Here is a 57,671-nt window from a genome sequence, read left to right on the forward strand (position 1 = left end):
AATGGCCTTTAGTTTGTTCTCTTCGGTATAAAAAATGGCAATATCGCACCAAAGGTCGGCACCTTGGTGTTCAAACTGTACCTGACGGTCATCATCACGGCTAAATATGGATGCACCCGGAAATTGGGCCTCATCCTTGGTGAAATTGGCCCCATAGACGATGTTGATCTGTCTACCTTCGGTTTTTGGTTCTTTTTGCTGGGCCATGGTTCCCAAAAAGGAAAGGACCAGTATCAAAAAAGAAATTCTTTTCAAATCCATGAAATTTTGCCCAAAAGTAGGGTTTTTGGGCAAAGTGGCATCAATCCTTTAGAAAGGTTTGTGAATTACAGGGAAACCGTACTATTTTGACCTATTGGTTCAGATAGGCCGAATACATCCAAATCAATTTTTCCTGTTCCCGGATGTAATCGCTCATGAGGGCATTGGTACCTTCATCATTGGAATCACCGGACATTTCCAGAAGTTCACGCTCCAAAGGAAGCAATACCTCATAACCTTCCAGTATTTTTTGAATGGCTTCTTTGCCATTCGAAACATTTTTGGCGGCCTTTATTTTAGAAAGGGACGAATAATCAGCATAAGTATGTAAGGGAGTAGATCCCAAAGTCAATATGCGTTCTGCGATTTCATCAATTTTGATTAAGGAATCGTTGTACAATTCCTCAAACTTTAAATGAAGTTCAAAAAACTTTTCTCCTTTAATGTTCCAATGGAAACCACGGGCATTCATGTAGAAAATTTGATAATTGGCCAGCAATTCGTTCAATTTTTCAGAAAGAGTGATGGATGCTTTTTGATCAAGGCCTATGCGATTGAGTTGACTTGTCATGATAATGTTTTTTCAATGTTACTATTTGTGGGTCTAAAGATAACCTGCGTCCCAATTTTGTGCAGTGACCTAGGTCACACTAAACATCCATTTATAGTTCTGATTTTTTCATCAAACTTATAGCAAAACCACCTCCTTCGGCCAAGTGTACGGATAGGTTGGATCCTTTATTCACTTCAATTTTTTCTATGGAAATGGCCGTAGGGTTGTCTTTGTAATGGGCACCCTCGGCATCTTTGTAAATAATGGCGTCATATGTTATTCCATCATCCAAAAAATCAAAATTGATTACGAGGTCTCGCGCCTGTTCGTCCGTAATTCCACCCACGAACCAGTTGCCTGTTTCCCTTTCCTTTCGAGCGATGGTCACAAAATCGCCTACCTCACCATTCAATACCACAGTTTCATCCCAATCCACACCTACATCCCGGATAAACTGGAAGGCAGGTTGGCCTTCATAATTTTCAGGTAGATCACAAGCCATTTGAATGGGGCTGTAAATGACCACATACAATGCCAATTGCTGTGCCAAGGTAGTATTGATCTGGTTGTTGGGTTTGGTGGGCAACGCAATATCAAACACACCAGGTGTGAAATCTATTGGGCCAGCCAACATTCTTGTAAAAGCAACAATAGGCAAGTGTTCCGGGGGATTTCCACCATCCGATGCCCAAGCATTGAATTCTTGTCCACGAAGTCCTTCCCGTGCAATCACGTTAGGGTAGGTACGTCGGAGGCCAGTTGCCTTGATGGGTTCGTGGGCATTTACGGCCACTTGGTACTTGGCTCCCATTTCCACTACTTTTCTGTAGTGGTTCACCATCCATTGTCCATGGTGATATTCGCCTTTCGGAATAATTTTACCCACATACCCAGTTTTTACGGAGTGGATACCCAATTTGTGCATGAGTTGGTAGGCTGTGTCCAATTGTTGTTCATATGTGCGCGGGGCTGCGGAAGTTTCGTGGTGCATGATCAGTTCCACTCCCTTTTCCTTTCCGTAGCGGGTCACTTCCTCTAGGTCATAATCGGGGTAGGGGGTGATGAAATCAAAGACGCCCTCGCGGTCTTCAAAGCCGATCCAATGTTCCCAACCAGTGTTCCAGCCTTCTACCAAAACACCTGTAATGTTGTTTTTGGCAGCAAAGTCGATATAATGTTTAGTGTTTTCCGTTGTGGCTCCATGTTTTCCATGTGGTTTGGCATCGGTGGTAAAGGAATTCATGTCCTGCGAAGCGGCATAATCCCATGTGGATTTGCCAATGTGCATCTCCCACCAAATGCCTACATATTTTTTCGGTTTGAACCAGCTTACGTCTCCAATCTTATTGGGTTCGTTCAAATTGACGATGAGTTTTGAATCGATAAGCTCCGTGGCCTTGTCCGCGATTTGAATGGTCCGCCATGGAGTTTTAAAGGGGAGGGCACGTTTCACCTTGTAACCCAATCGGTCAGAACCCACCAATTCGCTGGTCAATTCAAGGGTTTCAGTATCCACTTTTAACGTCATGCCTGCATAATCGGTGAGGTTGGCCTCATGGAAACTAAGGTGCAACCCAGAATCTGAACGCATGGTCACCGGGGTGTTCACGGCATTTTCAGGAATGTTGCTCTGGGCCAAATCGGCATTGTTCCTTTTGGCAATGGCATCCACTTCAGAAACTTTGGAGGTATTGTACAGGTGCTCATAAATATCCCAATCCCCCGGAATCCAAAATGTGGTGTAGTCCTTCGTCAGTTGAAAAGTGGTATTTTCATCCATGATGATGATGCTATCGATGCCTTGTTGGGGCAAAAACTCGTATCGAAAACCGATGCCATCATCATAGGCCCTAAAATACACATTGATCTTTCGGTTGGGTGCCTGGGTCTCTTCCAGTTCCACCTTCAGTTCGTTGTAATGGTTCACCACATTTTTTTGTTCGCCCCAGGGCATTTCCCAGGTTTCGTTCACCGTGTTGGTGGAGTTTCCAATGATTTTGAGGTGGTCTTTGAGCGAAGCTTGGTCTTTAAAATCAAATCCCATGGTAGAGGTGTCGATTACCATCTTTTCGCCATGGTTTACCCAATATTGAGGTGTTCCATCTGCAGAAAGTTGAAACTGGATGGAATTCTTCCCACTGGGGGATGATACTAATAAGGCTGTTTGTTTTTCAGTACAGGAAATCAGTGTCCCGACCAAAAAAAGGAGGGTCAATAGTTTGTTCATTTCAGTAGCTTTTGGACAAATTCTTATGTGTGGAACAGTTAGAAACAAGCCGAACTCCTTTGCAGGAAATTATCCTTAAAGTTACTAAAAATGCGCTAAAAACCGAAGCTTACCTGTGGATAGTTTGGGTTCTGTCGGGACCTACGGATACTATTTTGATCGGCACTTGCAACTGCTCTTCCAAAAACGCAATGTAATCGTTCAACGTAGCGGGAAGGTCTGTTGAGGAAGACATTTTGGTAAGGTCCTGTGCCCATCCTTTCATTTCAGTATAGACAGGTGTAACATATTCACTTTCAATACTGTATGGTAAATGTTGTATTTTTTTGCCTTTGTAGTCATAAGCAGTACAGACCTTGATGGTCTTGAATCCACTCAAAACGTCAGCTTTCATCATCATCAACTCGGTGACACCATTGATCTGTACGGCATATTTAAGGGCAACAAGGTCTAACCAGCCACAACGTCTGGGTCTTCCGGTTGTTGCACCAAATTCGTTTCCTACGCGACCCATGGTAGCGCCATCCTCATCAAAAAGCTCGGTAGGGAAGGGACCGCTGCCTACACGCGTGGTGTACGCCTTGAAAATGCCAATAACGCGGTCAATGCTGTTTGGAGCCACACCCAAACCGGTACAGGCACCGGCCGCAGTGGTGTTGGATGAAGTTACATAGGGATACGTTCCAAAATCGATATCCAACAAGGAACCCTGAGCTCCTTCGGCGAGAATTTTTTTGCCTTCGGCCTGGGCCTTGAAGATATATTCCTCACTATCGATAAAGGTCAATTTTTTCAATGCTTCCACACCTACGCAGAATTCTGCTTCCAATTCGGCAAGGTTGTATTCAATTTCGGCATTATAGAAGTCGATCATAGCCTCGTGCTTATCTGCCAAGGCTCTGTATTTGGTCTTCCAATCGTCAAATTCAAGATCCCCAACACGCATTCCATTTCGGCCGGTTTTGTCCATATACGTCGGCCCGATACCTTTTAACGTGGAACCGATCTTGGCTTTTCCTTTGGAAGCTTCCGAAGCGGCATCCAATAATCGGTGGGTTGGCAAGATCAAATGGGCCTTTCGGGAAATAAGGAGTTTGGATACAAAATCGATATTGAACTTACCGAGGTTGTCCAATTCCCTTTTAAAGATGACGGGGTCGATCACCACACCGTTCCCAACAATATTGATGGCATTTTTATGGAATATTCCAGACGGAATAGTGTGCAGTACATGTTTTATACCATCAAATTCCAAGGTGTGACCAGCATTTGGACCTCCTTGAAACCTGGCGATGATATCGTATTCCTTGGTCAGTACATCAACAATTTTTCCTTTTCCTTCGTCTCCCCATTGGAGTCCAAGCAATAAATCTACCATGTAAAATGTGGGTTATTCGGTTAGGTTTTCTTCTTTTTTGTTACGGGTTCCGTAGAAATATAAAGAATGGTTATTGATCTTGATGTCAAAAACCTCTTCGATTGTTTTTTTAATGGATTGGATGCGTGGATCGCAAAATTCAACCACTTCGCCGGTGTCGGTCAAGATCACGTGATCATGTTGACGGTCGAAATAGGATTTCTCGTATTGGGCCTGATTTTTACCAAACTGGTGCTTGCGGACCAATTTGCATTCCAACAACAATTCAATGGTATTGTATAGTGTTGCACGACTAACCCTGTAGTTCTTGGTCTTCATTTTGATGTAGAGGGATTCCACATCAAAATGGTCGTCACTTTCGTAAATTTCCTGTAGTATGGCGTAGCGTTCAGGAGTCTTGCGGTGTCCCTTTTCCTCAAGGAATGCGGTGAACACATTTTTTACAATTTCCTGATTTTTGTTGTTATTCATGGCTTTCTACCTAAGCTAATGTACAAAGGTACAGCTAAAAATTAAATTCTGGACACTTTGTCGATCCCTTCAACCTGCTTTAAATTGTCAATAAGTTTTTTCAGGATGGTGTTGTTTTTTACCACCAAGGTAATTTTCCCTTTAAACGTGCCACCATCGGCAGAAAAATTCAGGTTTCGCATGTTCACGTGCATGTTTTCCGAGATGATCTTGGTAATGTCTTTCACCAGGCCTAGGTTGTCGATACCTGTAATTTCAATATCCACGGAGAATTCTTCCTGGGTGGAATCTATCCATTTGGCACTGATGATGCGGTAGGCGTAATTGGATTGCAACGCAATGGCATTGGGGCAGTTCTTTTTATGCACTTTGATACCATCGTTCACACTCACAAAACCAAATACATCATCACCTGGGATTGGGTTGCAACATTGTGATAATTTATAGTTGAGACGCTCTTCTTCCTTGCCGAAAACGAGCATGTCGTATTTGACGGTGATTTCGTCCTTGTCTATGTCCTTGGGAACTGGGGTCTTACGAATCTTGTTCTTGAAGAAATTGATAAAGGAATTATGGTACGATGAGGCAAAATCCTTCAACTTTTCATTGTCTATAACCCCAATGCCAACCCTATAGAATAGATCTAAACTAGTTTTCAACTTGAAAAAGTTCACCAACTTGTTTACGGTATCCTCGTTAAGCTGAATTTTTTGGGATTTCAACTTTCTGCGAAGGATTTCCTTGCCTTCTTCGGCTACTTCCTTCTTCTCCTCCATCAATGAGGATTTGATCTTGGCACGGGCCCTTGCCGTATTGGCGTAATCCAACCAACTTTGACTAGGTTTTGCCGTTTCCGAAGTCATGATCTCTACCTGATCGCCACTGCGCAATTGTGTGCCCAACGGAACCAACTTTCCATTAACCTTGGCCCCACGGGTTTTCATGCCTACCTCGGTATGGATGTTGAATGCAAAATCCAGCGCGGTGGCACCTTTGGGCATGGATTTTAAATCTCCCTTAGGCGTAAACACAAAGATTTCCTTGGCGTAGAGGTTCAGTTTAAATTCCTCCACAAAATCAACGGCATTACCATTGGCACTTTCAAGGGCTTCCTGTAATTTGTTCAACCATTCCTCAATACCCTGTTCTTTTTGGTCTCCGTGTTTGTATTTAAAGTGGGCGGCATACCCCTTTTCCGCAATTTCATGCATCCGTTCGCTTCGAATCTGTACTTCTACCCATTTTCCTTTCGGGCCCATAACGGTAATGTGAAGGGCTTCATATCCAGTAGATTTTGGAGAGGTAATCCAATCGCGTAATCTGACCGGATTAGGAGTGAAGTGGTCCGTTACAATGGAATAGATTTTCCAGGCCAGGAACTTTTCGTTCTTTCTGTCGGATTTGTAAATGATTCGGATGGCGAACTTGTCATACACCTCATCAAAAGAAACATTTTGGGCCTTCATCTTTCTTCGGATGGAGAAGATGGACTTCATTCGGCCCTTGATGTAATAATTGAGGCCTTCCTTGTCCAATGAGTTACGGATCACATCGGAAAAAGCCTCAATGTAGGCTAAGTTCTCCTCCTCCGTATCCTCAATTTTGGCGCGAATGTCATTGTAAACGTCTGGCTCGGTGTATTTTAAAGCAAGGTCCTCAAGATGAGTCTTGATATTGTAAAGCCCTATCCTATGCGCCAACGGGGCATAGATATATAGTGTTTCAGATGCAATTTTTACCTGTTTATGCTCTGGCATGGAATCCATGGTGAGCATGTTGTGGTAGCGATCTGCAATTTTGATGATGATCACCCGTACATCATCATGGAGCGTCAACAGCATTTTTCTGAAATTCTCAGCCTGTTGACTGATGTCCATGTCCTTTTTAAGGTGGGCAATCTTGGTGAGTCCGTCCACAATCTTCGCCACGGTTTCCCCGAACATCCGTTCAATATCGGCAAGGGTGTAAGGGGTATCCTCGACTACATCATGCAAGAGCGCGGCTGCAATGGAAACAGCATCCAATCCAATTTTAGAGGCAACGATCTTGGCTACTGCAATGGGGTGAAAAATATAAGCTTCGCCAGATTTTCGCCGTTGATCTTTATGGGCATCTACCGCTACATCAAAAGCAGAGCGTATCAACTTCTTGTCCTCATCGGTCAAGGTTTGATAGCTGATGCGAAGCAATTCCTTGTATTGCTTGGCAATCTCCTTGTTTTCTTTTTCAATAGCAGCGGCTGTCATAGTATACTAAAATTACTACAAACTTATTATGTGGGCAACAAAATCTAGGCCTTTAGGTTTCGGATGCGTTCCACCAAAGGTGGATGGGAATAGTGCACGAAAACGTAAGCAGGGTGGGGGGTGAGGTTGCTCAAGCTGTTCTTGGACAACTTTTTCAAAGAAGTGACCAATGGAGTGGCGGCAAAGGTGTTCTTGGCATAATCATCAGCCTGAAACTCGAATTTTCTAGAGAGATAATTCATGGCCAAACCTGTGATTTCAGAAATAGGACTGTATAACAAGGCAAAGCCGACCAAGGCAGCGTGAAAACTGGGCGTGCTTACGCCGATGGCCAAAGATATTTCCGGATGGTTGATGAACAGTGATAAAATATACAGGGTAAATCCGGTGACCGCCAAAGACAAAACCAAATTGAAAATGATGTGATTCCGCTTGTAATGACCGACCTCGTGCGCCAAAACGGCCACAATTTCCTCTTCATCCAGGTCATGGATCAAGGTATCAAAAAGCGTAATCCGTTTTTCTTTACCAAATCCGGAAAAGTAGGCATTGGCCTTGGTGGAGCGTTTGGAGCCATCGATTACAAAAATGTTCTTGAGCTCAAATCCCACTTTTTGGGCATACCCTTCTATGGCATTTTTTAAGGTTCCATCCTTGAGTGGCGTCTGTTTATTGAACATGGGCACAATCAATCGACTGTAGAATAAATTGATGAACAAAATAACCACGCTGACCATGATCCAGGTGTAAATCCAAAATTTGGGACCGGTCCATTGATAAAACCAAATAAATAGTGATAAAATTCCTCCTCCCAAAATAGCCGTCAAGATGCCGCCCTTGATCTTATCTAAAAAGAACAATTTTTTGGTGGTCTTGTTGAAGCCGTATTTTTCTTCGATCACAAAAGTGCGGTAATAGGAAAACGGTAAGCCCAAAACGGCACTTCCAAAAGTGATCAACCCGAAGAATAGCAATGCCATGGGAATCGTATTCTTGCTAATTGACCACGTTAATTGGTCTATCCATTCAAATCCCCCGAACCATAAAAAGCAAAGGGTCAGCACCAAGGAAAATCCATCGGAGAGCAAACCGAAGCGGTAATTGGCCTGTTTGTACTCCTGCGATTTTTGGTATTCCTTTTCGTCAAAAACATCCGATAATTCAGGAGGTAAAGTGGATTTGAACCGTTGCGCATTGAGGTATTCCAACAATTGGTGGGCCAAATATTGGACAACAAGGATTATGAGAATTACATAAAAGAGTAATGTTTTTTCCATAGGCTAAAATCCGCGTTGTCGCTTCGCTTCAAAGATAAGTATTGCCGCTGATACCGAAACGTTCATGGAATCGATTTCACCTTGCATCGGGATAATGATATTTTGGTTGGAATTTTGGAGCCAATCCTGCGTTAATCCTGTGGCTTCGGTACCCATCACCAAGGCAGATGCACCCGTAAAATCGCAATCCACATAATTTACGGAGGCGGTCAAGGCCGCACAGTATATCTTAATTTGGTTATTTTGAAGGAACTGGATTATTTCTTCTGTGGAACCCATCCCAACTTGATTGGTGAATACACAGCCCACACTGGAGCGGATTATGTTTGGGTTATAAAGGTCCGATTTAGGGTTCGCGATCAAAACAGCATCTACAGCCGCTGCATCCGCAGTTCGGAGTAATGCTCCAATATTGCCCGGTTTTTCTGGAGCTTCGGCTACAAGAACCAAAGGTTGTTCATTTTTAAATTGAATGTTTTCCAGAACGTGCTCCTTGGCTTTTAGGATGCCCAGAACACCTTCTGTGGTACCCCGGTGTGCCAATTTTTCATAAACGGGTCGGGTAATCTGGATGATTTCAGGTTTGGAATTTCCGAGGACCTGCTTCAAGTGTTGTTCGGACCAGATTTCAGGGCAGTACAAAAATGTAGAAAGGGTATAGCCTCCTTTTTGGGCTAGTTCCAACTCGCGCTGTCCCTCCACCACAAAAAGCCCGCTCTTTTTCCTTTCACGGGATTTTTCCTTAAGTAGCAGTATTTGTTTTACCAATGGATTATGGACACTGCTGATCGATTTGGCTTCCATCACGGAGTAAAAATAGCATTTCTTGTAATCTAAAAAAGCTGTTTTCGACCAATTGTCAAAATATAATCCATGAAACAAACAACCATCCTATTGAGCTTTTTGGCATTTGTAGCCTGTAAACCTTCCCCGAAAAAAGAACAAGTTGAAGTGCCACAACCTGTTGAAGAAGTCACTAACAAAACCAATTATCCAGAAAATTTGACCAAAGTTTTTGAAGCCCATGGCGGATTGGAACTTTGGAAATCCATGCGTACCCTCTCTTTTGTACTACCCAACCCCGATGCCCCTGAAACACATACAGTAGACCTTTGGTCAAGGAAGGACAGAGTGGATACGGAAAAGTATTCCATGGGGTTTGATGGAGAAAAAGCTTGGCTCTCCGATCCCGATAAAAACTACAAAGGGGATGCCGCCTTTTACCATAATCTCATGTTCTATTTTTATGGAATGCCCTTCGTTTTGGCCGATGAAGGTATTGTTTATGGCCATGCGGAAGATTTGGTTTTTGAAGGAAAACATTATCCTGGAATTAAAATATCCTATAATGTTGGTGTGGGAGCTTCTTCCAAAGATGAATACTTTATCCACTATGATCCGGAAACACATCAAATGGCTTGGTTGGGTTATACCGTGACTTATAGGACTGGAGAGAGTTCCGATAATTTTAGGTGGATCCATTATGGGGATTGGCAATCCTTAAATGGCGTATTGCTCCCGAAAGCCATTACGTGGCACAATTACGAAGGAAGGAACATTCTTGATGCCCGAAATACCGTGACTTTTGATGAAGCCTTTTTGAGCAATGAACCCAAACCTTATAGTTTTTATGAAAAACCGGAAGACGGGGAATTTGTCGAAATCAAAAAGAGTTAAAAAAAAGCGGCGTTCATTTGAACGCCGCTTGCTTTTTCTGAGGAAATTATTGTCCTGCTTTTTCTCTTTCAAACTTGCCCATATAGCGGTGCCAAAGTTTGGTCTGATGGGTTTCCAGGGATACGTCCCTACCATCAATATATGCTTTGGAAAGTTGGTTGGTGCGCATATCAAGTGCGTCGCCTTCAGAGATGAACAAAGTGGCACTCTTGCCAACTTCCAACGTTCCGTATTGATCATCGATACCCAATATTTTAGACGTGTTACTGGTTAAAAGTTGTAAGGCTTTTTCCTTGTCCAACCCTTGTCCAACAGTCTGGCCGGCATAAAAGGCCATGTTCCTGGCTTGGAAATTGGCAGACTCCTCATTCTGTAATCCGACCAAAAGACCTGCATCTACCAAAAGCTTTGGCAATTTGTAGGGAAGGTCATAATCGTCATCGTCGTATTCTGGTAGCGCGTGGGTCACTCCAACCAAAACAGCAACGTTGTTTTCCTTAAGGAAACCGGCAATTTTATTGGCGCGGTATCCACCAACGATCACAATGTGTTTCACGCCAACTTCCTTGGCCATGTTCACGGCATCGGTCATTTCTTTTTCGCCATCGGCATGGATGTACAAACGCTTGGAACCATCAAAAAGTCCTTCCATGGCTGCAAATGGAAGATTTTTTTCCTTTTCTGTAGCTTGTCCGTAAGCACTAGAATTCAAGAAGAACATTTTAATGTTGTCCGTTTGGTCTCCGTAGTCCTTGTTGGGTACAAAACCACGGTCTTCGCCCATCCACCATCTTCCTCTTCTAAAGAAGTTCGGCCAGTTCATGTGGATGCCATCATCGCTCTTAACGGCTGCATCTTCCCAGTTCCAAGCATCAAATTGTACAATGCTGGAAGTTCCAGAAATGGTTCCACCCTGTGGGGTCACCTGTCCCAAAAGCACTCCATTGGGCCTCATGCTCTCAACTACCTTCGATTCGGCATTGTAGGCAATGATACTCCTTACGTGGGGAATCATGTCACCTATTTCATCTTGGTCGTCACTGGCCCTTACGGCGTCCACTTCCACCAATCCTAAAGGTTTGGCTGGCGCTATAAACCCAGGATACACGTGTTTTCCCTTGGCATCGATCATGGTTCCAATGGTAGGGGCCATAAGGTCGGCACCAATTGCGGTGATTTTTCCATCCTTAAAAATGATGGTACAGTTTTCAATGACCTCCCCGTTGCCGATGTGGGCCGTGGCACCAAAAATGGCAACTTGTTCGGTTTGTGTGGGTGCAGGGGTCTGCTGTGCGTTCAATGAAACCCCAAAAACAATGGCTATGATTAAAAATATCTTTTTCATGGTGTATGGTTTATAGGGTATCACAATCAAATAGTTCTTTTTTGCTTTGGACCGGAGTTCTGGTCTTACCGCCTTTTTTCTTCTCGTTGAGCATCATTCCAATGAGTCGGTTCCTTTCCTTTTTCACGGTTTCACGCATCATTTTGTCTTTTTCCAGATCGAAATAAACCGTTCCTTCAATGATCGTTTTCTCTGCTTTTGCATAAACCGATAGTGGATGGTCCGTCCAAAGGACGATATCGGCATCCTTACCTTCTGCAATACTGCCCACTCGGTCATCCAAGTGCAACAATTTGGCAGGATTAAGGGTTACCATCTTCCAAGCTTCAATTTCTGAAACGCCACCATATTTAACCGTTTTACCGGCTTCTTGGTTCAATCGTCTCGACATTTCAGCGTCATCACTGTTGATGGCTACGGTTACTCCCTGGCTGGCCATGATGGCAGCGTTATATGGAATGGCATCGTTTACCTCGTATTTGTAGGCCCACCAATCACTAAAAGTGGAACCTCCTACGCCATGTTTGGCCATTTTGTCGGCCAATTTGTAGCCTTCCAAGATGTGGGTAAATGTGTTCAATCGGAAGTTGAATTTCTCGGCAACCTTCATCATCATGTTGATTTCACTCTGCACATAGGAGTGACAGGTAATGAATCGTTCGCCGTTCAGAATCTCGGCCAAGGTTTCCATTTCCTCATCATATCGGTAAGGCTGTCCACTTTTTTTCTTGGTATCATATTCCCGGGCTCTTTGGAAGTAATCGGTATACACTTGCTCTACACCCATCCTGGTCTGCGGAAAACGGGAAGTACTGCCCCAGTTGGATTGTTTTACGTTTTCACCCAAGGCAAACTTGATGAATTTGGGGGAGTTAGGGAAAATAAGCCCATCGGCATTTTCGCCCCATTTCAATCTTAAAATGGCAGAACGCCCACCGATCGGGTTGGCGGAACCGTGCAGTAATTGAATGGTGGTAACACCTCCAGCAAGATCACGGTAAATGCCCATATCCTTGGGATCTATTACATCCTTCATACGTACCTCGGCGGAAGAATTGTGTCCTCCTTCGTTGATGGCCAAGGCGGCAATATGCGAGTGCTCGTCAATGATTCCGGCTGTCAAATGCTTACCTGTTGCATCAATAACCGTGGCACCACTGGCTTTAAGATCTTTGCCGACTTTGGCAATTTTACCATTTTTGACCAGTACATCGGTGTTTTCCAAAATGCTGTCACCTGTCCAAACAGTAGCATTTTTGAAAAGCATGGTTTCCTGCTTCGGTTTGGTGGTATAGCCATAACCTGCATTAGGATAGGTAAGGGCCACCAATTCAGGTTTTTCGGTTTCCTCTGTAGTGGATTTTTCCTCAAATGCCTTGGTTTTGGTCAAGGTTGCCGTGGTCTCATCCCCATTTGGAAGCACTACTGTGCCCTTGATGGTTTCCGAACCTAGCATTACATGGGCCACCATTCTGTACGAACCGATGCCATCTTCGGAGAAGGCAAGGTTTAACCAATCGGCATCGTAAGTGAACTTGGATTCCAAAGCTTCTTCGCCTTTTTTAACGTCGGCTTTAGGTTTATCCACTGAACCAGTCATGGAAACAGCAAAAGTGTTGGCACCAACGGAAAGATTGTAGTCGCCACGGATGTCAACAATGTCCATGGATTGGATAATGTTCTTACTCCCCTGTACCCAGTTTTCATATAGGATGGTGTTCTTGTCAAAGATTTCTCCGGAAGTGATCAAGAAATTGGCCTGACTTCCAGCTTGAAGTGATCCAATCTGTCCTGATTTGCCCAAAATTCCAGCTGGAATGGTGGTCAACGCTTCAAGAGCAGTTGTTTTGGATAACCCATATTCAATGGCCTTCATCAATTTTTCCTTTAAGTCTGAAGGTGATTTCAGTCCATGAAGGGTAATAGTGAACTCTACACCATTGTCATCCAATACCTTTGGGTTGGATGGTGCCAAGTTCCAGTGTCTCATATCGCTAAGCGAAATGTACTGTGCCTGATAAGGGTTGGATACGTCGAACGCATCGGGGAAATTAAGGGGCAAGATCAACTTGGCGTTGGTAGCTTTGATGTCTTCAATGCGCTCATATTCATCGCCACCGGCCAAAATAACGTATTGGATTCCGAAAAGGTCACCGATTTTATCGGCACGCAATACATTTCCATTGTCGCCTGCATCAAAAATCTGGGTCAACCCTTTGTTGGCGATCAATGCTTCCAAAGAACGGTCTTTGGTATCTACATTGCCCTTGCTGTACCAATCCATATCGTAATACAATTGGCGCATCAAAGCCATGGATCCCATCAAGGAACTTGGGTAAGATTGCCTTTTGGCCACGCTTTTCGTAAATGAAAAATACTGTGCCGATTTATCGGAAAGGATGCGTTGGGCTTCACTTCCACCATCGTTTAGGGCTACAAGCATACCAGTACCTCTAGCAATACCGTCTTCAATATGGGCATTTACGGTTCCGAAACCAGCTTTTCTCAGTTCCTCTGCCTTTTTGGAGTCGTATTTAAAACTGTTGACGGCATTGTTTTCGGGCATGATATGATCGTTCCAGTAAAAGCCTTCCCTTTCTGGCTCATATTGCGCAGAACGGCCGCCACCACTATCACGATCCGGTTTTTTCACTCCGAAATCGGAGAAGATGTCCACGAAGGATGGATAGATGGATTTCCCTGCCAAATCCTCCACAACGGCATTTTTTGGGATGCTTACAGATTTTCCAACCTGCACCACTTTTCCGTTTTGGATCAACAAGGTACCTTTTTCAATTACCTGAGTAGGGGTAATGTAGATCTTGGCATTGGTAAATGCCGTGTAATTGTTGTTCTTCTTTGCCTTAACACCATCATTTATGGGAAAATAATCTTGTGCAAACAAAGAAACACTGCCCAAGAAGAGAGACAGCGCCAAGAGTTTAAATTTCATAAGGTTAATATTGAATTAGTAGGCTTAAATATAACCTAAGTGTATGTACCCCACAAGTTTCAAAATGCTGTGTGGCGGCTATTTTCGTAGTTGATCATAAGCCCGACCACCCCGTTGTAACTTTTGATGCCTTCCTTTTGGTTGTTCACCTTTAAAAAAGTGTTGAATACGGATTTGAACATGGGTTCCAAAGGGTTCTCATATTTTTTCCAAAAATCGTTCAATTCCTTAAAATTTTCCCGAACACCAGGATGTAGGGTAGTCAAAATCCGTTTGTACTGGGTTTCATCCTTGTAAAACAGATCCGCAAGGCAATACCCCAAGGCATGATGGTAGGATGCATATTTGAAATAAACATCATTGCTGTTCGAAGTAACCAAATAACCGATGAAATTGGTGGCATCCTCAGCGGAATAACCAAGCTGATGGCCCACTTCATGGCCACTGACCATGGGTAATCGGAAAGCGGGGGTAATCCCATTTACCTGTGCCTCGTTGGTGAAGGGATTGAGGTAACCACCATAACCCATTATGGTTAGGGGTAGACTGTAGATGGATGATTTTAAACTCGGGTTTTTGTATTCGAATTCCGGAAATTGGTCTTTCAATAAGGTATATGCACCTTCAGTCTTTTGATAGATTTCCCGCTTGGAATAGGGGATGTGGACCGGAGCCAAACTATCATGGGTTATTTGCTCTTGATATTCATTCGTTTTTTGGGCAACAAATTCTGTAAACCGAACTAATTCTTCCACAGTGTATTGCCGATCAATGTTCAGTTTCCAGGTAATGGGTTGGCGATAATAGTTCATGCCCCATAATAGGTGGAAGGCAAAATAGGCGATGGAGAGCACCACAACCACATCTTTTACAAAGTAAAGGGGCTTGGCATTGATTTTCTTCCATTGTTTGTATAGGTATCTTCCAGCCAAAATGAATAAGGCAGTGTACAAAATATCACCAAAGGAAAAGGGAAGCCAACCGAACAAGATCCTTAAAAAACGGGAAATATAGAGGTAGATGCCGTTGCTGTAATATTCCTCCACCCAATCGGGATGCCTAGCCAACATACCCACCAAAAAAATCTGGATCGGAAAAAGGATGACTAGAATCGTTTTGGTCTTTTGTCCCATCAATACAAATGAAAGCTTTGAAAAAATGTCGGCATAAAAAAAGCCGCACGGAAAAGTACGGCTTTTTTGTTTTTTATGTGGATGTCTATTCTTCTACTCCCACTACTTCCAAATCGAATACCAAAGTAGATCCGCCTGGAATGGGTCCGTAATCGTAATCGCCATAACCCAAATGCGGTGGAATGAAGACACGAAGTTTATCCCCCACCTTCATGGTCAACAAGGCTTCCCTGAATCCAGCTGCCAATTGGGCGTCTGGGCTATATTTCATCGGGAATGGGGCATAACCACCTTGATCTCTTCTTCCTGCGCTGAATTGGTTGAATTGTAGTGCGATTTCTCCAATGTTACTATCGAACAAATCCCCGTTCATCAACCAACCGGCATAGTTTACCAATGCCATTTGACCAATTTCTGGTTGCACGCCATCACCTTCTTTCAACTTCAAAATCTTAAGGCCGGAAGGTGTTTCTTGCGCGGTGGCCATCTGCTCGGCGAATTCTGCAACTAGGTCCGACTTCATTTTGATGAATGCCGCAGAAACTGCTTTTTCCTCTTCAAAATAATCGGCCAAGATCTTTAGGGCATCAAAGTTTTTGGCCTCTTTGCCATTCCTCACAATTTCTACGTGGTTCATGACAACATTTGTCATAGGTTTGTCACCAGGTCCTGTTTTAGTATTGGCAATGGAATCCACAACGTCCAAACCTTTTACCACTTCACCAAAAACAGTGTGTTTGCCATCCAGCCAAGGTGTTTCTTTGTGCGTAATGAAGAATTGGCTGCTGTTGGTTTTTGGGCCACGGTTGGCCATAGAGATCATTCCTTTTTTGGAGTGACGAAGGGAATCGTTGATTTCATCCTTGAAAGTATAGCCGATGTTGCCGCTTCCGCTTCCGGTTGGATCGCCACCTTGGATCATAAAATCTTTGATCACGCGATGAAAAATAACCCCATCATAGAATTTTTTATTCTTGAACTCCTCATTCAGATATGGATTTGTGCCTTCGGCCAGTGAAACGAAATTGGCAACCGTTACCGGTGTTTTTTGATACTCCAATTTAATGATGATATCGCCTTGGGTGGTTTGGATATCGGCAAAGATACCGTCGCCCAATTCGGCATACTTGCTGGTTTTGCATCCAAGGAATACCGTGGTGATCAGGGTTAGGATATAAAGGGATTTTTTCATTGAATTTTAAGATTTAGTTTAAACTGTCTTTGTTTATGATGATGGTGTGTAATTCCACCGAAGATTTTACCGGGGTCCTGGGGCCAATGGCATTATTGTCGCCTTGGTAACCATACGCTTGTAACGATGGGAAAATGAAAGTGGCCTTTTCGCTTACCTTGAGCAATTTTACCGCATTTTGCAAACCAGGGAATAATTGTTGTTTGTCCACCACATGAGAAATGGGACCGATGGACTCTGCCGTATAGATGGTGTCGTTGTTCAACGTCATTAAATTGTAGGAGAACAAAATCTGATCATTGGTTTTTGGTAGATAAACGGCCGTATCGTTCTTGGTTTCAAAATAATACCAAAAACCATTGGGGCTGGTCTCATACGCGTGAGCCGTATCTTTTTTGATGATTTCTAGGATGGCAGCTTCCTCTTTGGCCAACAATTTTTTATTTCGCTCAATGGATTCCTTGTAAAAACTACCTGTTTTTACCTCCACAGGTTTTCTGGGTTCCGGTCCACTGCAATTGATGCACAATAGGGCCAACAAAAAAACAAAAGCAATTCTCATGGGTTCAATTCGCTTTTATAGGATTTCAGGATTTCATTAAAACGGGCCACGGTTTCTTCCATGCTCAATTCACTTCGGCCACCAGCGGCATTGATATGGCCACCACCTTCAAAATGGTTGCGGGCAAAGTCGTTCACCGAAAAATCACCCGTGGAACGAAGCGATATTTTAATGATTCCCTCTTCCTTGTTTTCAATAAAGATCAAGGCAAAAATAATCCCTTCCAAGGTAAGTCCGTAGTTCACAAAACCTTCAGTATCCCCTTTATTGTAATCGTAGGCATCCAATTCTTCCTGAGTAAGGGTGATGTAGGCTGTGCTGTATTCTTGCAAAATGACCATATTGCTCAGGGCCACTCCCAACAAATGCAATCTGGATGGCGAATTGGTATCGAAAACCTGACGGTGGATTTCCATGTTTTCCGCGCCTCTGTCAATAAGCTCTGCCACCACACGATGGGTTTTGCTGGAGGTAGACCGGTATTTGAAAGATCCGGTATCGGTCATGATGCCCGTGTAAAGATTGGTCGCGATATCTTTGGTTATGGTATCGGTTTCTCCCAAAAATCGGATGAAATTATAGACCATTTCGCAAGTGGAACTCATGGAAACATCGGAATAAGTAACCACGGCATAATCGTTGGGTTGCTGATGGTGGTCGATCATGATAAAATCGGCCGTGGCAGCTTTTAAGGCGGTCTCCATTTGCCCAACGCGTGAGAGGTCGTTGAAATCCAACGTGAAGATAACCGTGGCTTCTTCCAACAGTCGCAATGCTTTCGGATTTTCCCTTTCAAAATTGATGACCGAGTCGTTTTCCGGCATCCATTTCAGGAATTTGGGATAATCATTCGGGGCTATTACATGCGCAGTTTGCCCCATTTCCTTTAGGAAACCATATAGTGCCAAACAAGAGCCCATGGCATCTCCATCTGGGTTTTTATGGGGAATGATCGCAATTTTTTGAGGTTGGGAAAGTATCGACTTTACTGTAGTGATGTCCTCTGCATTCATGCGGCCAAATATACAATAATATAACATAGAGCTAACTTGCATAATCCTTATTTTTGAAGACCTAAATTCCGACCATGAAACACTTTAGTGTATTGTTCCTTTTGATAGCCCTGACCTTGGGCTGCAAGAAGAAGGAAGAAAAACCAACCGTAATACAAGAAGAAGTGAAGCCGGATTTCATCGTTGCATTCGGGTCTTGCAACATGCCGCAGGAACCCAATCCTTTTTGGGACGATATTTTGGCAGAACAACCCGATGTATGGATCTGGGGCGGGGATATTGTCTATGCCGATACCGAAGATATAGATAGGTTACGTTCCATTTATGCCATGCAGGATACGGTATCCGATTATGCCAAATTAAAGACTGAAGTGCCGATTATCGGTACATGGGACGACCACGATTTTGGGATCAACGATGGTGGTGCCAGCTTTGCAGTGAAAAAGGAAAGTCAACAAGTGTTCCTTGATTTTATGGGGGTTCCTCAAGATAGTGAAAGAAGGACACGTGAAGGTGTTTATGCTTCCCATGATTATCAAACTGAGGAAGGAAAGCTTAAAATCATCATTCTTGACACGAGATATTTTAGAAGTGATTTGGTGAAGGATGAAGACCCCAATAGACGGTACAAACCTAACATGGCTGATGATGCCACTGTTTTGGGTGATACCCAGTGGGCGTGGCTGAAAAATGAGTTGACCCATTCCGATGCCGACTTTAACTTGATTATGTCCAGTATCCAATTTTTATCGGGGGAGCATGGTTTTGAATCTTGGGGCAACTTTCCAAAGGAAGTAGAAAAAATGGAAAATATGATTGTGCAGTCCGGGGCGAAAGGAGTGATTATTTTGTCGGGAGACAGGCACATTTCGGAATTCTCAAAAACAGATCTTCCGGGATTGGCTTATCCCTTGGTAGATTTTACGAGCAGTGGACTGACCCATTCCTATTTTAGTTATAGCGGGGAACCAAACAAATATAGAGTAGGGGATGTGGTTTCTGATAAAAGTTATGGCATCATCAACCTAAATTTTAAGGCCAAAGAAGCCGATATGAAAATTATGGGGGATAATGGGGCGGTACTTCAGGAGTTAAAACAAACCTATTAAACCTTGTCCGTTATTCGAAAAACTGTACTTTTGCGCAAAATTTAAAGAAAATGACGGGAAATAGAACGTTTACCATGATCAAGCCTGATGCCGTTGAAAACGGGTACATCGGTGCGATTTTGGAAAAAATAACGGCTGCTGGGTTCAAGATCGTGGCCATGAAGTACACACAATTGAGCAGAAGGGATGCCGGGGAATTCTATGCCATCCACAAAGAGCGTCCATTCTTTGGTGAATTGGTCGATTTTATGACCAGAGGCCCCATTGTGGCCGCTATTTTGGAAAAAGACAATGCTGTTGATGATTTTCGTGCCTTGATTGGGGCAACCAACCCTGCCGATGCTGCCGAAGGCACCATCCGTAAGTTGTATGCTGCCAGTATCGGTGAAAATGCCGTCCACGGTTCCGATAGTGATGAAAATGCTGCCATTGAAGGTGCTTTCCACTTTTCTGGAAGGGAAATTTTCTAAAAGCAATAAAATATCAAGAAGAAGCCGCTCCAAAAGAGTGGCTTTTTTTGTTGGAATACAAAAGCAATTCTTCCTTGCCGCCGGGAGGTAAGATTTGGTTCTTCCTCGCAAATCCTAGTTTTTCGAGCAGTTGACAGGATCTTTTGTTTGCAGGCGTTACAATGGCCAAAATTTCATCAAAATCCAAAGTCGATCTAGCATATTCAATCAATGCGTGACTAGCCTCGAACATGAGCCCCATTCCTTCAAATTCTGGTAAAAGGGCAAATCCAATATCTGGTTTTTCAAGATAATCCCGTTTCAAAAAACCACAAAGGCCCAAGGGTGCCATGGATTCCTTGAAGACTAATTTATAAAGTCCAAAACCATTGGCTTTATAGGAGTTTAAGAGACTATTGCGGATATAGTTTTTGGCATCTTCCTCTGTTCTTATCCCCTTGTCCCCGATGAATTGTAACCATGACGGACTATTGAGCAATTCCAGGATAAAGGTTGAATCGGAAAGTCCCGCTTCTGAAATGACGAGCCGTTCGGTGAAGAGAATGACTTTCATGGTTGATGGTGTGTGAAAATCATCGCAGCACCAACTTTTTGACCAGTTCCCTGCCCAGTTCCTCATTGATCATGGTGATGATCTTGGATTTCCCCAAACTGAGTTCCTCACGTAAAACCGAAGAGGAGAGCGAAACGTAAAGCGTTTCATTTTTCAGTTCTACTGATGTGGTATAATTGTTCACGCCATTGCCCATCAGGTTGGACCACGCTTCGCGGGCATCTACTTTATCCATGCCTTTTTGAAGGTTGTTTTCCTTGATGAATTCGCTCAAAGCATCACCCAAAGCCATATGGTCGTTGTTTCTTTTGGCCATTATTTGGGAATTTTTATGGGTTCGAAGCGCTTGTAGGTGTATTGGATGCCTTCTGTGTTGGTGACAGAGAAACCCATGGAATCCACTGCGACCAAATTTTCCTCCCACTCACTGAACTCGTTTTTGTACTGAAGAACAAAAGTTTGATTGCCAGGAGTTATGGTGAAAGTTTCCACGTCGTTGGATGTATCATAAGAACCGTCAAATTTGGGCTGCATTTTTTTTCGGTATCCTTTGCCGTCTTCAAATTGAATAAAATCGATACTGGGGTTTACACCGTATTCCTTGATGGAGCCATCGGGGAAAACCACTTCTGAAATCTCCCAATAGCCATTTAAATAATGAAGGTCTGCTTCCTTGACGGAGGTGCTCTCGCAAGCAAAAATCAATAGGGTAATTATGGCAAAAAGGATTTTTTTCATGATACTACAAGGTAAAGATTTTATAGCTCTGATGAATATTTTTCACCACATTTTCGGTGCGTTCCGCATGGGTGTCGCTGATAAAGATCTGACCAAAATTGTCATTCTTCACCAATCCCACAATATGGGAGACCCTACTCTCATCCAACTTGTCAAAAATATCATCCAGTAAAAGAATGGGCGTGGTGCTGGCCTGTTCCTTTATAAAATGGAACTGGGCCAATTTCAAGGCAATCAGGAAGGATTTCTGCTGCCCCTGACTTCCAAATTTTTTGATGGGATGTTCGGCAATGGTAAAGTTGAGGTCGTCTTTGTGAATGCCCACTGAGGTATATTGCAGTGCCCTGTCCTTGTCGATGTTCGCTTCCAGAAGATTAAGCAGACTTCCTTCATCAAGTTGACTTTCATACGACAACATGATTTGCTCTTCCTTATCCGAAATGTATTGGTACTGTTCCTTGAAAATAGGCACGAAAGCGGAAATGAATTCCACCCGTTTTTTATGTATTGCGGTTCCCAAGGCATGCAATTGTTCGTTATAGATGGAGAGGGTACCTCGTTCAAAAGTATGGTTGGCTACAAAGTATTTTAAAAGGGAGTTCCTCTGCGTCAACACCTTATTGTACTTGATCAAGTTGTTGAGATAGGTCTTGTCCGATTGTGAAATAACCCCGTCCATGAATTTTCTTCGGGTGTCGCTTCCTTCCAGGATCAAATCGCGGTCCGCCGGTGAAATGATCACAAGGGGCAAAAAACCGATGTGTTCCGAAAACTTTTCATACGGTTTGCCGTTGCGTTTGATCACTTTTTTGGTTCCTTTTTTAAAACTGCAGATGATCTTTTCGCTCCTGCCTTCCTTCTCAAATTCCCCATCCACCACAAAAAATTCAGTGTCATGTTTAATGTTTTGGGTGGAGACCGGATTAAAATAACTTTTACCAAAACAAAGGTGGTAAATGGCATCCAGAATGTTCGTCTTGCCAACGCCGTTACCGCCAACCAAACAATTGATCACCGGGTCGAATTCCAGGTCCTTGGAATCAAAATTTTTGTAATTGACTAAAGATAAATGTCTTAAAAACATACGGCTTTTGAGAAACATTGGGGTTTACGCAGGTTGGTACCCAAATTTGCGATTCCAAAAATAACGAATAAATTACCTTTTGGTTTTGGATAAAAACTTTATTTTTGCGCGACCAATTTTATGACGGATGGCAACATACAAGAAGAGAGGCTTCAAACCACAAACTAAGGAAGAGGAAGCTCAATTAGACGATCACGAAAGCACAACAGCGGAAGTATTCCACACGTTGGATGAAAGTGCATCGCGCACCGAAGCATGGGTACAAAAGAACCAAAATTATATTTTGGGCGTTATTGGAGCCGTTGCCATCGGGGTTTTGGCCTATTTGGGTTACCATCAGTTCATCCAAAAACCAAAGGAGGCAACAGCCGCCAACGAACTTTTTTATCCACAACAATATTTTGACCAAGCCTTGAACAGCGAAACCGAAAGGGATTCTTTGTTCACCTTGGCCTTGAACGGGGCCGAAGGTAAATATGGTTTCTTGGACATTATTGAGGAATACAGCGGGACAAAAGCTGCCAACCTTGCCAAATATTCTGCAGGGATGACCTATTTGAACCTTCAGCAATACCAAGATGCCATCTCCCAATTGGAAAGCTTTTCATCTGATGACGATATCATGGGTGCCATGGCAAAAGGAGGTATCGGGGATGCTTTTTCCCAATTGAACCAGCCTGAAGATGCCTTGGATTTCTATCAAAAAGCTATTGCCCATAGTGAAAATGAATTCACGACCCCTAGGTTTTTGTACAAAGCTGGAGTGGTTGCCATTGAACTTGGACAAAAGGAAAAGGCTTTGGGTTATTTTGAACAGATCAAAGAAAAATATCCTGACTCCCAAGAAGGAATCGGTATCGATGCCTTGATCGGGATGGCCCAAAACTAAAACATGGCCACAGAGAACAAAAACTTATCCGTTTACGATAAAAATAAAATCCCAAACGCGAAGGATCTTCGGTTTGGGATTGTTGTTTCGGAATGGAACGGACAGATTACCGAAGCCCTTTTCCAAGGTGCCCAAGAGGCCCTTCTGGATTGCGGGGCATTGCCAATGAATATTATTCGTTGGAACGTGCCCGGTAGCTTTGAGCTAACCTTTGGCAGCAAAAAAATGATCAACACCCAAAAGGTGGATGCCGTTATCGCCATTGGAAGTGTGATCAGGGGGGAAACTAGCCATTTCGATTTTGTCTGTAGTGCAACAGCCCAAGGCATCAAGGACTTGAATGTTGCTTACGATGTCCCGGTCATCTTTTGTGTGCTTACCGACGATAATATGCAACAGTCCTTGGACAGGAGCGGCGGCAAACACGGTAACAAAGGAACCGAAGCAGCAATAGCGGCCATTCAGATGGCGGTATTGGGGAAATAAGAGTAAGTTCAAGTTCAAGAATCAAGTTCAAGTTCAAGAATCAAGTTCAAACTAAAGGATTCTGTTTTTCCTGAAAACCAACAATCCAGTAATCTTACAATCCAAAAATCCGCGGTTCGGTTGTTAACATTTTTTAGGAAGGGTCTCCGAGCCCTTTTTTCTATTTTGAGTACCTTTGGGCTTATAGGAAAAGGATATCATGCGAAACCCCCTGAAACTTAGGAAAAATAGGAGCTTTGAGTATGCACCGCGATACTACAAGGGGGAGGGTAATCCTTATAAGATAGAACACAAACTGGATAAATTCCGAAGTACGGTACAAACCAATCGCGGGCTGAAGAACAAATTCAGCTCTGCCTTGGATGACCTGAAAAATGAAGGGGACAAGAATTTGAAACTTCGACTTCTTGTGATAGTGGCCATCTTGGTCTTATTGTTCCTCATCATCATAGACTTCGATTTATCGATATTCTGGACTTCCTAATGGCGGACATCATTAAACTTTTACCGGACCATGTTGCCAATCAGATTGCGGCAGGGGAGGTGGTTCAACGTCCTGCTTCCGTAGTGAAGGAGTTGATGGAAAATGCCATTGATGCCGGTGCCAGTACCATTAAGTTGATCATCAAGGATGGTGGTAAGACGTTGATACAGGTTGTGGATGACGGTATGGGAATGAGCGAGACCGATGCCCGATTGTCATTTGAGCGCCATGCTACTTCCAAGATCACTTCCGCCCAAGATCTTTTCAATTTGCATACCAAAGGATTCCGCGGTGAGGCCTTGGCTTCCATAGCCGCTATTGCCCATGTGGACATGCAAACCAGAAAAGAGGACAGTGAGGTAGGCGTGCAGATCAAGATCGAAGGCAGTAAGATCGTTTCCCAAGAAGTGGTGGCCACCCCGAAGGGTACCTCTATTTCTGTGAAAAACCTGTTTTTCAACATACCAGCAAGAAGAAATTTTTTAAAGTCGCACCAAGTGGAACTAAGGCATATCACCGATGAGTTCCATCGCGTGGCCTTGGTACATCCCAATATCGAATTTCATTTTTACAACAATGGGTCGGAAATTTTCAATCTGCCCAAAGCAAAACATCGCCAGCGAATTGCCCATATTTTTGGCAACCGGATGGAGGACCGATTGGTGCCCGTAAACGAAGAAACCGAGGTAGTGAAGATTTCAGGCTTCGTTTGCAAACCCGAATTCTCCAAAAAGAGCAGGGGTGAGCAGTTTTTCTTTGCCAACGACCGATTCATCAAGAGTCCTTACCTGCATCATGCTGTGGCGGCCGCTTTTGAAGGACTTATCAAAGCGGATATGTTCCCTGGGTATTTTCTGTATTTGGAAGTGGATCCTTCATCCATCGATATCAACATTCACCCTACTAAAACGGAAGTGAAATTTGATGATGAAAACACCTTGTATGCCATTTTGCGTTCCACGATAAAACACAGTTTGGGACAATTCAACGTGGCGCCCATTCTGGATTTTGACCACGATCCCAATTTGGATACACCTTATGCCTATAAAGAAAGGGACGCCATTTTACCAAAGGTAACGGTGGATGCATCCTTCAATCCTTTTATTGAGAAAACAGGAGGAAGGGCTATGGGCAGTTCCTTTCAAAAGACCAGTGCAAAAGGTTGGGAGAGTATGTTCGAAGGATTGGACCGGGACATTGATGTTGAGGAATTCAGTAGTGTGGTGATCGAATCCGAAAGTGAGGTGCAAGGTAGTCTGTATGCAGATGGGGAAGTGGAGGAGCACTTGGCCGCAACATTTCAATTGCGCAGAAAATATGTGATGAGCACTGTGCGATCCGGTTTATTGGTTATCCATCAGAATAGGGCCCATGAACGTATTCTATTCGAAAAATTTTTAGGGGAGATCACCGTAAAGGAAGGGGTGAGCCAACAGTTGCTTTTTCCCTTGGAATTGACCTTTAGCAAAAACGAATTGACGGTTTTGAACGAAATCAAGGAAAGCCTGACAAATATTGGATTTGCCTTTGAAAGTTTGGAGCACGAGACTGTAAAAGTGACAGGAGTGCCGCTGATGGTCCCGGAAAGCGGGATTGGCACGGTATTGGACCGCCTGATTGCAGATTATATGGAAGGATTTGATAGCGGGTCGCTCTCGCAGGCAGAAATGTTGGCCAAGGCACTATCTAAAAATTTGGCCATTAAAACAGGCGATGTGTTGGACCAAGAGTCACAATTGGCCTTGGTGAACAATTTGTTCGCGTGCAAGGAGCCTTCATTGAGTCCGTTTCAAAAAGTAACGTATACCATAATCTCCGAAGGAGATATTGATAAAAAATTCAGCTAGATGGGTAGAATGACAGAGGCAGTAAAACATTTGTTGATCATTAATGTGATTATGTTTTTTGCCACACAATTATATGGGGACCAGATGTACCAATGGATGTCGCTTTGGTTTCCCAAGAACTCCAATTTTGAGTGGTGGCAGGTAGTCACACACATGTTCATGCACGGGAACCTTATGCATATAGTTTTTAACATGTATGCACTTTGGGCCTTTGGTACACCATTGGAACAAATTTGGGGCAGGAACAAGTTCCTTTTCTTCTATTTTTCGGCAGGATTGGGTTCTGCAGCTTTGCATACTGGCGTCAATTATTTCCTTTTCACTGAAGGAATCAATGCATTGGAAGGGGCTGGCATGGCCAAAACACAGATTTTGGATATTTTGGCCAATGGACAGTATAGTCCAGGTTGGTACGACATCGCCTCAAAAGCTACCATAGATAATATGTTGACGGCGTTTAATACCCCAGCAGTAGGAGCTTCAGGAGCTATTTATGGTATTTTGGTGGCCTTTGCCTTTATGTATTCCGAGGCAAAACTAATGCTCATCTTTTTACCGGTGCCCATTAAGGCCAAGTATTTTGTCCCCATTTTGATTGCGGGCGATTTGATTTTTGGCATTAGCGGCGTAAATACAGGAGTGGCACATTTTGCCCATATCGGGGGCGCGTTGATCGGATTTATCATGATGTGGTACTGGAAAAAGAACCAGTTCAACAATAACCGTTGGAATTAATCTATGTCGAACGGAGGAATTCAATACCAAATAGCTAGGCTGAACATTGCAGAAAAGTTGATTGCACTCAATGTGTTGGTTTTTCTGCTGGATGGACTCTCCAAAGCCTTGATGGGACACTCTCTTTCAGTTTGGTTTCAATTGCCCAAAGATTTTTTGGAGTTTATTGGGCAGCCATGGTCCTTGGTCACCTATTCCTTTTTTCATGCCGGGTTCGCGCATATTTTTTGGAACATGATCATGCTCTATTTTGCGGGCCGCATCTTCCTCAACCTATTTGATGCCAAAAAATTCATCAATGTATATTTCTTGGGGGTCATTATAGGTGGATTGGTTTTTTTGTTGAGCTATAATGTTTTTCCGACTTTGTTGCACACCAACACGGCATTGATAGGCGCTTCGGCCGGTGTAACTGCGGTACTGATATTTGTGTGTACCTACATTCCAAATCAAGAAGTAAGGGTATTTTTCTTCAATATCAAATTATGGTATGTTGGGGCATTTTTTGTGTTGATGGATTTGATCCAAATTCCCTACGGCGGTAATATTGGTGGTAGATTGGCGCATTTGGGAGGTGCTTTCCTTGGATATCTATATGCCCGTCAGCTTTTTAAAGGGAATGATATAGGATCAGGATTCACCAAATTGAGGGATGCCATTGCCGATCTTTTTAAACCCAGGGAGAAAAAAGCTCCCATGAAAACGGTCTATAAAAAGAACACAGCTGCCAATAGTCAAGCGGATTATGATAGGCAAGCAAGGCAGAAAAAAATAGATGCTATTTTGGACAAAATCAGTAAGTCTGGTTACGAAAGCCTGTCCAAGGAAGAAAAGGATTTTTTATTTAAAGCCGGTAAGGAAGATTGATTTGTGAAGAACCTCTCTTTTTTTGATAAGATCATCTTTTTGCTGAACACCTTGTTCGCCTTGGTGTTGGCCATTTCATTGTTGGTGCCCTATGTGCCCACCAAATACATTTCCTCACTTTCAGTTTTGAGCTTAGTTGTACCCATATCGGTACTGGTCAATGCCATTTTTGTCTTGTATTGGTTATTGCGAAGAAAAAGAAACTTTTTACTGTCTGCGTTCTTGCTGATTCTTTGGTACTTATTTTTAGGTTCTTTTTATAAGTTTTCCAACGGGCCACAAGCAAATCCAAAGGGAGATGGGGCTCTTTCCATTATGTCGTTTAATGCTAGAAGTTTTAATGATCTAAGACAAATGGATATTGAAAATGTAGATAGTCTCATTTACAATTTTGTAACCCAAAAAGATCCTGATATTGTATGTTTTCAGGAAACGTTTTATGGCATGAAGGCAAATAATGCTTTAGGCCAGTACAAATATAAATTTGTTGATTTTATTTATGGTAAGCATAGGGGAAAGGTGATTCAATCCATTTATTCCAAGTATCCAATTATTAATATAGACTCTATTAGTTTTCCGGGGAGCGCCAATAATGCCATTTATGCCGATATTTTATTCCTAAAAGACACTGTAAGAGTGTACAACATTCATCTTCAGTCATTTAGAATTATACCTGGGTTAACTACAATTAAAAACGAGGAATCTTCCAAATTGTTTGCCAGATCTAAGAAGGTGATGCTCAAACAATACGAACAGGCCAATCTCATTAGAAAAAATATGGAGCAGACCCATTATAAAAGAATAGTGGTGGGCGACTTCAATAATACCCAATATTCAAACGTATATCAGATTATAAAAGGGGATATGAACGATTCCTATTTTGAAAAAGGGAAAGGTTTTGGCAGGACGTATGATCTGTTGAAATTCCCGATACGAATTGATTACATTCTATCCGACCCCGAATTTGAGGTGCTTTCCCATCAAAATTTCAACCAAAAACTTTCCGACCATTTTCCGGTCATGGCAACCCTCCGATTAAGTTCAGATTAATAAACAATCCGTCATATCCGCAAAAATGTGGATGAGCAAAGCAAGACCAATCAAACGGGTAGCTTTGAACCATGGGAGAATTCCATATCCCAATATGGCCCAATAGCTATGTAAGGGATGAAAACCGATACTACAGCGGTTGGGGTCAAACAATGGGTTGGCCCACAAATGATCCACATCAATAAGAATACCGGCCCACAAAATCAACAATACTCGTATTCGGTTATCCTTGAAAAAGTAAAAAGCAATAAGGACTGGCACTAAAAAATGAATACCATAATGGATGAGATGCCTTGCCATTTTAAAAATCCAAAGGTTGTGACTTTAGGTAGTCCAAAGCATTGGTGCCTTCATTAAAAAGGAGATCCAAAATGCTCAGATTGGGAAGAAATCCATGTCGATCTTCAAATACCTGTGGATAAGGTTCCAGATCCATTTCCCTTTCTTTTTTTGCCTCAGCTAAAAAACGCGCATCGAATCCATTACTTGGTTTCAATTCAAATATTTTGGTCTTTTCATCACCGAACGCTACACCTAAACAATTTCCGACCGCTTTAATCGCTTTCAAATTAAAGTCGAGTAGAAAGGTGTCATTTCCTTCAAACAACGGCCTGATATCATCCTCGTAAAACTCAAAAAAAGGAGAGGTGCGGTACGCGGTTTCCAAGGTACGCCAATGTTGTTTTTTCCATGGATAGCTATTTTCCATTTCTACATCGGCATACTTTTGTCTGCCTTCATCACCTCCAACGTGTTTAATGGGAATATTGAGCATATGCCTGCCTTTGTCGGTACAGATATAACAACGATTTCGATAGGTCTGCTTCTGGAAATTGTCCTTTACCTCCCAAACCACTTCATTCTGAACCAAAGCCGCAAAAGTGGCAATATTTGGGAAATAGGTGGGATGTAGTAATATGTGTTTATCTGTGGATTTGATAGTTGAATCTTTAATGGACTATTTGACTTGATGGTTTCTTAGGGCATTGAGTTTATTTGTTATACTTTCTAAACTGGCCCTTAATTTTTGATAGTTTTCATGGGTGATGAACCCCAATTCAACCGCTAAAATCAATTGGTTGAGCACTTCAACGGCCGAACCAAACGAAATTGTTGTAAAATGAGCTTTTTCCTTATTTGACCTTCTTGCTGAACCTTCGGCAATATTAGAACAAATTGACACGGAAGCCCTCCTCATTTGCGAGGTTATACCAAATTTTTCGTTATCCGGAAATTTTGAGGCAACCGTATAAATTTCTTTTGTAAAATCTTTGGCTTCGTTCCAAACGTCCAGTTTTTCAAAAGAGTAGGTGTACATATCAAATAGTCAAATCAACGAATTTAACCGTTTTGCTTCTTTTTACGTTTCCGGAAGAAATCAAAAACAAACCAAGCTGCAATTGCGGCCACAAAATACCATCGATAAGATACGGGCTCCCCGCTTCCGCCTACGGTGGTGAAAACTCGGTCCCAGCGCGGTCTCCAACTGGCTATGCCTTGTTGGAAATTGTCGAAACTCATCCAGAGGAATACAGGCTTGCCCACAATGTGATCGGCGGGAACATATCCCCAAGTGCGACTATCCTCGGAATGATCGCGGTTGTCACCCATCATCCAATAGTAATCTTGCTTAAAGGTATAGGAATCCGCCTCTTGTCCATTGATGTAAACGGTGTTCCCTGTGATTTTTACATCATTGTGTTCGTAATCACGGATGATTTTTTTGTACAGGGGAATGGTCTTGGCATTGATGGCAACCGTTGCACCTGCTTGTGGAATATAGATGGGGCCAAAGTAATCGTTGTTCCAAGGATACAGATTTGGTTTTTGTGGGAAAGCTCCGCCGTATTCACCTTTGGGTTCCTCGGTCTTTACCACGGAATCAATGGCCGAATTTGCACGAAGTTGGGCTACCATTTCATCTGTCATATTGGCCACGCGTACCCTAGGTTTTTCTTCGGTCAATGAAAGTCTTAATTGACGGATCACCTCTGTTGGGATGCCTTTCTCCTTCGTAATCAGTTCAATTTTACCGTCAGCAGTGCGGTTTCCTCCCAAAATATATGGGGAAAGGGCATTGATCTGACTTTCGCTAACATTGGTGGCGATGTATTTTCGAAGATAATCCGCTGCGTCCACATCTTCCAAATAGCGACTAGATACACCGTTTTGGGCATAAACTTCGTAATCGTACATGGGTTTTGCCCTATCGGAAAGTTTTAGTTTTTCCCCGTTGATATAAACATAACCATCAATCACCTGCAAAGAATCGCCGGGGGTGCCCACACATCTTTTTACATAGTTCGATTTTTTGTCAACCGGCTTCATTACAGCCTTTTGTGCCTTAAAGAATTGATATAAGGTATCCGCAGGTAAACTGAAAACTACAATATCATTTTTCTTTACGCTTTCAAAACCGGGCAAACGCATGTAGGGCAATTGCAATTTGTTGATCCAAGATGTTTTGTAGGTCTCGGGATCTACATCGGCCAAGTAGGAGCGGGTTTTGAGTACGGGCAGGGTATCGTGTACCATGGGTGCGGCCAATGTGGTCATGGGAACCCTGGCCCCGTAATGAAACTTGCTCACGAACAAAAAGTCGCCAATCCGTAACGTGCGTTCCAAAGATCCAGTAGGAATCACATACGGTTGAATAAAATAGGTGTGGACCAAAGTGGCGGCCACAATGGCAAATACAATGGAACTTACCCATTCTCCAAGTCCGGTGCGTGGTTTTAAGCTTCTATCCTCTATATAGGATACATCTTCAACATAGTTGATGTAGTAAATGTAAAAACCAAGGGTAAGGATGACCAACCAGGTATCCAAAAGGGAATGCTTGCCAAAGCTTCGGATGGTTTCCACCCAAACCACAGGGAACATCAATAAGTTAATGATAGGAATGAAGAGCAACAACACCCACCACCAAGGTCTATTGATGATTTTCATCAAAACAACACCATTATAAACCGGAATAGCGGCTTCCCATGCTTTTCTACCTGCTTTTACATACAGTTTCCAGGTCCCTAAAAAGTGGATGACTTGAATGATCAAGATAAAAATGATCCATTGTGTTCCGTCCATATAAAAGTTTCTTAGTTAGACTCAAGGTCTAATTGGTTGTTACGTTTTTTAGCTTAGGTTTAACACATCCTTCATGGTGAAAACGCCTGTCTTGCCATAAATCCATTCGGATGCGATCACGGCTCCAAGTGCAAAACCTTCCCTGTTGTGTGCCTCGTGTTTAATTTCAATTTTGTCCACCGCACTTTCGTAAGAAATGCTGTGCGTACCAGCTACCATGCCTTCACGTACCGAATTTATGGTAATGGTCTTGTCCGCAGTTTCATGCAATTTCCAATTTTCATATGTGGAGTTCTGAATGATTCCCTCGGCTAAGGTAATGGCGGTACCACTTGGCGCATCCAATTTTTGGGTATGATGGATTTCTTCCATGGAAACCTTGTATTGCTCCAATCCGGCCATCATTTTTGCCAAATGTGCGTTGAGTTCAAAAAATATATTGACTCCAAGACTAAAGTTGGATGCATAAATAAATGCTCCGCTATGTTGTTTGCACAGTTCCACGGCATCGGCATAGTTGGCTAACCAACCGGTAGTTCCGCTGATTACGGGGACACTATTTTTAAAGCAGTTGGTGATGTTTTCAAAAGCTGCATCGGGAGTGCTGAAATCGATGGCTACATCCATGGACTTAAAATCAATATCCGTTGCACCGGCATCAATCTTGGCTACAATGGTATGGCCTCTATCCACAGCGATCTGCTCGATCATTTTGCCCATTTTGCCATATCCAAAAAGACCAATCTTCATAGTTTAAAATTTTACGACCAGGGCCATCCCGTAATTGGGTTGGTTGGTCAGGGGGTTCAAATCCAAATAAGGTTTAATATCGAACGACAGGTTATCGTCCACGTTGTATTGTTTCAAATGGGCATCCACGTTGGCATCGATGATGTTCAGGGCGTACAGTGCAATAGTGATTACCAAGGAAAGGTCACGGTCTCGTTGGGTGCTTTCTTGGGCTTCCTGAAGGGCATCGTCCGATACATCGGGGCCACTTCCATCACCGTTGATGTCGTAGAACTCATCATCCGTGAAACCTGCCAACCTACGTTTGAAAGCATTCCGGGCCATTCTATATTGGGTGTTGTTGTAAGAATAGGCATAAATGGCCGTTCCCATGGCACCCCACACAATCGGGGCCTTCCAATACCGTTTGTTGTAAATCTGTCCAAGGCCGGGCACAATGGCAGAGTAAAAGGCCGCCTTACTTGGAGCCAAGGGATTTACATTCTCCCTTTTGCTTACTTCCTCAAAGGTAATGCCCTTGCCGTTCAACCCTTGGGACAAGGAATCCGCTTCTTTGGTTTGAGGTTGTTCTTTTTCCTCGGTTTCTTGTTTTTCCTGGGAAAAGCCAATTTGAAGGAACAATAGGGAAAAGAACCAAAAAAGAAGGTTTTTACTCACCAGTCAATAGTTTTTTTATACGCTTGAACTCTTCCTCGGAATGGAAGGGAATCACAATCTTACCTTTGCCGTTGCTGGATGTCGTGACATCTACTTTTGCAGAAAGATAATCTTTTAGGGCATCAATGCCATTGGAGACGAAACTGGGCACTTGTGCGGGTTTGCCATTCTTGCTTTTTTCTACCGCAGGATTGTCTGAAGGCTCCTTATAATCCTTCACGATCCTTTCGGTATCGCGAACGGAAAGGCCATCGGAAACAATTTTTTCGTAAATGGCGATTTGGTCCTTTTTCTTGTCGATGTTGATCAAAGCCCTGCCATGACCCATACTGATGAATCCATCTCGCATTCCGGTTTGAATGATGGGGTGCAGTTTCAACAGCCTAAGGTAATTGGTGATGGTAGAACGCTTTTTACCTACCCGATCGCTCAATTTTTCTTGGGTAATCTGGATTTCATCGATCAAGCGTTGATAGGAAAGCGCAATTTCAATGGGGTCAAGGTCCTGCCTTTGAATGTTCTCGACCAAGGCCATTTCCAAAGATTCCTGGTCGTTGGCAATTCGGATGTAGGCTGGAATGGTAGCAAGTCCCACCAACTTGGAGGCACGGTACCTGCGTTCACCCGAAACCAACTGAAATTTGTTGAAATCGAGTTTACGAACGGTTATGGGCTGAATAATGCCCAATTCACGGATGGAACTGGCCAGTTCTTCAAGGGCTTCGTCGTTAAAATTGGAACGCGGCTGAAAGGGGTTCATCTCAATGGATTCGATATCCAATTCCACTACATTCCCGATAACCTTGTCCGCATTTTTGTCCGAAACAGATTGAATATCGTTCTCGGGGTCTTTCAAAAGAGCGGACAGGCCTCTACCCAAAGCCTGTTTTTTAGTTGCTTTCGCCATTTAAACTTTCTCCTTGTTTTTCTTCAAAATTTCGTTGGCCAAGTTAAGATAATTCGAGGCACCCTTACTGCTGGCATCATATTTAATGATGCTTTCCCCATAACTTGGTGCTTCACTCAGCCTTACGTTTCTTTGGATGATGGTATCGAAAACCATATCCGCGAAGTGCTTTTTCACTTCTTCAACAACTTGGTTGGACAAGCGTAGCCTTGAATCGTACATCGTCAATAGCATCCCTTCGATGTCCAGGTCGTTGTTGTGTATTTTTTGGACGCTTTTTACCGTATTCAACAGTTTGCCCAAACCTTCCAAAGCAAAATATTCACATTGGATCGGGATCATCACAGAATCGGCAGCGGTTAGGGCGTTCAATGTCAATAGACCTAAAGACGGTGCACAATCGATCAGCACATAATCATAGCGATCTCCAAGGGCTTTTAAGGCTTCCTTCAACATGTACTCCCTGTTGTCCTTGTCCACGAGTTCTATCTCGATGGCAACCAAGTCGATATGTGCGGGGATAAGGTCTACGTTGGGAGAATCGGTGGAGATGATCACATCATCCACGCCCATGGTATGTTCCAGCAATTGATAGGTACCTTGTTCAACAGAATCCACATCAATGCCTAAGCCAGATGTAGCATTGGCTTGGGGGTCGGCATCGATCAATAAAACTTTCTTTTCCAGTACACCAAGAGAGGCCGCTAGGTTGACCGTAGTGGTCGTTTTTCCCACACCGCCCTTTTGGTTCGCAATAGCAATAATCTTGCCCATTTCATAGTAAGTTAGGTGCTAAAAATACGATTATTTAAGATGCTAGAAAATGTAAATTGTTAACAGTGGGTGAATAAACCCGCTATTCTGCGTTAAAGAAAGTTAAAGTTGTATTTATAAGCCATTTAAGAGGGTTCAATCCATCAAAATGTTCAAGATTTCTATGGCGGCATCCGCAATTTTGGTACCAGGTCCAAAAACAGCCACTGCTCCATGGTCCAATAAGTGTTTGTAATCCTGTTTGGGAATTACGCCACCAACGATGACCATAACATCTTCCCGACCAAGTTTTTTGAGTTCTTGAACCACTTCTGGGACCAGAGTTTTGTGTCCACCGGCCAAGGAAGAAATGCCCAAAATGTGCACATCATTTTCCACGGCTTGTTTGGCCACTTCCGCAGGGGTTTGGAATAAGGGGCCAATATCTACATCAAAACCTAGATCGGCATACCCAGTAGCCACTACCTTGGCACCGCGATCGTGTCCGTCCTGACCCATTTTGGCCACCATGATCCGAGGTCTTCGCCCTTCCTGAAGCGCAAATTCATCGGCCATTTTTCGGGCTTTTTCAAAACTTTCATCGTTTTTGATTTCTTTGGAATACACGCCTGTAAAGGATTGAATTTTAGCTTTGTACCTACCAAAGGCACTTTCCATGGCATCGCTGATTTCACCAAGGGTAGCACGTTCTTTGGCGGCTTGCACCGCTAAAGCTAGCAAATTTTCACGGTCTCCGGCCTGTTCTGTGGCTTTTTTGGCTGCTATGCGAATCCGTTCCAAGGCAGCTTCCACTGCTTCGGTATTTCGTTTGGACTTGATCTGGTCCAGACTTGCCATCTGCTGTTTGCGCACTTTGGCATTGTCCACTTCCAAGATCTGAAGATCATCTTCGTTTTCCAGTTGGTATTTGTTCACGCCCACGATAACATCTTGTCCACTATCGATTCGGGCCTGTTTTTTGGCCGCTGCTTCTTCAATACGCATTTTGGGGATTCCAGCTTCTATCGCCTTGGTCATGCCGCCCAATTTTTCCACTTCCTGAATCAGTTTCCAAGCTTCCTCGGCAATATTGTATGTCAGTTTTTCTACCTTATGACTACCGGCCCATGGATCAACGGTTTTGGTAATGTGAGTTTCTAACTGCAAGTAAATCTGTGTATTGCGCGCAATCCTAGCCGAAAAATCCGTGGGTAAGGCAATGGCCTCATCCAAGGCATTGGTGTGCAGACTTTGCGTTCCTCCAAATGCAGCAGCCATGGCCTCAATGGTGGTCCTGGCCACATTGTTAAAGGGATCTTGCTCCGTTAAACTCCATCCACTGGTCTGACTGTGGGTGCGCAGCATCAGCGATTTGTCACTTTTGGGTTGGAACTGTTCCACCAATTTAGCCCAGAGCATCCGGCCCGCCCTCATTTTGGCAATTTCAGAAAAATGGTTCATCCCAATTCCCCAGAAAAAGGAAAGTCGTGGAGCGAATTCGTCAATTTTTAAACCTGCTTTAATTCCGGTTCGAATATATTCAATGCCATCGGCCAGTGTATAAGCCAGTTCCATGGCAGCTGGCGCACCTGCTTCGTGCATGTGGTAGCCCGAAATACTGATACTGTTGAACTTGGGCATCTTTTTGCTGGTAAATTCAAAAATATCAGCCACTATCTGCATGGACGGAGTGGGCGGATAGATGTAGGTATTCCGCACCATGAATTCCTTCAGAATGTCATTTTGGATGGTCCCTGCCAATTTTTCCATGGGCACACCCTGTTCTTCGGCTGCCACTATGTAAAAAGCCATAATTGGGATAACGGCACCGTTCATGGTCATGGAAACGGACATTTCGTCCAATGGAATGCCATCAAATAGGATTTTCATATCCTCAACGGAATCGATAGCTACTCCGGCTTTTCCCACATCGCCCACAACTCGGTCATTGTCCGAATCATATCCACGGTGAGTGGGCAGATCGAAGGCCACTGAAAGCCCTTTTTGACCCGCGGCTAAATTTCTGCGGTAGAAGGCATTACTTTCCTCGGCAGTGGAAAATCCGGCATATTGGCGAATGGTCCATGGCCGTTGCACATACATGGTGGAGTAGGGCCCCCGAAGGAAAGGCGAAATTCCAGCAGCAAAATTTTCGTGTCCAAGGCTCTGTGTCTCGACTCTGCTCGACCCGACAGCCAATTCTAGGTTTTGAAGATTTTTTCTACTCATGGTCCAATCTTTTTTGTTCCGAAGTTTCGGCCAATCGCTTTTCAATAATGGGCACGATGATGGTCTTTCTGGGTTGGGTCTTTACGAAGGGATATAACTCTAAGTCATCCTTCATTCTATCCTGTGGATTTTGATATTTATTGGTTCCCAGCGAAATAATCTTGCCTTCGTCAAACAGTTCTTGCTCTTTGGCAGCACTCTCCTTGATTTTTTGTTGGATGGTCCCTTTTTTCAAGGCGTCCAAAAATCCTCCAGATGCTTCTAGGTGTTTGAAAAGTGTCAAGGCTTTTTCCGCCAATTGCTTCGTCAACGATTCAATGTAATAGGTGCCTTCCGAAATTTCAGCTGCACCGTTGAAATATCCTTCTTCCTTCAATAACAACAATTGGTTTCTGGCGATACGCTCTCCAAAAGCATTGTCTTTGTGATAGATAGTATCATAAGGAAGGTTGCAAACCGTATCCGCTCCTCCCAAAATGGCCGACATGCATTCCGAAGTGGTGCGTAACATGTTCACATTGTAATCGTACAGTGTTTTGTTGCGCTTGGATGGTACGGTCAAAATGTGACAACCGTTTTCAATTCCATATTCCGTTGCTAAGGTCTTCCAAAGCCATCGCAAAGCCCTCAATTTGGCTATTTCAAAGAAATAGTTGCTACCAACCGCCACTTTGAAGGTGATGGGAAATGTCTTCTCGACTGCGCTCGAAGTGACATTTGCAAAATGATTCAGGTATTCGTGGGCGTGGGCCAACCCATAGGCCAATTGTTGAACCATATTGGCCCCAGCATTTTGAAATAGCGATAGGTCCACACCCAGTACGGATACTTTTGCTTCAGATTGGGTCAGTTTAAAAATCCCATCCAATATTTGGTGGTCGGTCTCCAAATTATGGAACCAGTTGCCATCTTTGGCCAGATGACCGATTAAGTCGATATGCAGATGAATGTTGGCTTGACTACCTTTTGTGATGGCCAATAATTTTTGGATCGGCTCCAATGCCAAAAATTCAAAATGAAAATGGATTGAGACATTGGCTAAATCGATTTCGGAAAGCAGCACATTAAAATCGATTTCTTCGTTTGGAAGGGTAAAAATCAAACTTTCCACTCCCTTTTGAAGGATTTCACGAGCCTTGGCATTGGCTTTTTTGGCATCGCCTGCGTAGATGGTTTGGGCAATGTTCCACGGATGATCCTTACCAATGGAAAAGCTAGGAATACCCTCAACGTCCTCTTCGTTATAAAAAGGCTTTACCTTGATTCCTTCCAACGATTCCCATACCAAGGCTTCGTTATAGTCGGCACCCTTTAGGTCGTATTGGATCTTTTGTTTCCATTGTTTGGCGGAAACTTCAGGAAAACCGTCAAATAGGCCAGTGTTACTCATCGTGTTTGTTCTTTATGCTGTCTTCGTATTCGATCAAAAAGATTTCTTCCTTATCTTTTTTCATGTAATATTTTTCCCGGGCCAGCTTTTCTATTTCCTTTTCATCCGACATCTTTTCCAGAATTTCCTGGTCCTTCGCAATTTCTCCTTTTAAAAACTCCTTCTGCTTTTCCAGTTTTTTGATTTCACCCCTTAGTTCCAAATGGATCAACAGGGAATTGGTATCAAAAAAGGCCATCCAGATCACAAATATGGTCAACACCAAGATGTACGTGTTAGTCATCCACTTGAACCATTTTTTCTGTTTGAGTTCCTTGAGACCCATAACTATGACAGTTTATTGTTGATGATGGTTCGTACAATATCCACCGCCACCGTGTTGTAATGGTTGTTCGGTATGATGATGTCCGCAAACTCCTTTGACGGTTCAATGAACTGCTCATGCATTGGTTTTACTGCTGTTTGATAGCGGGTCAAAACTTTTTCCAGGTCATGGCCACGTTCCCTGATGTCCCTTTGTAACCTTCTGATCAATCGCTCATCGGAATCGGCATGCACAAAGATCTTGATATCGAACATATCCCTCAATTTCGGATTGCTCAGAACCAAAATACCTTCCACGATCATCACTTTTCGAGGTGGGTTGGAAATGGTCTCCTGCAACCGAGTTTCTTCCACAAAGGAATAAATGGGGGTTTCAATGGTCTTCCCTTGTCTCAACTGTTCCATATGATCAATGAGCAGGTCAAAATCAATGGAATTTGGGTGATCAAAATTGATCTTTGCCCTTTCCTGCCGATCCAAATGGGATAGGTCGTTATAATAGGAATCCTGTGATATGACCCCCACTTCATTTTTAGGAAGTTGGTCAACTATTTGGTTGACCACGGTGGTTTTACCACAACCAGTGCCCCCGGCAATCCCTAAGATCAGCATACTTTTAATTTTGGTACCAAAAATAAGCAATTGATTAGATCTGCCCTTGGTTTAAAACTTTACATAATTACTTACCATTTATCAAATAAATGATGACCGATGTCATAACCTTCCAAAGTTAATGGTGCTAGCTTTGTGACATTCTTACTCATTAATCTTATCTTTATCAGGGTAACCTATGGAAACACTATTTATGGATAATTCTTATTCGGTCAAGGTTGATGCCGACTTTGACTTTAAACTTTCCAAAGACCAAATTTCCTCCTTGGATTTGATTAAAACAGGTACAAATGCCTATCATCTGTTGAAGGATGGCGTGTCTTACCACATCGAAATCTTGAATGCAGATTTTATTGCCGGGACTTATACCATTGGCATCAATGGCCGAGAGCATCAGGCTGTTATCAGTACTCCGTTGGACGAACTTATCGAGAAAATGGGGTTTGCCACCAATTCAAACAAGAACATCGATTCCATTGAGGCGCCTATGCCCGGATTGATCCTGGATATTTTGGTAGGTGAAGGACAAGAGGTGAAAGAGGAAGAACAGTTGGTGATCTTGGAGGCCATGAAGATGGAAAATATCATTACCTCGCCTCGTAATGGGGTCATCAAAAAAATAGCGGTCAAGAAGGGAGATGCAGTTGACAAAAAACAGTTGTTGATTGAATTTCAATAAGATATCATGAAAAAAATATTGATTGCCAATCGTGGCGAAATTGCGGTACGCGTGATGAAGACCGCAAAAAAAATGGGAATCCGAACTGTGGCGGTCTATTCCACCGTGGACAGGAATGCTCCCCATGTGCAATTTGCGGACGAAGCTGTTTGTATCGGCGAAGCTCCATCCAATCAGTCCTATTTGCGAGGCGACAAGATTATTGAAGTGGCCAAACAACTCAAAGTGGATGGCATCCACCCAGGATATGGTTTCTTGAGTGAAAATGCTGCTTTTGCCGAAGCCGTTGAAAAGAGTGGAATCACTTTTATCGGTCCCAAAAGCAAGGCCATCCGCATGATGGGTAGCAAATTGGCAGCCAAGGAAGCCGTAAAAGCCTACAACATTCCCATGGTGCCGGGTATTGATGAAGCCATTACCGATGTGGCAAAGGCCCATGAGATTGCCAAGGAAGTGGGTTATCCTATTTTAATCAAAGCCTCTGCCGGAGGTGGTGGTAAGGGTATGCGAATTGTGGAGCGCGAAGAAGACTTGGAATCTGGGATGAAACGTGCCATCAGTGAAGCAACTTCAGCTTTTGGGGACGGTTCCGTTTTTGTGGAAAAATATGTAAAATCCCCAAGGCATATCGAGGTGCAGGTGATGGCCGATACCCACGGGAATGTGCTCCATTTTTTTGAAAGGGAATGCAGTGTGCAACGTCGCCACCAAAAAGTAGTGGAAGAAGCGCCATCCTCTATTTTGACTCCGGAAAAAAGAAAGGAAATGGGCATTGCAGCTACCAAGGTGGCTCAAGCCTGTGACTATATTGGAGCAGGAACCGTGGAGTTTTTGATGGATGCCGACCACAACTATTACTTTTTGGAAATGAACACCCGTTTGCAGGTGGAACATCCTGTTACCGAAATGATTACGGGAGTGGATTTAGTGGAACTGCAGATCAAGATCGCTAGGGGAGAAGCTCTTCCCATGAAACAGGAAGGCCTTTCCATTCATGGTCACGCGGTGGAACTCCGTGTGTATGCAGAAGATCCTTTAAATGACTTTTTGCCCAGTGTTGGGAATCTGGAAACGTATAAACTTCCAACAGGTGAAGGTGTTCGGGTAGACAATGGTTTTGAGGAAGGTATGGACATTCCGATCTATTATGATCCCATGTTGTCCAAGTTGATTGCCTATGGCAAGACCCGTGAAGAGGCCATTGAATTGATGTTGGACGCCATCAACAATTACAAAGTAAAAGGGGTACAGACAACTTTGCCCTTCGGTAGTTTTGTTTTTGCCCATGAAGCCTTCCGTTCCGGAAATTTTGATACCCACTTTGTGAAAAATTATTATTCCCCGGACAAGATTCATGAAGAAAACTCCAAGCATGCCGAAGTTGCTGCGTTAGTGGCCCTTCAACAGTATTTGGAAGATAAAAATATAGTGAGATTACCTTCAAATTGAACCCTATGGATTCCAAGATAAAAACACTACAGGACAAAATTGCCGAGGCCCATTTGGGTGGTGGCATCAAGAGGATAGAAAAGCAGCACGAAAAGAAAAAATTGACCGCTCGGGAACGGGTGCTCTATTTGTTGGATGAAGGTTCCTTTGAAGAAATGGGCATTTTGGTGACACACCGTACCAAGGATTTTGGTATGGACAAAGAAATCTATTATGGCGATGGGGTGGTGACCGGATATGGAACCGTAAGCGGAAGACTGGTCTATGTGTATGCACAGGATTTTACCGTGTTTGGTGGTGCCCTCTCTGAAACCCACGCCGAGAAAATCTGTAAGGTGATGGATTTGGCTATGAAGGTGGGAGCACCTGTTATCGGATTGAATGATTCCGGTGGGGCCAGGATTCAGGAAGGGGTACGTTCGTTGGGCGGTTATGCCGATATTTTTTACCGAAACGTGCAAGCCTCTGGTGTAATCCCACAGATTTCTGCCATTATGGGCCCTTGTGCTGGTGGAGCCGTGTATTCCCCAGCCATGACGGATTTTATCATCATGGTGGAAGAAACCAGTTATATGTTCGTGACCGGTCCCAACGTGGTAAAAACAGTTACCAATGAAGAAGTGACTTCGGAGGAATTGGGTGGAGCCAGCACGCATGCCATCAAATCTGGAGTGGCGCACAAGACTTCTGCTAACGATGCCGCATGTTTGGATGATATTAAAAAATTGCTGGATTACCTTCCACAGAACAATACCCAACTCCCCGAACTGAAACCTTATGTTTTGGGAGATGAAATTCGCGATGAACTTTGTGGCATTGTTCCGGATAATCCGAACAAGCCTTATGATATGCACGATGTGATCAAGGGCATCATCGATTCGGATTCGTTTTATGAGATCCATAAAGATTATGCGGAGAACATCATTACCGGTTTTGCCCGATTGGGAGGTAGAAGTGTCGGGATTATTGCCAACCAGCCTATGTTCTTGGCAGGGGTTTTGGGGGTGAAAAGTTCCAGAAAGGCGGCACGTTTTACCCGTTTCTGTGATGCGTTCAACATTCCTTTGTTGGTTTTGGTGGATGTGCCAGGGTTCTTGCCAGGTACCGATCAGGAGTGGAGTGGAATCATCATGCATGGGGCCAAGTTGCTATATGCCTTAAGCGAAGCTACCGTACCAAGGGTCACCGTGATTACTCGTAAAGCCTATGGCGGAGCTTATGATGTGATGAACTCCAAACACATTGGCGCCGACTTTAACTTTGCATGGCCCAGTGCTGAGATTGCAGTGATGGGTGCAAAAGGTGCGAGTGAGATTATTTTTAGACGCGAAATAGCCGAAGCAGAAGACCCTGAGGCCAAGTTGAAGGAGAAGGAAACCGAATATGCGGAGAAATTTGCCAATCCGTATCGGGCGGCAAGACGCGGTTTTATTGATGAAGTCATTCTACCGCAAGAAACCAGACGTAAACTTTTGAAGGCTTTTGCCATGCTGGAGAAAAAACATGTTGATCCTCCAAAACGGAAGCATGGGAATATTCCTTTGTAGTAAGGGTCCAATTCACTTTTGTCATTCTGAGCGTAGCGAAGAATCTCTTTAATGTATAAAAGGTAACAGGGTTTGACACGAATGTCACTAATTCCCGCGAATAGTTTATAAAGATTGACTTTGTGTTGTCAGGTCGAGCGCAGTCGAGACCCTCAGTCTTGGTCAGAATGATACTTGTAGTGTGATGCATTCCTACATTCGGCCAATATCTGTATTAAATCAAAGTTTCCATTTGCCAAAGCCAATTTCTTTTTTGCACTCCATTTTTTAATTTTCTTTTCAAAATAAATAGCTTGCAATACATCATTGAATTCTTGTTGAAAAATGAGTTGTAAAGGTCTTCTTCGAAAAGTAAATGCACGGTTATTCAAACCTTCTTGATGTTCTTTAAACCTACGGTTTATATCATCAGTAATGCCAGTGTAGGTCAGGCCGTCGGCACAAAGAAGAATGTATACGTGATAAAATTTCATGATTGTATGAAGGTCTCGACTGCGCTCGACCTGACACCAAACATAATGAAGTTTTTATAATTGGGTCTCGACTGCGCTCGACCTGACAAACTTCTTACAAATCAACAGTCTTTCCTGTCCTGACAGATTCATCTGCGGCCAAAACAATTTGTAGGCTATTGATCGCATCGTTCAAGTGGTGGGTTAGGTCCACATTATTCAAAATGGCGTTTAGAAAATACTCTTGTTCCAACAAACACAGGCCATCATGGTCGGGTTCATCTTCAGTACTGATGATTTCGTCCTTTTTACTGAAATTACCTTCATTGTCCAAAGAGCCATGGTGTAGTTTTAAGCTACCGGTCTTGGTATGTCCTTCAACATCATCCGAAGCCCCTTTATTAAGATCACTAATGGAAACACAGCCGTTTGGCCCCATTACATCTTTAATGAAAAAAGCCGTTTCACTTACCATGGGCCCCCACGCAGCTTCGTACCAACCAACAGAACCGTCTTCAAATCGCACTTGTAACTGCCCATAATTGTACATGTCGGTAGCGATCTCATTGGATAATCTGGCTCCAATGGCTGAAACACTAACTGGCTTGGACCGTGTCATGGAACACATGACATCAACATAATGTACCCCACAATCCACAATAGGTGACATGGATTTCATGAGTTGTTTGTGCGTATACCAATGGCTTCCTGAACTTTGCTGGTTCAAATTCATCCGCATCACCAAAGGTTTTCCCAGAGTCTGGGCAATTTCGGTAAACTTGGCCCAAGTAGGATGTACCCGTAAAATATAGCCCACCACCATTTTCTTGCCCATTTTTTCGGATAGATCCACCAAGGTTTGGGCTTCTTCCACAGTTAAGGCGAGCGGTTTTTCCACAAAAACATGGGCATTTGCCTCCAAGGCCTTTTTTACATAATCAAAATGAGTGTCGGGATAGGTGTTGATAGAAACCACATCCGGTTGGGTAATTTCCAAAGCCTGTGCATAATCTGAAAAAGTGGCAACGCCTCCGAGTTCCTCGGAAAGTTGCTCCCTACTTTTTTCACCACGACTGACCAATCCTACAATTTCAAATCCTTCCAATTTGTAATAAGCCCGGGCATGGGAAGTTCCCATATTGCCACAACCTACCACCAAAGTTTTTAGTTTTCCCATTTTTATTTGATTATGACTTAAAGATAAGGTTACTATAGGTTTTTAAGAGCTTGTTCCGTGCGAATTGGATATAGAACATCACTTTTTTTACATTTTCGTTGATTTTCTAGGGGGTTATGTTTCCATTTCATTAAACCTTTCACAAAAGCTTTATTGGTACAACGGGTATCCCTATTTTTGCACCATGAAAAAAACAACCCAAAAACCCAACTTTGAATTTGTGGCCATGATGGCCGCATTGATGTCGATCGTAGCCTTGGCCATAGATGCCATTCTACCGGCTATATCCAATATTGGGGAAGCCATTAAAAGTTACGATTCCACCGATAACCAATTGTTGGTTACCATGATTTTTCTGGGTCTTGGGGTAGGACAGTTGTTTTTTGGGCCCATTTCGGACAGTTTTGGTAGAAAGCCTGTGGTTTATGTGGGATTTACCATTTTTTTGGTGGCCAGTATCATTTGTTTGGTAGCACCTTCCTTAGAGATTATGGTGGTCGGAAGAATTTTTCAGGGAATCGGACTTTCAGCACCCCGCACCATGGCCATTTCCATCATCAGGGATACCTATGAAGGCGATTACATGGCAAAGGTGATGTCGTTTGTTGTAGCATTCTTCATCTTGATTCCGGTAGTGGCTCCGGCGATTGGAAAATTGATTTTGGATGCCGCAGGCTGGCAGGCCATTTTTTATGTCCAGATGTTTTTTGTTTTTGTGGTGTCACTCTGGTTTTGGAAAAGACAGCCTGAAACCCTACATCCGGAATACAAGATTCCGTTCTCTAGCCATGTGTTTGTTGATGGTGTGAAGGAGTTCGTAAAATACAAGGAAACTGTGGCCTTCACCATTACTTCCGGATTGGTCACCGGTGCTTTTTTGGTGTATTTGAGTTCCGCCCAACATATTTTTGAGGACCAATATGCATTGAAAGAAGTGTTCCCATACATCTTTGCCGGACTGGCTGTTTCCATAGGGCTTTCCACTTTCTTGAATGGTACTTTGGTAATGCGTTTCGGGATGCGAAAATTGTCCCTAATGGCCACCATCGTATTTTGTTTGGTAGCCTTGATCTATTCCGTGGTATTTTTGAATTCACCCAACCCCAGTATTTATGTTTTGGTGGGCTTTCTATCCGTTCAATTCTTTTGTCTTGGGTTCATGTGGGGTAATTTCCGATCCATCGCTATGGAACCCATTGGTCATATTGCTGGGATTGGTGCCGCCATCAACGGGTTTGTATCCACAATCCTTTCTATTCCCATTGCTACCTTTATCGGTGAGTTTGTGAAGAACAGCGTTTGGCCATTATTTGCTGGATTGGCCATTTGTGGATTATGCTCACTGGCAATTTTCTTGTTGGTCCATAGACCCAAGAAAAAGATTGTGACAGCTTGATCAACCCTCTATTGGAAAGAAAACTTCCCCACTGCAGGAATCTGAGGTGGCCCCGGTAACGGAGCGCAACACATTTGTTTTTCCTTCAAGTCGAAGTACCCCCATCAAGGCAAAAACCAGAGCCTCTTTGTATGCAATCAAGATTTTTTCTGGTATTGTCAATTCAATATTAGGACCCAACTTTTCTTGAAGGGTGTCCATATAAAATTGATTTAAGGCTCCACCTCCCGTAGCAAGCATCTTGTTTTTGGGTTTACTGCTATGTTTATGTACAACAAAGGCAATCTGCTCACAATTGTGGTGGATCAAGGTGTATAATTTATCGGCATGGCTACCTGATGATGCATCTATCAATGGCACCACCTCACTGGTAAACCATTCATATCCTGTTGATTTTGGATAGGGCAGATTGTAATACTCCAGACTGTTCAACTTTCTCAGCAAGTTGTGATCCAAACTTCCCGAACGGGCCAATTTTCCATTTTCATCGTAGGAAAGTCCCAACTGGTGGGTAATATAGTTCAAGGGCATGTTGGCCATGCCAATGTCATAAGCGATTCGCTCCCCATTTTTTTCAAAGGAGATATTACTGATGCCGCCTAAATTCAAACAAAAATCGAATTCATGAAACAATAGTCGGTCACCAATGGGGACCAAGGGGGCTCCTTGTCCCTTAAGTGAAACATCTTTGGTGCGGAAATCGCAAACCACTTGTTTGCCGCTAGTGTTTGCCAAGAGTTGTCCATCGCCCAATTGAAAGGTAATCCCATCTTCAGGACGATGGTGCGAGGTATGTCCATGGCTGGCGATAAAATCAACTTCATCCTCCAACTCATTTATGAACTGTTCGGATTGTTCCCCTAACCATTTGCCATAATCTTGGTGTAATTGGGCATGATCAGCTTCTGAAAGATAGATGGCATTTTTGAGGTAATCCCTCATTTCATCAGAATAGGGGATATCCTTGGTCTGCTTTATTTGAAAGTTCCAATGCCCGTTTTCTTCCCAAATATGGCAGTAGGCCATGTCCAATCCATCCAAAGAGGTGCCTGACATTAATCCCAAAACTTTGTATTTGCTCATAGACTAAAAGTTTTAAGTTGGACGGGAAGCAAACCTTTGGCTTTGGTCTTGCCCAGAAAATGTTGAAGGGCCTCTTCTTGAAATTCAGGAAAATCTTGATAAACAATGACCACATTTGTCTCGGGAAGAACACCTAAAATATCCAAAACATAGGGATTGCCGAATAGATAAAGCAGCACTTTCTTGCTGTTGATTATGGATTTAATGGATTGCAAAACAACTTCATCAAAACCAAATTGATCCTTGGGTTTAACGGCTGGTGGGAAAATGGACAAAACTACAGTTTGCGTTTCATCAAGTTTTTGCTGGATGATCCCTTGGTCCGAAGGAATGTTCAAAACTGGGCTGCCAAAAGCTTCCTCCAACCCTTTGGAGAAAAGGTTGGTTTTACTATTACTTATCGCTAAATTCAGGAAATTTGAAAATCTGATTTCTTCAAGTATATCTTTTTGGCCAAACCATTCGGTTAGACAGTTCTGGGCAATCTCGCTATTGATTTTGGAGGCTGTTTCCCAGTCCAACCCATCTGATTTATTTGTATTGGAAAACGCTTTTTCCTTCAGTTTCCAAATCCGTTCAAAACTGGCTTCAATTCGGTTTTGGCTTTCATTTTGAAGAATGATGTCAATACCTTCTTTGATATTTTCACTAAAACAGAGGACATCCATTCCAGCGGAAAAAGACTTCGCTTCCAACGTTCCTTTTTCCGGAAAGGTCTTGGATACAGCGTGCATGTTCAGGGCATCGGAAATGATGACACCGTCAAACCCCATTTGATTTCGCAACAGACCCGTAATGATCTTGTGTGAAGTGGTCGAAGGGCCTTCGCTGTCCAACTGTGGAAGTAACAAATGTCCGACCATAACCGAATCCACTCCTTTTTGGATCAATTGTTGAAAGGGGTAAAGTTCATTGTTTTGCAACTCCCTCGAAGATTTGTCGATTACGGGCAAACCTAAATGGGAATCGGTTGCAGTATCCCCATGACCTGGAAAATGTTTGAGAGAATTTAAAATTCCAGCTTCTGACATGCCCTGGATATAGGCATCAGACTTGGAAAATACTTGTTGCTTGTCATCCCCAAAAGAACGATAACCGATCACTGGATTTTCAGGATTGTTGTTGATGTCTACCACGGGAGCCAAGTTCCAATGGATACCTGCACTGAGGCAGTCCTGCCCAATAGCTTTCCCAGTTTGGTAAATTAGGTCCTCTCCATTTTGTAATGCACCTAAAGTGATCGCATACGGATATTGTGGGGTATTTTCAATACGCATAGCCAGTCCCCATTCTGCATCAATGGCAATTAAAAGCGGGATTTTAGCTGCTTTTTGATAGCGGTCAATGAGTTCCACCAAGCGGTCATAACTTTTTTCATTGTGGACAATCTGTTTCTTGCCTTCAAAATTGGTTGCGGCACTGGCACGGCTATGGAAGAAACAAAGCGACCCGATATGGTGTTCTGTGATCAGTTGTTCCATTTTCTGGACTTCTTCCTCAGTATCGTTGATAAAAACAGCAGGCATGAACAGTTGGCCCACTTTCTGGGATAGTGTAACCTGATCTTTGGGTGGTAAATGAAGCTTATTCATCAATTTCCACGGTTTTTTTACCATAATCGGCAGGGTAATCCAAATAACGCAATACAAGGAACGCCGGAATCGCGGCAATGACCACCCAAATGAAGAATCCATCATACCCCAACCATTCCTGAATATATCCGCTGAGCATTCCGGGGAGCATCATGCCCAACGCCATAAAACCAGTGGCAATGGCGTAATGAGAGGTTTTGGAAGCTCCATCGGCCACATAAATCAGGTACATCAAAAATGCGGCAAAACCGAATCCATATCCAAATTGCTCAATGATCACGGTTCCCACAACGGCATAAATACTGGTGCTCTGGGTAACAGCCAAGACAGCGTACAAAGCATTGGGCAGATTGAGCGCCAAAAGCATGGGGAGCATCCATTTTTTAAGTCCATCACGGGAAATTAAAATACCGCCTGCAATTCCTCCTAAGGAAAGCATGATTACCCCGACAGTGCCATAAATAGTGCCTACTGCTTCGGTGGAAAAGCCTAGCCCGCCAACCTCCAATTTGTCCAAAAGAAAAGGGGACGCCATTTTAACCAATTGCGATTCGCCCAAACGATAGGTTAGAATGAACAACAATACCCAGCCAATCTGCTTTTTTTGGAAAAAGGAAGCGAATACTTCTAAAAACCCTGTTGGTTTGGTTTCCTTTTCAATTGAACTTTCCTCATATTTTGGCGTGGCAAAAAAATTGGAAATCGTCAAAGCTAGCATCAAAACTGAGGCACTGATCATGGTTAGGGACCATGCTTTGGTGTTGTCTCCGTATTTGTTCTCCAGATATCCTGCAAAAATAACCAGGAGTCCTTGCCCTGTAATCATGGCCAATCGGTAAAATGTGCTCCGTAGCCCAATAAAAAAGGATTGTTTTTTCTGGGTAAGTCCGATCATGTAATAACCATCGGAAGCAATATCGTTAGTGGCCGAAGCAAATGCTGCCATCCAAAAAAAGGCAAGGGTGATGATGAAAAATGAGTTGGAGGAAACAAAGAATCCAATACCTAAAAATGCCAGTGAAATGACCAATTGCATCATCAAAAACCATTTGCGTTTGGTTCCCTTTAAATCTACAATGGGGCTCCACAAAGGTTTGATGACCCAAGGTAGGTACAACCAACTCGTATATAGTCCAATTTCAGCGTTTCCAATGCCTAAACGTTTGTACATGATCACGGAAACGGTCACCACCAAAATATAGGGGATACCTTGTGTGAAATACAGGAAGGGAATCCATAGCCAGGCATTTTTATCTTTCGGAGCTATATTCATTTTGGACTTTTATTTGGTTTTAAGGTTGAGCACTTGCATGTCACTCTCATTCCCGTAAGCATCGATGATAGTGATCGCCAGATTCTTATTTGCATATTTTGATGCTAATTCTGCCAGAAAACAGTGTCGGTCATTGTTTTCGGAAAAATATTCTTTAATCAATAGTTGACGTTGCTTTCCTTTAATTAGGTATAGATTGATGAAACGAGGAACACTGTCCGAGTACGAGACACAAAGCTCCAATTGTCCATTATCCTTTTTGATAGATTCAATGTTGGGCGATTGAATGTTGCTTTTAACCTGGTTCAAAGGGCCTGGATTTTTGGCCGGTAATTGATAAAACTTCCGTTCCAGTTTTTGGTTCACTTTTTCATGGTTTCCCATCAAGGATTTGGCGCTGAAAAAAATGTTGCCGTTCACATGCTCCAATTTCCTTGAGAATTTAAGCTGTTTGGGAATTTCGTTATCCTTGTTCCAAGCTTCGTCGCTGTTGTTTTTGATTTTGTAAACGCCATTGCCTATGTACAGATGGGTGTTTGGGGTGGCTTGGTTCCACCACGAAGTGATTTTTTTATGCGAAGCCAAGGGGAAATTCAGGCTCCAATATACTTGAGGTGCCAAATAATCTAACCACCCTTTTTGTACCCAAAGTAGGGGGTCGGCATACAAGTCCTCAAAAGTGGTCTGTCCCGCTTGGGTATCGGAACCTCTTGGGTCTGTGCTTTTGTTTTTCCATACCCCAAATGGACTAATCCCGAACTGCACCCAAGGTTTGTTTGTTTTTATAGTTTTGTGTACATCACTAACTAGCGAGTCTACATTGCTTCTTCTCCAATCCTCCAAAGTTTGGTTGGGTAAACCATATTCAGCAAAGGAGGAAGCATCTTCAAAAACTTCCCCTTCCACTTTATAGGGATAAAAGTAGTCATCAAAATGGATAGCATCTACCTCATAATTCGAAACCAGTTCCTTTATGATTTGGTTGAATTTGTCCCGTACTTCGGGAATTCCTGGGTTGTAGTAGTATTTCCCCCCATATTTTACCATCCAATCTCGATGTTGATAAAAATCATGGGACTTAGCCAAGGCTGTAGTATCCAAATTTACCGAGGCCCGGTAGGGATTCAGCCAAGCATGGAATTCCATACCTCGTTTGTGGGTCTCTTCAATCATCCATTTTAAAGGATGGTCAAATCCTTTTGGGGCTTCACCTTCTTTACCGGAAAGATATTTGGACCAAGGGGCCAAATCGGTTTCATATAAAGCATCTCCGGCCGTTCGCACCTGAACGATAGCTGCGTTGAAATTTAGTTTCTTATAAAAATCCAGTATGGCAATGAAGTCCTTTTTTTTCTTCTCAACATCATCTTCTGGGTGTTTAGGCCAGTCAATATTGGCCACGGTAGCAATCCAAACACCCCTGAATTCTTCTTTGGGTGCTTTGGTTACGGCACAGGATAGGAGTAAAATAAAAGGAATAAAATAAAGGATTCTTCTCATAAAGGCGAATAAAAAAGGCCTACGATATACTAAATGTAGGCCTTTTTAAATTAAGTCTAATAATATTGAACGTTTAGAAATGATATCTTACAAAGCCTTCCATAGCTTCGTATTCAGCCATTCCCAAGGCGTTGTATCTATTGGCGGTATCCTTGTTCCTTTGCTCCGCACGTTGCCAAAACTCCCTTTCGTCATTACCAGGGAACATGGCGCTATCCTTTTGGGATTGGTGTTTGAAGATGGCATTTTTCTTTCGTGCCATGTCCTTGGGGCCAATAGGAATGGCCATTTCCATATCCGCAATGTCCCATTCCTGCCAAGCTCCTCTATATAACCATACATAGCAATTTCTGATCCAGTCCACTCGGTCATCCTTCAGTTTTTGCAAGGCCCTAAAAACACTATCCAAGCACACCCTGTGTGTGCCATGGGGGTCGGAAAGGTCACCTGCGGCAAAAATTTGATGGGGCTTCAGTCTGTTCAACAAATCGTAAGTAATTTGGATGTCCTCGTCGGAGAGCGGTTTTTTCCTGACCGCTCCTGTTTCGTAGAAAGGAAGGTTGAGGAAGTGTGCGTTTTCTTCTTTAACCCCACAATACCTACAGGCGGCCAAGGCTTCTCCTTTTCTGATCAGTCCTTTAAACTGTTGTACTTCAGGGCTGTCCACTTCACCGGGTTTCTTGTTGGCCAAAAACTTCCGGACTTCCTTGAATTTCTTTTTAAGTTCTTTGTTTTCTTGTTGAATGTCGGTAGCGAAATCCAAAAATCGGATGACCTCATCATCAAAAACGGCAATGTTACCAGAAGTTTGATAAGCCACGTGCACGTGATGGCCTTGATCCACAAGTCGTAACAAGGTGCCACCCATCGAAATTACGTCATCATCAGGGTGCGGACTGAAAATAAGCGAAGTTTTTGGGAATGGTTCCGCACGCTCTGGCCTTTGACTGTCATCCGCATTGGGTTTTCCACCGGGCCAACCTGTAATGGTATGTTGTAACTCATTGAAAACATTAAGGTTGATTTGTTCGGCAGAACCAATTTCGGCAATAAGGTTCCCCATTCCGTATTCATTGTAATCTTCGTTGGTCAATTTCAAAATGGCTTTGCCCAATGTTTCCGAAAGCCAGATGGCTGCCTTCTTGATCAATTTGTCGTTCCACTCACATTCGGTAACCAACCATGGTGTTTTTATCCTGGTCAAATTGGAAGCAGCTGCGCTATCCACTACAAAATCACAATTTTCATGGTGTTGTAGGAAGGTGGCCGGCACGGACTCCTTGATTTTCCCTTCCACGGCTTGGTAAATGATGTTCGATTTTCCTTCACCCCAAGCCATCAATATGATCTTTTTGGCTCCCATGATGGTTCCAACGCCCATGGTGATGGCTCTTTTGGGTACATTTTCTTCCCCGAAGAAATCACTGGCAGCATCCAAACGGGTAACCCTGTCCAAGCGCACCAAACGCGTTTTTGAATTTAAGGAAGATCCAGGTTCGTTGAACCCGATATGCCCCGTTCTACCAATTCCAAGAATTTGGATGTCGATACCGCCTACATTTTGAATTTTCTCCTCATAATCCATGCAGTATTTCCTGATTTCGTCTTTGGAAAGGCTACCATCGGGAATATGGACGTTGTAAGGTTCAATATCAATATGGTCGAACAAATGCTCGTTCATGAAACGCTTGTAACTGTGAATGGAGGTAGGGTCCATCGGGAAATATTCGTCCAAGTTGAACGTGACCACGTTTTTAAAACTCAAGCGACCTTCTTTGTAGAACTGTACCAAGTAATCGTACACTTTGGTTGGGGTAGAACCTGTAGCCAAACCTAGTACGGCTTTTTTGCCCTCTTGCTGCTTCTGATTGATCAGCCCGGCAATTTCGTTGGCCACATACCACGAAGCGCTTTCGGAGTCTTCATAAATGTGGGTGTTGATTTTTTCGAATTTGACGGTTTCAGTGTCAAGAGGTTCGAGTTTCATGGATTTTTTGACCAATTCTTGCATGTTTTGATGCTATTAAGGATTTAAAACTGAACAAATATAAAATATTTTGCTGTTATTTGCGGTAAATTTGCTGTTTTTTGCTTTTTTAATACAATATTTACTTTGCCTTAATGTTAAACGGCATAATCTATAATAGTTTTCTACTTTTGATTTTGAATCCAAATATGACGGTAATGCTCAAGGAAGAACGACATCGGGCCATTCTTAATGAAGTGGAACTCCATAATAGGGTACTTTTGACAGATTTGGCCGAAAAATTGGATGTTTCCATTGATACTGTCCGTAGGGATGTTAAAGAATTGGATTCGGAAAATATGTTGACCAAAGTGCATGGTGGTGCTGTTTCGTTGGGTTTTGTCAACCAAAACCCTGCCCGAAGCAATGTTTATGCACTCGACAAAAAAGTGAGTATTGCAAAAAAGGCGGTAACATTATTGCGCAACAACAGCGTGATTTTAATCGATGGAGGCACCACCTGTTTGGAATTGGCCAGATTGTTGCCGACCAATATAAAGCTGACTTGTTTTACCCTTAGTCTTCCGGTGGCCATGGAATTGCTGGCAAAACCCAACGTGGAAACCATTTTTATTGGAGGGACACTTTCCAAGGATTCGCAAATTGCCGTGGGTTCCACCACTATTAATGCCTTGACCCAGATTAAAGTAGATTATAGTTTCATCGGGACCGGGTATGTAGATGCAGCGTTTGGGCTGACCGAGTTTGACTGGGAAGTGGTACAGACAAAGAAAGCGGTGATCAATGCTTCCAAGAAAACGGTACTTTTGTGCATATCGGAAAAACTGAATTCGCAGCATCGTTTTAAAACTTGTGATCTGAATGTGATCAGTACCATGGTGACGGAACTGGAAGCTTGGGACAAGAAACTCGATGCATTCAAAAATATGAACATACAATTATTGTAAGAGAGGTGGAAAAGCATATTAAAATCACGGAAAAACCGTCTTTGTACGATCAACTGGAGGAAATGGACGCGTTGGAAATCGTGGCCAACATCAATAATGAGGATAAAAAAGTGGCCCAAGCCGTGGAGCAGGTGTTGCCCAAGGTGGCCTTGGTAGTAGAAGAGACGGCCAAACGCTTTGATAAAGGAGGTCGACTGTTCTATATTGGTGCCGGGACTAGCGGAAGGTTGGGTATTTTGGATGCTTCTGAGATTCCGCCCACTTTTGGAATGCCTCATGATCGTGTGATCGGACTTATCGCCGGTGGCGATTCAGCAATCAGAAAAGCAGTGGAATTTGCCGAAGATGATACAAAGCAAGCTTGGAAAGACCTTCAGAAGTACAACATCAATGATAATGACGTCCTGGTAGGGATTGCCGCATCAGGAACCACGCCTTATGTGTTGGGCGGCATCGCAGATGCCAAGGCACATGGGATCCTGACAGTGGGGATTACCAATAACCCTGGGTCGCCTTTGGCTTCCAATACAGATATTCCCATTGAAGTGAACGTAGGTCCTGAATTTTTGACAGGGAGCACCCGAATGAAAAGCGGTACCAGTCAAAAGTTGGTGCTGAATATGATTTCCACGGCCCTCATGATTCGTATTGGTAGAGTAAAGGGGAATAAAATGGTGAACATGCAATTGAGCAACACCAAATTGGTGGATCGTGGTACCCGCTATATTATGGAGGAGTTGGGGCTCAACTACGAGGAAGCAGAACAAGCCCTTAAAAAGTACGGCTCCGTTAAACTGGCCGTGGACGCCTTAAAATAGTTTTTGAACTATTTAGGAACCAGTTTAACAATCCCTTTGCCTTCAATACCTACATAAATGTAACCATCTGGGGCTTGGCGTACATTTCTGACTCGACCCATGCCATCCAATAACTTTTCACGATATACAACTTTGTTGTTTTGGATTTCCAGTCGTTCCAAATATTGAAAGGAAAGCGAGCCCACGAGCAAGTTCCCTTTCCATTTGGGATATTTGCTTGAAGACACAAATGTCATTCCAGAAGGGGCAATGGAAGGTGTCCACTGATAGATGGGTTGTTCCATTCCGGGTTTAGAAGTTGCATCCGTAATCTTGGTGCCACTATAATTGATTCCGTAGGTGATGACCGGCCATCCATAGTTTTTTCCTTTTTGGATGATATTGATTTCATCCCCTCCTCGTGGACCGTGCTCATGCTCCCAAAGTTCTCCCGTTTCCGGATGCAGGGTCAATCCCTGCGGGTTCCGATGCCCATAACTGTAAATGGCCGTTTTGGCACCCTTGGTTCCGACGAAAGGATTGTCCTTTGGAATACTACCATCGTCATTTATCCTGTAAATTTTTCCGCCATCCCGTTTAGTGTCCTGTGGATTTACATCCCGGTCGCCACGTTCACCAATGGAAAAGAAAAGATAGCCTTTTCGATCAAACTCCAATCTGGATCCAAAATGTTGCCCGCGGGTGCTGTTGGGAACAGCTTTGTACAATACCTGTTGGTCCACTAATCTGTTTTTGGAAAGTTTGGCCCTCATGATGGCCGTATTCCCACCCTTGTCATCCCCATCACTGGAGGCATAGGAGAAATAGATCCAGCCATTTTCTTTGTATTTGGGATGCAATTCAATGTCCAATAATCCGCCCTGGCCTCTATTATAAACTGGAGGAACATTCTCGATTTCGATGTTCTTCCCGGATTTGTTTAGGATCAGTTTTCCTGATTTCTCGGAAACCAGGATTCCACCATCTGGAAGAAAAGCCATTCCCCAAGGGTTCTGAATGCCTTCAACTACGGTTTCCACAGTAAAATCAAGGGTTTTCGGAAGATTTATGCCCAAATCGGGTTGTTGGGCACAAGATGTACTGAGCAGTACAACGAAAAAATAAGGAAATAAGACACTTTTTTTCATAGTTTTACGTTGAAATAATAGATTTTATAGATAAACGGTTACTTTATGGTAATCGGGTGTGTTCAAGATAAAGAGATTTTTATAAGAATAGATAATTACTTTATAGAATATTAAGGTCCCAAATCTGAAGTATTCTCTTAACAAGACTTAACCCTATGCTCCCACAGAAAACAAGGCATTTGCTATATGTCGTGTTGTTGGTGTTCATATCAATCTTCGGTTCCACGGTATTAGCAAAAACAGGTGTCAACGGGATACTGACCAAAATGGTGTCCTCTTTCGCCGAAACAGTTGCAGAAGAAAAAGCTCCGGTCATCGCTGCCGAAGTCACCAAGGAAACCAGTAACGATGTGTTCACTACAAGCACGACCATGTTTGCTACGATCATTATTGGCGCCAATGAAGAGGTGGTGTGCCCCAACGATGGGAGCACCTTGGCCAAATTCTTTTTGTGCGGGACCAGTGATGTCCGAACCATTTCCCTATCCCAATCCGGAAGTACCTACCAATGGCAGAAATTGGATCCCAACACTTGTGCTGCTACCGTGGTGGATGATTGTCCTACCATTAATGGAGCCTGTACATGGAACACTGTCGGAACCGGGTCTACCTATAACCTTTCCACGGCAGGTGAGTTCAGGGTTAGGGTCAATTCAGGGCAATATTACTATTTCAAGTCTTCATTGAACCCCTTGGATCCACAATTGATCAAGGAGGATATCATTTGTGGTAATCCAGGTAGGGTAGAGGTCACCAACGTACCCGCTGGGTACGAATACAGCTTGAACAGTCCATCTGGACCTTACCAAGATACTCCTTATTTTGACATTGCCTCCCCAGGGGACTATCGCGTTTATGTCCGTTTGAAAAATGTTTCCGCCAGTGCCTGTGTGTTTCCATCCAACTTGGTAACGGTAGGTGATTTGGATATCAATGTGGATGTTACTGCAAACGATATTTTATGTAGCGGGGAATTAGGTAGTATCGGCGTTCAGGTTTCTGGCGTTCCAGGTTTCTATACCTATCGATTGGTAAAAAATGGTGTGACCGTGGATACTTTTGGCCCAAATGGTGCCAGTAACTATACATTCGCCAATGTGAGTCCTGGTACTTACAGCATTCGAGTAGAAACCAACAATTGTTCTGAAACAGTTACCAATGATATTAATGGTGATCCCATCGTAATCGGTGGAGGAATAAGCCCATTGGCGGTTTCGGCTACGGCTTCCGATAGTTTTGGTTGTGGGGCCACTTCTGTGAATGTGAATTTGACTACTTCTGGAGGAACTGCACCCTATCGTTTTAGTGTGGATGGCGCTCCTTTTAGTTCAACTTATT

At 43.3% G+C, this 57,671-nt stretch carries 55 protein-coding genes (2 of these 55 only partly in view); 17 read left to right on the top strand and 38 right to left on the bottom strand.

The annotated features are described in order from the left end of the window. From LKX84_RS02215 to LKX84_RS02250, 8 genes are all read right to left on the bottom strand, one after another. Window positions 1-261, bottom strand: the 5' end (the start) of a protein-coding gene (locus LKX84_RS02215; RefSeq protein WP_228235485.1) for an OstA-like protein. The gene continues 1,449 nt to the left of window position 1, outside the view; the window shows 261 of its 1,710 coding nt (coding positions 1-261); its start codon is at window positions 259-261; its stop codon lies off the left edge, out of view. A 91-nt stretch (window positions 262-352) separates the two neighbouring features. After that, complete coding sequence (locus LKX84_RS02220; protein ID WP_228235486.1) at window positions 353-832, bottom strand: Dps family protein; 480 nt, start codon at window positions 830-832, stop codon at window positions 353-355. A gap of 91 nt (window positions 833-923) precedes the next feature. Then, a complete protein-coding gene (locus LKX84_RS02225) occupies window positions 924-3,041 on the bottom strand; it encodes a glycoside hydrolase family 97 protein (protein ID WP_228235487.1) in 2,118 nt (705 codons plus the stop codon). Between the two features lie 109 nt (window positions 3,042-3,150). After that, a complete protein-coding gene (locus tag LKX84_RS02230) occupies window positions 3,151-4,419 on the bottom strand; it encodes an adenylosuccinate synthase (protein WP_228235488.1) in 1,269 nt (422 codons plus the stop codon). Between the two features lie 12 nt (window positions 4,420-4,431). Next, entirely contained in the window at window positions 4,432-4,890 is a 459-nt protein-coding gene (locus LKX84_RS02235) for a Fur family transcriptional regulator (RefSeq protein ID WP_228235489.1), read from the bottom strand. A 41-nt stretch (window positions 4,891-4,931) separates the two neighbouring features. Further along, a complete protein-coding gene (locus tag LKX84_RS02240) occupies window positions 4,932-7,136 on the bottom strand; it encodes a RelA/SpoT family protein (protein ID WP_228235490.1) in 2,205 nt (734 codons plus the stop codon). Between the two features lie 44 nt (window positions 7,137-7,180). Further along, the gene (locus LKX84_RS02245) at window positions 7,181-8,413 is read right to left on the bottom strand and encodes a M48 family metallopeptidase (protein WP_228235491.1); all 1,233 of its coding nucleotides are present in this window, start codon (window positions 8,411-8,413) and stop codon (window positions 7,181-7,183) included. Window positions 8,414-8,416: 3 nt separating this feature from the next. Then, window positions 8,417-9,217, bottom strand: a complete 801-nt coding sequence (locus LKX84_RS02250; RefSeq protein ID WP_228235492.1) for a TrmH family RNA methyltransferase — start codon at window positions 9,215-9,217, stop codon at window positions 8,417-8,419. A 69-nt stretch (window positions 9,218-9,286) separates the two neighbouring features. Between LKX84_RS02250 and LKX84_RS02255 the strand changes: the two genes are divergently transcribed. After that, window positions 9,287-10,090 carry a DUF6503 family protein gene (locus tag LKX84_RS02255; protein WP_228235493.1) on the top strand — a complete coding sequence of 268 codons (804 nt, stop codon included), beginning with the start codon at window positions 9,287-9,289 and terminating at the stop codon, window positions 10,088-10,090. Between the two features lie 46 nt (window positions 10,091-10,136). On the opposite strand, the gene LKX84_RS02260 is transcribed toward LKX84_RS02255, so the two are convergent. The 6 genes from LKX84_RS02260 to LKX84_RS02285 all read right to left on the bottom strand — a co-directional run bounded on the left by LKX84_RS02260 (window position 10,137) and on the right by LKX84_RS02285 (window position 18,288). Then, window positions 10,137-11,435 carry an amidohydrolase family protein gene (locus tag LKX84_RS02260; RefSeq protein ID WP_228235494.1) on the bottom strand — a complete coding sequence of 433 codons (1,299 nt, stop codon included), beginning with the start codon at window positions 11,433-11,435 and terminating at the stop codon, window positions 10,137-10,139. Window positions 11,436-11,445: 10 nt separating this feature from the next. Continuing rightward, a complete protein-coding gene (locus tag LKX84_RS02265; RefSeq protein ID WP_228235495.1) occupies window positions 11,446-14,388 on the bottom strand; it encodes an amidohydrolase family protein in 2,943 nt (980 codons plus the stop codon). A 59-nt stretch (window positions 14,389-14,447) separates the two neighbouring features. Then, complete coding sequence (locus LKX84_RS02270) at window positions 14,448-15,521, bottom strand: DUF3810 domain-containing protein (RefSeq protein WP_228235496.1); 1,074 nt, start codon at window positions 15,519-15,521, stop codon at window positions 14,448-14,450. A gap of 85 nt (window positions 15,522-15,606) precedes the next feature. Continuing rightward, window positions 15,607-16,713: a peptidylprolyl isomerase gene (locus LKX84_RS02275; RefSeq protein WP_228235497.1), complete on the bottom strand. Its 1,107-nt coding sequence runs from the start codon at window positions 16,711-16,713 to the stop codon at window positions 15,607-15,609. Window positions 16,714-16,726: 13 nt separating this feature from the next. Next, entirely contained in the window at window positions 16,727-17,275 is a 549-nt protein-coding gene (gene gldI / locus LKX84_RS02280; protein ID WP_228235498.1) for a gliding motility-associated peptidyl-prolyl isomerase GldI, read from the bottom strand. Further along, complete coding sequence (locus LKX84_RS02285) at window positions 17,272-18,288, bottom strand: DHH family phosphoesterase (protein ID WP_228235499.1); 1,017 nt, start codon at window positions 18,286-18,288, stop codon at window positions 17,272-17,274. The genes gldI and LKX84_RS02285 overlap by 4 nt, the downstream gene beginning before the upstream one ends. Window positions 18,289-18,362: 74 nt before the next feature. Here LKX84_RS02285 and LKX84_RS02290 point away from each other — a divergent pair, with 74 nt between their 5' ends. Both LKX84_RS02290 and LKX84_RS02295 read left to right on the top strand, forming a co-directional pair. Further along, window positions 18,363-19,397 carry an alkaline phosphatase D family protein gene (locus LKX84_RS02290; RefSeq protein ID WP_228235500.1) on the top strand — a complete coding sequence of 345 codons (1,035 nt, stop codon included), beginning with the start codon at window positions 18,363-18,365 and terminating at the stop codon, window positions 19,395-19,397. A 50-nt stretch (window positions 19,398-19,447) separates the two neighbouring features. Next, the gene (locus tag LKX84_RS02295) at window positions 19,448-19,867 is read left to right on the top strand and encodes a nucleoside-diphosphate kinase (protein ID WP_119640741.1); all 420 of its coding nucleotides are present in this window, start codon (window positions 19,448-19,450) and stop codon (window positions 19,865-19,867) included. A gap of 13 nt (window positions 19,868-19,880) precedes the next feature. On the opposite strand, the gene LKX84_RS02300 is transcribed toward LKX84_RS02295, so the two are convergent. From LKX84_RS02300 to recF, 4 genes are read right to left on the bottom strand one after another with little or no spacing between them, the layout of a single operon-like run. Beyond that, complete coding sequence (locus LKX84_RS02300; protein WP_228235501.1) at window positions 19,881-20,420, bottom strand: GNAT family N-acetyltransferase; 540 nt, start codon at window positions 20,418-20,420, stop codon at window positions 19,881-19,883. Between the two features lie 19 nt (window positions 20,421-20,439). Continuing rightward, complete coding sequence (locus tag LKX84_RS02305; protein ID WP_228235502.1) at window positions 20,440-20,736, bottom strand: DUF721 domain-containing protein; 297 nt, start codon at window positions 20,734-20,736, stop codon at window positions 20,440-20,442. Continuing rightward, complete coding sequence (locus LKX84_RS02310; RefSeq protein ID WP_228235503.1) at window positions 20,736-21,158, bottom strand: hypothetical protein; 423 nt, start codon at window positions 21,156-21,158, stop codon at window positions 20,736-20,738. The genes LKX84_RS02305 and LKX84_RS02310 overlap by 1 nt, the downstream gene beginning before the upstream one ends. A 4-nt stretch (window positions 21,159-21,162) precedes the next feature. Further along, the gene (gene recF / locus LKX84_RS02315) at window positions 21,163-22,242 is read right to left on the bottom strand and encodes a DNA replication/repair protein RecF (protein WP_228235504.1); all 1,080 of its coding nucleotides are present in this window, start codon (window positions 22,240-22,242) and stop codon (window positions 21,163-21,165) included. Window positions 22,243-22,369: 127 nt separating this feature from the next. On the opposite strand from recF, the gene LKX84_RS02320 reads away from it, so the two are divergent. The 7 genes from LKX84_RS02320 to LKX84_RS02350 all read left to right on the top strand — a co-directional run bounded on the left by LKX84_RS02320 (window position 22,370) and on the right by LKX84_RS02350 (window position 28,600). Continuing rightward, window positions 22,370-23,131, top strand: coding sequence for a tetratricopeptide repeat protein (locus LKX84_RS02320; protein ID WP_228235505.1), 762 nt, complete (start codon window positions 22,370-22,372; stop codon window positions 23,129-23,131). Between the two features lie 3 nt (window positions 23,132-23,134). Continuing rightward, window positions 23,135-23,617, top strand: a complete 483-nt coding sequence (gene ribH / locus LKX84_RS02325) for a 6,7-dimethyl-8-ribityllumazine synthase (protein ID WP_228235506.1) — start codon at window positions 23,135-23,137, stop codon at window positions 23,615-23,617. A 199-nt stretch (window positions 23,618-23,816) separates the two neighbouring features. Next, on the top strand, window positions 23,817-24,101 hold the full coding sequence (locus LKX84_RS02330; RefSeq protein WP_228235507.1) for a riboflavin synthase subunit beta: 285 nt from the start codon (window positions 23,817-23,819) through the stop codon (window positions 24,099-24,101). After that, window positions 24,101-25,948, top strand: coding sequence for a DNA mismatch repair endonuclease MutL (gene mutL / locus LKX84_RS02335; RefSeq protein WP_228235508.1), 1,848 nt, complete (start codon window positions 24,101-24,103; stop codon window positions 25,946-25,948). The genes LKX84_RS02330 and mutL overlap by 1 nt, the downstream gene beginning before the upstream one ends. Then, window positions 25,949-26,683: a rhomboid family intramembrane serine protease gene (locus tag LKX84_RS02340; protein ID WP_228235509.1), complete on the top strand. Its 735-nt coding sequence runs from the start codon at window positions 25,949-25,951 to the stop codon at window positions 26,681-26,683. It begins immediately after the preceding gene. Between the two features lie 3 nt (window positions 26,684-26,686). After that, entirely contained in the window at window positions 26,687-27,550 is an 864-nt protein-coding gene (locus LKX84_RS02345) for a rhomboid family protein (RefSeq protein ID WP_228235510.1), read from the top strand. A gap of 3 nt (window positions 27,551-27,553) precedes the next feature. Then, window positions 27,554-28,600 (top strand): endonuclease/exonuclease/phosphatase family protein, encoded by a 1,047-nt coding sequence (locus LKX84_RS02350; RefSeq protein ID WP_228235511.1) that lies wholly within the window; start codon window positions 27,554-27,556, stop codon window positions 28,598-28,600. Here LKX84_RS02350 and LKX84_RS02355 read toward each other — a convergent pair. The 12 genes from LKX84_RS02355 to udk form a co-directional block, all read right to left on the bottom strand. After that, on the bottom strand, window positions 28,592-28,900 hold the full coding sequence (locus LKX84_RS02355) for a DUF6122 family protein (RefSeq protein ID WP_228235512.1): 309 nt from the start codon (window positions 28,898-28,900) through the stop codon (window positions 28,592-28,594). The genes LKX84_RS02350 and LKX84_RS02355 overlap by 9 nt on opposite strands. A 1-nt stretch (window position 28,901) precedes the next feature. Further along, window positions 28,902-29,555 (bottom strand): WbqC family protein, encoded by a 654-nt coding sequence (locus tag LKX84_RS02360; protein WP_317206456.1) that lies wholly within the window; start codon window positions 29,553-29,555, stop codon window positions 28,902-28,904. A 3-nt stretch (window positions 29,556-29,558) separates the two neighbouring features. Further along, entirely contained in the window at window positions 29,559-29,918 is a 360-nt protein-coding gene (locus tag LKX84_RS02365; protein WP_228235513.1) for a four helix bundle protein, read from the bottom strand. A 23-nt stretch (window positions 29,919-29,941) separates the two neighbouring features. Continuing rightward, a complete protein-coding gene (lepB, locus tag LKX84_RS02370; RefSeq protein ID WP_228235514.1) occupies window positions 29,942-31,684 on the bottom strand; it encodes a signal peptidase I in 1,743 nt (580 codons plus the stop codon). 48 nt (window positions 31,685-31,732) lie between these two features. Next, the gene (gene dapB, locus LKX84_RS02375; protein ID WP_228235515.1) at window positions 31,733-32,434 is read right to left on the bottom strand and encodes a 4-hydroxy-tetrahydrodipicolinate reductase; all 702 of its coding nucleotides are present in this window, start codon (window positions 32,432-32,434) and stop codon (window positions 31,733-31,735) included. Window positions 32,435-32,437: 3 nt separating this feature from the next. Continuing rightward, window positions 32,438-33,094 carry a DUF5683 domain-containing protein gene (locus LKX84_RS02380; protein ID WP_262909075.1) on the bottom strand — a complete coding sequence of 219 codons (657 nt, stop codon included), beginning with the start codon at window positions 33,092-33,094 and terminating at the stop codon, window positions 32,438-32,440. Beyond that, entirely contained in the window at window positions 33,084-33,998 is a 915-nt protein-coding gene (locus tag LKX84_RS02385; RefSeq protein ID WP_228235517.1) for a ParB/RepB/Spo0J family partition protein, read from the bottom strand. The genes LKX84_RS02380 and LKX84_RS02385 overlap by 11 nt, the downstream gene beginning before the upstream one ends. Beyond that, window positions 33,999-34,772, bottom strand: coding sequence for a ParA family protein (locus tag LKX84_RS02390; protein WP_228235518.1), 774 nt, complete (start codon window positions 34,770-34,772; stop codon window positions 33,999-34,001). Between the two features lie 135 nt (window positions 34,773-34,907). Further along, a complete protein-coding gene (scpA, locus tag LKX84_RS02395) occupies window positions 34,908-36,980 on the bottom strand; it encodes a methylmalonyl-CoA mutase (RefSeq protein ID WP_228235519.1) in 2,073 nt (690 codons plus the stop codon). Then, a complete protein-coding gene (locus tag LKX84_RS02400; protein ID WP_228235520.1) occupies window positions 36,973-38,370 on the bottom strand; it encodes a methylmalonyl-CoA mutase subunit beta in 1,398 nt (465 codons plus the stop codon). Before LKX84_RS02400 ends, scpA begins: the two co-directional genes overlap by 8 nt. Further along, window positions 38,363-38,695, bottom strand: coding sequence for an FtsB family cell division protein (locus LKX84_RS02405; protein WP_228235521.1), 333 nt, complete (start codon window positions 38,693-38,695; stop codon window positions 38,363-38,365). Before LKX84_RS02405 ends, LKX84_RS02400 begins: the two co-directional genes overlap by 8 nt. Window positions 38,696-38,697: 2 nt before the next feature. Further along, entirely contained in the window at window positions 38,698-39,306 is a 609-nt protein-coding gene (gene udk, locus LKX84_RS02410; RefSeq protein WP_228235522.1) for a uridine kinase, read from the bottom strand. A gap of 178 nt (window positions 39,307-39,484) precedes the next feature. Here udk and LKX84_RS02415 point away from each other — a divergent pair, with 178 nt between their 5' ends. Genes LKX84_RS02415 through LKX84_RS02425 form a run of 3 tightly spaced genes read left to right on the top strand, consistent with a single transcriptional unit; the run spans window position 39,485 to window position 42,981 of the window. Beyond that, entirely contained in the window at window positions 39,485-39,985 is a 501-nt protein-coding gene (locus LKX84_RS02415; RefSeq protein ID WP_228235523.1) for an acetyl-CoA carboxylase biotin carboxyl carrier protein subunit, read from the top strand. Window positions 39,986-39,991: 6 nt separating this feature from the next. Further along, the gene (gene accC / locus LKX84_RS02420; protein ID WP_228235524.1) at window positions 39,992-41,434 is read left to right on the top strand and encodes an acetyl-CoA carboxylase biotin carboxylase subunit; all 1,443 of its coding nucleotides are present in this window, start codon (window positions 39,992-39,994) and stop codon (window positions 41,432-41,434) included. A gap of 5 nt (window positions 41,435-41,439) precedes the next feature. Next, on the top strand, window positions 41,440-42,981 hold the full coding sequence (locus tag LKX84_RS02425; protein ID WP_228235525.1) for an acyl-CoA carboxylase subunit beta: 1,542 nt from the start codon (window positions 41,440-41,442) through the stop codon (window positions 42,979-42,981). 152 nt (window positions 42,982-43,133) lie between these two features. Here the strand turns inward: LKX84_RS02425 and LKX84_RS02430 are convergent, their stop codons facing one another. Together LKX84_RS02430 and LKX84_RS02435 are read right to left on the bottom strand one after the other, a co-directional pair. Next, complete coding sequence (locus LKX84_RS02430; RefSeq protein WP_228235526.1) at window positions 43,134-43,454, bottom strand: GIY-YIG nuclease family protein; 321 nt, start codon at window positions 43,452-43,454, stop codon at window positions 43,134-43,136. A 94-nt stretch (window positions 43,455-43,548) separates the two neighbouring features. Further along, a complete protein-coding gene (locus LKX84_RS02435) occupies window positions 43,549-44,610 on the bottom strand; it encodes a Gfo/Idh/MocA family protein (protein ID WP_228235527.1) in 1,062 nt (353 codons plus the stop codon). A 184-nt stretch (window positions 44,611-44,794) separates the two neighbouring features. On the opposite strand from LKX84_RS02435, the gene LKX84_RS02440 reads away from it, so the two are divergent. Next, window positions 44,795-46,006 carry a multidrug effflux MFS transporter gene (locus LKX84_RS02440; protein ID WP_228235528.1) on the top strand — a complete coding sequence of 404 codons (1,212 nt, stop codon included), beginning with the start codon at window positions 44,795-44,797 and terminating at the stop codon, window positions 46,004-46,006. Here the strand turns inward: LKX84_RS02440 and LKX84_RS02445 are convergent, their stop codons facing one another. The 5 genes from LKX84_RS02445 to nagB form a co-directional block, all read right to left on the bottom strand. Continuing rightward, window positions 46,007-47,089, bottom strand: a complete 1,083-nt coding sequence (locus LKX84_RS02445; RefSeq protein ID WP_228235529.1) for an anhydro-N-acetylmuramic acid kinase — start codon at window positions 47,087-47,089, stop codon at window positions 46,007-46,009. Further along, the gene (locus tag LKX84_RS02450; RefSeq protein WP_228235530.1) at window positions 47,086-48,681 is read right to left on the bottom strand and encodes a glycoside hydrolase family 3 protein; all 1,596 of its coding nucleotides are present in this window, start codon (window positions 48,679-48,681) and stop codon (window positions 47,086-47,088) included. Before LKX84_RS02450 ends, LKX84_RS02445 begins: the two co-directional genes overlap by 4 nt. Next, window positions 48,674-49,954, bottom strand: coding sequence for an MFS transporter (locus LKX84_RS02455; RefSeq protein ID WP_228235531.1), 1,281 nt, complete (start codon window positions 49,952-49,954; stop codon window positions 48,674-48,676). Before LKX84_RS02455 ends, LKX84_RS02450 begins: the two co-directional genes overlap by 8 nt. A 9-nt stretch (window positions 49,955-49,963) precedes the next feature. After that, window positions 49,964-51,454: a glycoside hydrolase family 10 protein gene (locus LKX84_RS02460; RefSeq protein ID WP_228235532.1), complete on the bottom strand. Its 1,491-nt coding sequence runs from the start codon at window positions 51,452-51,454 to the stop codon at window positions 49,964-49,966. A gap of 73 nt (window positions 51,455-51,527) precedes the next feature. After that, the gene (gene nagB, locus LKX84_RS02465; protein ID WP_410548863.1) at window positions 51,528-53,441 is read right to left on the bottom strand and encodes a glucosamine-6-phosphate deaminase; all 1,914 of its coding nucleotides are present in this window, start codon (window positions 53,439-53,441) and stop codon (window positions 51,528-51,530) included. Window positions 53,442-53,638: 197 nt separating this feature from the next. Here nagB and LKX84_RS02470 point away from each other — a divergent pair, with 197 nt between their 5' ends. Both LKX84_RS02470 and murQ read left to right on the top strand, forming a co-directional pair. After that, complete coding sequence (locus LKX84_RS02470) at window positions 53,639-54,388, top strand: DeoR/GlpR family DNA-binding transcription regulator (RefSeq protein ID WP_228235534.1); 750 nt, start codon at window positions 53,639-53,641, stop codon at window positions 54,386-54,388. A 5-nt stretch (window positions 54,389-54,393) separates the two neighbouring features. Next, entirely contained in the window at window positions 54,394-55,206 is an 813-nt protein-coding gene (gene murQ / locus LKX84_RS02475) for an N-acetylmuramic acid 6-phosphate etherase (protein WP_228235535.1), read from the top strand. An 8-nt stretch (window positions 55,207-55,214) separates the two neighbouring features. On the opposite strand, the gene LKX84_RS02480 is transcribed toward murQ, so the two are convergent. Then, window positions 55,215-56,333 (bottom strand): PQQ-dependent sugar dehydrogenase, encoded by a 1,119-nt coding sequence (locus LKX84_RS02480; protein ID WP_228235536.1) that lies wholly within the window; start codon window positions 56,331-56,333, stop codon window positions 55,215-55,217. A 155-nt stretch (window positions 56,334-56,488) separates the two neighbouring features. Here LKX84_RS02480 and LKX84_RS02485 point away from each other — a divergent pair, with 155 nt between their 5' ends. Continuing rightward, window positions 56,489-57,671: the 5' portion of a T9SS type B sorting domain-containing protein gene (locus LKX84_RS02485; RefSeq protein ID WP_228235537.1), read on the top strand. 7,127 nt of this gene lie beyond the right edge of the window; the window shows 1,183 of its 8,310 coding nt (coding positions 1-1,183); it begins with the start codon at window positions 56,489-56,491; the stop codon falls past the right edge of the window.

This window comes from Allomuricauda sp. M10, assembly GCF_020782875.1.
In the GTDB taxonomy this organism is placed as follows: domain Bacteria; phylum Bacteroidota; class Bacteroidia; order Flavobacteriales; family Flavobacteriaceae; genus Flagellimonas.

Coding starts and splice junctions, on each gene's coding strand:
- LKX84_RS02220 (WP_228235486.1), bottom strand. CDS start 832: ATGACAAGTCAACTCAATCGCATAGGCCTTGATCAAAAAGCATCCATC.
- LKX84_RS02225 (WP_228235487.1), bottom strand. CDS start 3,041: ATGAACAAACTATTGACCCTCCTTTTTTTGGTCGGGACACTGATTTCC.
- LKX84_RS02230 (WP_228235488.1), bottom strand. CDS start 4,419: ATGGTAGATTTATTGCTTGGACTCCAATGGGGAGACGAAGGAAAAGGA.
- LKX84_RS02235 (WP_228235489.1), bottom strand. CDS start 4,890: ATGAATAACAACAAAAATCAGGAAATTGTAAAAAATGTGTTCACCGCA.
- LKX84_RS02240 (WP_228235490.1), bottom strand. CDS start 7,136: ATGACAGCCGCTGCTATTGAAAAAGAAAACAAGGAGATTGCCAAGCAA.
- LKX84_RS02245 (WP_228235491.1), bottom strand. CDS start 8,413: ATGGAAAAAACATTACTCTTTTATGTAATTCTCATAATCCTTGTTGTC.
- LKX84_RS02250 (WP_228235492.1), bottom strand. CDS start 9,217: ATGGAAGCCAAATCGATCAGCAGTGTCCATAATCCATTGGTAAAACAA.
- LKX84_RS02255 (WP_228235493.1), top strand. CDS start 9,287: ATGAAACAAACAACCATCCTATTGAGCTTTTTGGCATTTGTAGCCTGT.
- LKX84_RS02260 (WP_228235494.1), bottom strand. CDS start 11,435: ATGAAAAAGATATTTTTAATCATAGCCATTGTTTTTGGGGTTTCATTG.
- LKX84_RS02265 (WP_228235495.1), bottom strand. CDS start 14,388: ATGAAATTTAAACTCTTGGCGCTGTCTCTCTTCTTGGGCAGTGTTTCT.
- LKX84_RS02270 (WP_228235496.1), bottom strand. CDS start 15,521: ATGGGACAAAAGACCAAAACGATTCTAGTCATCCTTTTTCCGATCCAG.
- LKX84_RS02275 (WP_228235497.1), bottom strand. CDS start 16,713: ATGAAAAAATCCCTTTATATCCTAACCCTGATCACCACGGTATTCCTT.
- gldI (WP_228235498.1), bottom strand. CDS start 17,275: ATGAGAATTGCTTTTGTTTTTTTGTTGGCCCTATTGTGCATCAATTGC.
- LKX84_RS02285 (WP_228235499.1), bottom strand. CDS start 18,288: ATGAATGCAGAGGACATCACTACAGTAAAGTCGATACTTTCCCAACCT.
- LKX84_RS02290 (WP_228235500.1), top strand. CDS start 18,363: ATGAAACACTTTAGTGTATTGTTCCTTTTGATAGCCCTGACCTTGGGC.
- LKX84_RS02295 (WP_119640741.1), top strand. CDS start 19,448: ATGACGGGAAATAGAACGTTTACCATGATCAAGCCTGATGCCGTTGAA.
- LKX84_RS02300 (WP_228235501.1), bottom strand. CDS start 20,420: ATGAAAGTCATTCTCTTCACCGAACGGCTCGTCATTTCAGAAGCGGGA.
- LKX84_RS02305 (WP_228235502.1), bottom strand. CDS start 20,736: ATGGCCAAAAGAAACAACGACCATATGGCTTTGGGTGATGCTTTGAGC.
- LKX84_RS02310 (WP_228235503.1), bottom strand. CDS start 21,158: ATGAAAAAAATCCTTTTTGCCATAATTACCCTATTGATTTTTGCTTGC.
- recF (WP_228235504.1), bottom strand. CDS start 22,242: ATGTTTTTAAGACATTTATCTTTAGTCAATTACAAAAATTTTGATTCC.
- LKX84_RS02320 (WP_228235505.1), top strand. CDS start 22,370: ATGGCAACATACAAGAAGAGAGGCTTCAAACCACAAACTAAGGAAGAG.
- ribH (WP_228235506.1), top strand. CDS start 23,135: ATGGCCACAGAGAACAAAAACTTATCCGTTTACGATAAAAATAAAATC.
- LKX84_RS02330 (WP_228235507.1), top strand. CDS start 23,817: ATGCGAAACCCCCTGAAACTTAGGAAAAATAGGAGCTTTGAGTATGCA.
- mutL (WP_228235508.1), top strand. CDS start 24,101: ATGGCGGACATCATTAAACTTTTACCGGACCATGTTGCCAATCAGATT.
- LKX84_RS02340 (WP_228235509.1), top strand. CDS start 25,949: ATGGGTAGAATGACAGAGGCAGTAAAACATTTGTTGATCATTAATGTG.
- LKX84_RS02345 (WP_228235510.1), top strand. CDS start 26,687: ATGTCGAACGGAGGAATTCAATACCAAATAGCTAGGCTGAACATTGCA.
- LKX84_RS02355 (WP_228235512.1), bottom strand. CDS start 28,900: ATGGCAAGGCATCTCATCCATTATGGTATTCATTTTTTAGTGCCAGTC.
- LKX84_RS02365 (WP_228235513.1), bottom strand. CDS start 29,918: ATGTACACCTACTCTTTTGAAAAACTGGACGTTTGGAACGAAGCCAAA.
- lepB (WP_228235514.1), bottom strand. CDS start 31,684: ATGGACGGAACACAATGGATCATTTTTATCTTGATCATTCAAGTCATC.
- dapB (WP_228235515.1), bottom strand. CDS start 32,434: ATGAAGATTGGTCTTTTTGGATATGGCAAAATGGGCAAAATGATCGAG.
- LKX84_RS02385 (WP_228235517.1), bottom strand. CDS start 33,998: ATGGCGAAAGCAACTAAAAAACAGGCTTTGGGTAGAGGCCTGTCCGCT.
- LKX84_RS02390 (WP_228235518.1), bottom strand. CDS start 34,772: ATGGGCAAGATTATTGCTATTGCGAACCAAAAGGGCGGTGTGGGAAAA.
- scpA (WP_228235519.1), bottom strand. CDS start 36,980: ATGAGTAGAAAAAATCTTCAAAACCTAGAATTGGCTGTCGGGTCGAGC.
- LKX84_RS02400 (WP_228235520.1), bottom strand. CDS start 38,370: ATGAGTAACACTGGCCTATTTGACGGTTTTCCTGAAGTTTCCGCCAAA.
- LKX84_RS02405 (WP_228235521.1), bottom strand. CDS start 38,695: ATGGGTCTCAAGGAACTCAAACAGAAAAAATGGTTCAAGTGGATGACT.
- udk (WP_228235522.1), bottom strand. CDS start 39,306: ATGCTGATCTTAGGGATTGCCGGGGGCACTGGTTGTGGTAAAACCACC.
- LKX84_RS02415 (WP_228235523.1), top strand. CDS start 39,485: ATGGAAACACTATTTATGGATAATTCTTATTCGGTCAAGGTTGATGCC.
- accC (WP_228235524.1), top strand. CDS start 39,992: ATGAAAAAAATATTGATTGCCAATCGTGGCGAAATTGCGGTACGCGTG.
- LKX84_RS02425 (WP_228235525.1), top strand. CDS start 41,440: ATGGATTCCAAGATAAAAACACTACAGGACAAAATTGCCGAGGCCCAT.
- LKX84_RS02430 (WP_228235526.1), bottom strand. CDS start 43,454: ATGAAATTTTATCACGTATACATTCTTCTTTGTGCCGACGGCCTGACC.
- LKX84_RS02435 (WP_228235527.1), bottom strand. CDS start 44,610: ATGGGAAAACTAAAAACTTTGGTGGTAGGTTGTGGCAATATGGGAACT.
- LKX84_RS02440 (WP_228235528.1), top strand. CDS start 44,795: ATGAAAAAAACAACCCAAAAACCCAACTTTGAATTTGTGGCCATGATG.
- LKX84_RS02445 (WP_228235529.1), bottom strand. CDS start 47,089: ATGAGCAAATACAAAGTTTTGGGATTAATGTCAGGCACCTCTTTGGAT.
- LKX84_RS02450 (WP_228235530.1), bottom strand. CDS start 48,681: ATGAATAAGCTTCATTTACCACCCAAAGATCAGGTTACACTATCCCAG.
- LKX84_RS02455 (WP_228235531.1), bottom strand. CDS start 49,954: ATGAATATAGCTCCGAAAGATAAAAATGCCTGGCTATGGATTCCCTTC.
- LKX84_RS02460 (WP_228235532.1), bottom strand. CDS start 51,454: ATGAGAAGAATCCTTTATTTTATTCCTTTTATTTTACTCCTATCCTGT.
- nagB (WP_410548863.1), bottom strand. CDS start 53,441: ATGAAACTCGAACCTCTTGACACTGAAACCGTCAAATTCGAAAAAATC.
- LKX84_RS02470 (WP_228235534.1), top strand. CDS start 53,639: ATGCTCAAGGAAGAACGACATCGGGCCATTCTTAATGAAGTGGAACTC.
- LKX84_RS02480 (WP_228235536.1), bottom strand. CDS start 56,333: ATGAAAAAAAGTGTCTTATTTCCTTATTTTTTCGTTGTACTGCTCAGT.